Raw genomic sequence first — 54,780 nt, forward strand, 5'->3', positions numbered from 1 at the left:
CCAGAACCTGATCAATCCCTACGTCACCCGCTTCTATCCCCCGCACGCCCGGGCGACGGGCGTGGGCTGGGCACTGGGCATCGGGCGCCTCGGTGCGATCTGCGGGCCCATCCTCGGCGGGCTGCTGCTCGACACCGGACTCGGCCCGCAGTGGAGCTTCTACCTGTTCGCCGTGGCATCCGCGACCGGTTTGCTCGCCACCCTCGCCCTGTACGCGACCCGCCCGCGCCGCGCCGCGCCGACCCCGACCGACGACACCCCACTCGCGACCACGGAAGGACCCCGCCCATGATCAACAAAATCGCCCTCGAGGAGCACTTCGGCGCCACCGAGCCGAACATCGTCGCCCAGTCCGAGGAGCACTTCACCCCGCAGGCCTGGCCCCGGCACCGAGACATGCTGCTGGACACCACGGACCGGCGGCTCGCGCTGATGGACGAGGCCGGGATCGAGATCGCCGTGCTGTCGCTGCTCTCACCCGGAATCCAGTCGCTGCATGATCCGGCACAGGCCACCGACTGGGCGTACCGGCTGAACGACCACGCCGCCGAGCAGGTCGCCCAGCGCCCGGACCGGTTCGCCTCCTTCGCCGCCCTTGCCCTGCAGGACCCGGACGCGGCCACCACCGAGCTGCGGCGCGCCGTCACCGAGCTCGGCATGGTCGGCGCGCTGGTCAACGGCTTCTCCCAGGTCGGCGATGCCGACACCATCGTCTATCTCGACGATCCGCGCTATGCCGACTTCTGGGCCACCGTCGCCGAGCTCGACGTCCCCGTCTACCTGCACCCGCGCGACCCGCTGCCGAGCACCAGTCCGCAGTACGGCGGACACCCCTGGCTGTACGGCTCGGCCTGGGCGTTCTCGGTGGAGACCGCGACCCACATGCTCCGGCTGATGGGCAGCGGGCTGTTCGACCGGCATCCCGGCCTGCAGGTGATCCTCGGGCACCTGGGTGAGTTGTTGCCGTTCAACATCTGGCGTACCGATCATCGGCTGAAGGTCGCGCCGCGCGGGATTGCGGCACAGCGCCCCTTCGGCGACTACCTGCGCAACAACGTGGTGGTGACCACCAGCGGCAACTTCCGCACGCCGGCCCTGCTCAACGTGATCGCGGAGATGGGGGCCGACCGGATCCTGTTCTCGGCCGACTATCCGTTCGAGGACATGCTGGAGGCGGCGGCGTGGTTCGACGCGCTGGAGCTGAACGAACCGGACCTGCGCAAGATCGCCTCGGAGAATGCCCGGCGCGTGCTCCGGCTCGGTGATCGTCAGAGCGCGGCGAGCAGCGCCCGGGCGTAGGCCTCCTCGGCGTCGGCGTGGCGGTAGCGGCCGTGGCTGGTCGCCACCTCCCACTCTCCCGCCACCCGGCGCAGCGAGACCAGCCGCTCACCGAGCAACTCACGCAACTGATCCTCCCGGGGCAGCCACACCGCACGGTCCAGGGGAATCGAGTCGAGCGCCCACTCCGTCGTGCCGTTGAACCCGAGCACCGACTGGTCGTGATAGCTGTGCAGCTCGATGGTCAGCTCGCTGATCCAGAAGACGTCGCCGGTCAGCTCGGCGGAGCGGATCGCGAACCGGTCGCCGGCGGCGGGCTGCCACAGCAGCCCCGCCTCGCTCAGCGCCTTCGCCGTGGCCTCGGTGATCATCGCGCGGTCACCCGTGCAGGCGTTCGGCGAGGCGATCACACTCCGACTCGCTCTGACCGCCGGAGATCTGCAGCTCACCGCCGCCGATCGGTTCTGCGACCCGAACCGCCGTCAGCAGCTCGCCCTCGGCCAGCAGGGCCAGCAGTTGCTCGCCGCCCGCGAGCCGACGGGTCACCTCGCGCAGCGCCTCGGTGCCCGGCCCGTCCAGGTCGACCCGGATGCTGCAGGTCGCACCGGGCGTGGCCTCGGCGCGCTCGGCTCGTCCGGTGCCGGCGATCGCGTCCAGCAGGTACGCCTGCCCGTCGGCACAGACCACGGCACCGGGCTCGGCGGGCACCGGCGACTGCTCGGGGCACGCGGTCCCCGGCGGCGCGGGCCGGGCCGGCCGGAACTCGATGATCGCGGGCTGGCGCCCGGTGACGAAGTTCGTCACCTCGGCACAGCCGGTCAGGGCCAGCAGCGCGATCACGCCGAGCGTCACCATGGGACGAGCCCTCATGGATCCACCGTAGCGGTGCGTCACACTGGTCTCGTGCCCCCCGGTTATGCGCCGCGCTTCCTCGACACACCAATCCCACCTCCGAACCCCGGTCCGCGGATCGCCGGCGACCTGGTCGATCTCGACGGCTCCCCGGTGATCGACTACACCCACTTCTCGCTGGCTCAGAGCCGCTCGCGGCGGCTGGCCCGGTGGGTCGCCTGGAATGTCGACGGCGCGCGGCTGCGCGAGCTGGACCGCTCGGGCCTGCGGTTCCGCTACGACGAGCGGTTGGACCGGTCGGTGCAGACCGGCGACGAGGCCTACCGCGACAATCGGCTGGACCGCGGCCACATCGCCCGGCGGGCCGACCTGTGTTGGGGCGATCCGGAGGAGGCTCGGGCGGCGAATGCGGATTCGTTCTACTTCACCAACATCACCCCGCAGATGGATGACTTCAACCAGGCCAGCCGCGACGGGGTGTGGGGGCGGTTGGAGAATGCGTTGTTGTCCCAGGTCGAGGTCGATCGCCTCGCGATCTCCGTGTTCGGCGGGCCGGTGCTGGCCGACGCCGACCCGATGCACCGCGGGGTGGCCGTGCCGGTCGAGCACTGGAAGATCATCTGCTACGCCGTCGACGGTACGCTGCGGGCGCGCGCCTTCCTGTTCGCCCAGCAGGTCGAACCGGTGCTCAAGCTGGACGAGTTCGCCGCCTGGCAGGTCGAGATCGGGGTGATCGCCGAGCGTACCGAGTTGATCTTCCCCGACGTGCTGGGCGCGGCGCCGACCGCGCGGCCGCAGCCGCCGCGTCCGCTGTCCAGCACGGCAGAGATCGACTGGTGATCAGGAGTTGTAGCGATTCTGCGCCTGCGCCAGACCCTCGTTGATCAGGATCTCGACCGCATCGGCGGCTCGGTCGACCTCGAGCGCGAGGTCGGTGCGATCCCGGGCCGGAAAGTCCGACAGCACCCAGTCGTGCACGCTCATCCGGCCGGGCGGGCGCCCGATCCCGAACCGCACCCGGGCGAAGTCGCCGGTGCCGAGATGGGACCGCAGCGACCGCAGCCCGTTGTGGCCGTTGTCGCCGCCGCCGACCTTGAGCCGTAGCTGCCCCGGTTCCAGGTCCAGCTCGTCGTGGATCGCGATCACGTGATCCGGCGGCACCTTGTGGAAGGCCGCGAGCTTGCGGACCGCCGCCCCCGAGTCGTTCATGAAGGTGCGCGGCTTGACCAAGATCACCTTCGCCGCATCCGCCCCGACGCCGCCGATGCCCGAGGCCGTGAGCCGCGTCTCGGCCACATCCGAACGCATCCCGCGCGGGGCGCCGAAGCGTACCCCCGCGCGGGACGCGAGCTCGTCGGCCACCAGGAAGCCGACATTGTGCCGATGGCCGGCATAGGCCGGGCCCGGATTTCCGAGCCCGACCACCAGCCACGGGGCGGAGTCGCTCACTCCTCCGAGTCGCCCTCGGACTCGCCGTCCTCGGTCTCCTCGCCGCCCTCGGCCTCGTCGCCCTCGGCATCCTCGTCGACGGTCGGCTCGATGCCGGCCTCCGCCTCGGCCTCGGCCAGCTCGGCGTCGAGCTGCTCCTGGGTCGGGGCGTTGGTGATGTTGACGATCAAGGTGTCGGGCTCGCCGCCGACATAGGTCGAGCCCTCCGGCAGCACCAGGTCGGCCGCGGTGACCTGCGTCCCGGCCTCGAGCCCCTCGACGGAGACCTCGACGTGCTCGGGGATGTTGGTGGCCTCGGCCTCCAGCGTCAGGGTCTGGTTGTCCAGCACGACCAGCGTGTCCGGGGCGGCCTCGCCGGTCAGGGTGACCGAGACCTCGACAGTGACCTTCTCGCCGCGGCGTACCACGATCAGGTCGACATGCTCGATGGTGCCCTTGATCGGGTCGCGCTGGACCTGCTTCGGCAGCACGAGCTGGGACTTCTCACCGGCCAGGTCGATGCTCATCAGGGCATTGGAATTGCGCAACGCCAGCAGGGTCTCGTGGCCCGGCAGGGTGATGTGCAGCGGGTCCATGCCGTGGCCGTAGACGACGGCGGGCACCAGGTCGGCGCGGCGGATCCGGCGGGCGGCTCCCTTGCCGAACTCCTCGCGGCGGGTGGCCTTCAGGACGATCTCGGACATCTGTACTCCTCGGCTTCGACGTGCGGCGAGGAGCGTCCGGCCGGTCGGCCGGGCCCTGTCGATCACGGAGCGCTGCTCCCTCGCCATGGCAACGGCGCGATGATACCCGGCCGGGCGAGCACGGGCGAATCGAGCACGGGCGAATCGAGCGCGGGGCGATCTCCACCCGAACCTCCACCCGCGGGCGGTTCAGCGCGCGGCCCTCCGGCCGCAGGCTGGACGCACACCCCAAGAACCGAGGAGCATCTGATGGAGTACGTCCTCCCGCTGATCAACATCGCGATCCTGGTCCTGGTGATCGGTCGCGTCGTCCTGCGGCAACTGACCTGGCAGTCGACCGGCGGCCGGGCGTTCCGGTTGCCGCTGATCCTGCTGGTGATCGGCGGTGCGCTGTCCAGCCAGGACATCGCGTCGCTGGCGGGCCTGCCGGCGCAGGGCTGGATCGTGGTCTGCCTCGAGTTGCTCACCGGCTTGGGGATCGGTGTGGCGATGGGCTACCTGACCCAACTGCGCCGCGGCCCGGCGGGCATCGAGTACCGCGGCGGTGCGCTCGGCGTAGCGCTGTGGGTGGCGCTGATCGCCGCGCGGATCGGCGAGGCACTGATCGGCCAGCACTTCGGCGGCCCCGCGCTGGGCCAGCTCACCGGCCTGATCCTGCTGATGGTCGGCCTGAATCGGCTCACCGCCGCCGCGGTGGTCAGCCGGCGCGCAAGTGCGATGTCGCTCACGCCCCAGTACGCCTGAGGAGTGTCCACGCCCGAGGAATGTCCGGCGACCCGCTCACCGCCGGTCGGCGCGATGATGGCTCCGTGACCACTCCGCACCCGCCCGCGCCCGGCGACGCCGCGCCGGGCCTGCGGCCCGGTCTCGCGCGGGTGGGCATCGCGCTCGTGGCCGGCGCCGCGATCGCGCTGACCGGGCTCGCCGTCGTCGACGTCTCGTCGGTCGGGCTGTGGCTGCTCTGGGCCGGCGTGGCCTGCCTGATCGGCGAGTCGCTGCTCGCGCTGGCGCCCGACACACCCGGGACCCGCCGCGCCGGCACCGCCGCGCTGGTGGCCGGAGCCGCGTTGGCGGGCCTGTCCACGATGTCCACCCAGGGGCTCGGCTGGGCCCCGATCATCGCGGCGATCGTGCGCGGCGTCCGCTCCGACCGCGGCTGGCCCGAGGTGGCGTTTGTGGCGGTGGCGGGAACGGGCGGCCTGAGTGCGGGCGCGCTGCTCGGCGGCCAGCCGGGGCTGGTGCCGGTCGGCATCCTCGCCTGCACCGTGACGCTGTCGCTCGCGTTGCTGCGTCGCAACGCCCGGCACAGCGCCGAGCGCGAGCGGGTGCTCCTGGTGCAGCAGCTCGAGACCGAGCGGGAACGCGCCGAGAACGCCGCGCTCGCCGAGCGCGCCCGGCTGGCCGGCGACCTGCACGACGTGCTCGCCCACACCCTGGGCGCGCTGACGGCCCAGTTGAACGGCGCGGAGGCGCTGCTCGGCGCCGGCCACCCGCACCGGGCCAAGGAGGCGGTCGCGAGCGCGCGGCAGCTCGCCGCCGAGGGGCTGGCCGAGTCCCGGCGCGCGGTCGCCGCCCTGCGCGAGCCGGCGGGCTTCGACGCCTCGCTGACCGAGCTGGTCCGGGTGCACCGGGAATCGGGCGCGGCGGTCGAGCTGGAACGGACCGGTACGCCGCACCGGCTCGACCCGGCGCGCGAACTCGCCGCTCGCCGCATCGTCCAGGAGCTGTTGACCAACGCCCGCAAGCACGCGCCCGGCCGGCCGGTCGACCTCGAGGTCTCGTGGACCGAGGCCGGGCTGACCGTCTCGGCGACCAACCCGCTCGCGACCGGCTCGGCCTATGCCGGCGGGCTCGGGCACGGCCTGGCGGCGATGCGCGAGCGCTGCCGCGGGCTCGGCGGCGAGGTGCGCGCCGGGCGTACCCCCGACGACGAGTTCAGCGTGACGTGTTTCCTACCGGCGGAGGCGTGATGCGCGTCGTGGTGGCAGACGATCAGGCGCTGGTCCGCGAGGGCATCGTCACGGTGCTGTCGCTGGCCGAGGGCATCGAGGTGGTCGGGCAGGCCGCCGACGGCGCCGAGGCGGTACTCGTGGCGCACGAGACCGAGCCCGACCTGATCCTGATGGACCTGCGGATGCCGGTCTGCGACGGCGTCGCGGCGACCCGGCAGGTGGTGGCGGAACTGCCCGGGACCCGGGTGCTCGTGCTCACCACCTTCGGCGACGACGCGTCGATCGAGCACGCGCTCGAGGCCGGCGCGAGCGGCTACCTGACCAAGGACGCCTCGGGCGCGGAGGTGGTGGCCTCGGCACGAGCGGCCGTCGCCGGAGAGACGCCGCTGGACGCCCGGATCGCCGGACGGGTGGTGGCCGGGCTGCCCGATGCGCAGCCGCGGTCGGTCCGGGACCGCTTCCCCGCCCTGACCGCACGGGAGGCCGAGGTGGCCGAGCTGATGGGTCGCGGCCGGACCAATCCCGAGATCGCCGCCGAGCTCGTGCTGGGCGTCTCCACGGTGAAGTCCCACGTCAACGCGATCTTCGCCAAGCTCGGCGTGGCCGATCGCCGACAGGCGATCGCCCGGCTCACCGCGGCGGGCTGAGCCGGGCGCCCGGATGGGTTAGCGTGCAGCAGGCTCGCGCGCGGCTCGCGCGAGGCGCCGGGAACGCGGGGCAGGAGGACGGCGATGGCAGGCGAGACGACCGAGCGGCCGCGAGAGGGGTCGGGCGAGCCCGGTGCCGTGCGGCGCGCGACCGTCTACGACGTGGCGCGCGCGGCCGAGGTCTCGATCGCGACCGTGTCGTTCGCCTTCCGTCGGCCCGACTCGGTCAAGCCGAGCACCCGCGAGCGCGTGCTCGCGGCGGCCCGCGCCCTGGGGTACGCCCCGAGCGGCGCAGCCCGCGGGCTGGCCGCCGGGCGGACCGGGGTGTTCGGGTTGCACTCCTTCGACCTGATCCTCGATCACGCCCAGGCGCTCGCCGGCGAGTTCGACGATCCGGTACCCGAGCTCGACCTCGACGCGCTCGCCGCCGACGGGCCCATCTCCTTCGATGCCCTGGGCGAGGCCGCGTGGCCGGACCCGCGGGCGTACCCGCTCTACGTCGACGAAGTGCAGCGCGGGTTCGAGCTGGAGAGTCGCCGGCTCGGCCGCGAGGTGTTGTTGTCGCGCGGGTCGAGCTCGGCGACCGCCGTCGCCGACACCGCCGGCCGCGTCGACGGGCTCGCGGTCTTCCCGACCCGGGACGCGCCGGAGACGCTGCGAACGATCTCGCGCACCATGCCGGTGGTGCTGCTCAGCGCCGCACCATCCGAAGATGATCATCACCGGGTGCTGGTCGACAACATGGGCGGGATGCAGACGTTGATCGCCCACCTGATCGATGATCATGGCATTCGTGATCTTGGTTTCGTCGGCTCGATCGAGCCGAGCGATGCCGCCGAACGGTTCCGCGGGATGGGGCTGGCTATGGCCGAGCGGGGGCTCACCCCGCCGGAGGCGCCAATCGATTCCTCCACCCTCGCCGAGCGCGATTCGCTCGCCCGGGTGGCCGAGCTGGCGGCACAACGCCGGCTGCCGCGCGCCCTGGTCTGCACCAATGATCAGCTCGCCCTGGTGACCATGGAGGTGTTGCGCGGTGCCGGCCTGGATGTCCCCACCGACGTCGCGGTGACCGGCTTCGACGGCGTGCTGGCCGGGCGGCTGAGCACGCCGACGCTGACCACCGTGCGTCAGCCGATGGAGTCGATGGGCCGGATCGCGGCGCGGATCCTGGCTGATGAGTACGCGGCGCCCTCGAAGGGGCCGCGCCGCTATCGGCTCGGCACCCGGCTGGAGATCCGGGCCAGTTGCGGCTGCGCCTGACCACCTGCCGACGACCTTGCACGAAGCGGGCGTGAGCCCTATTGTGGCGAAATCTAAGCGCTTTGATTTCTGTCGTTCGAGGAGGAACAGATGCAGAACGCGCGTGCCATCGCGGTGGTACTTGCCACCGTGGCTCTCGTCGCCGCCGGATGTGGCAGGGCCGACACCACCAACCAGCCCGAGTCGGAGACGACCGTCGGCAGCGGCCCCGTCCAGGGCACCGTGACCATGTGGGCCATGGGCGCCGAGGGCGAGGCCCTCCCCGAGCTCGTCAAGGATTTCGAGGCGCAGAACCCCGGGGTCAAGGTCGAGATCACCGCCGTCCCGTGGGACGCCGCCCACAACAAGTTCCAGACCGCGATCGCGGCCGGGACGACGCCCGACATGGCCATGATCGGCACCACCTGGATGCCGGACTTCGCCGACGCGCTGGCCACCGTGCCGGCCGATATCGACAGCAGCGGCTTCTTCCCAAGCTCGGTCGCCAGCAACAAGATCGGCGACCGCGTCGTGGGCGTGCCGTGGTACGCCGACACCCGGGTGCTCTACTACCGCACCGACCTGGCCGAGAAGGCAGGCTGGACCAGCCCGCCCAAGAACTGGGCGGAACTGAAGACGATGGCCAAGGATCTGCAGACCAAGGCAGGCGCCGACTGGGGCTTCGCGATGCCGGCGGGCAGCTTCGACTCCTACCAGGCCTCGCTCTGGATCCCGTGGTCCAACGGTGCCGAGCTGACCGCGGGCGACAAGTGGACCCTGGACACTCCCGAGATGGTGGAGGCCTTCGGCTACCAGCAGGAGTTCTTCACCGAGAAGATCTCCGACCCCAACGTCGATCCGGCCACCGGCGCCCGCGAGGCCGCCTTCGTGGACGGTCGCACCCCGATGCTGGTCGAGGGACCGGCGCTGGCCGGCCAGCTCGCGGAGATCGGCGGCGCCGACTTCACGTCGAAGTACGCCACCGCGGTGGTGCCGACCGGGAAGTCGTCGACCTCGTTCGCGGGCGGGTCCAACCTGTCGGTGTTCGCCGATGCCGAGAACCCCGATGCCTCGTGGCGGTTGATCTCCTACCTCAGCCAGCCCGAGGTCCAGGCGAAGTGGTACCAACTGACCGGCGACCTGCCCGCGGCGCAGGCCGCCTGGGAGCTGCCGGAGCTCAGCGGCAACGACAAGTTGACGGCCTTCGGTGACCAGTTGCAGAGCGCCAAGGTGCCGCCGGCAACGGCGACCTGGGTACAGGTGGCTGCCGCCGGCGATGCCGCGCTGGAGAAGATGGCCCGCGGCGAGCAGGATGCCGCCACGGCGCTGAAGGAGCTCCAGGCGCAGGCCGACTCGATCGGCATGGGCTGACCCTGATGGGAATCCAGGCCACCGGGGCGCTCACCGCCCCGGACACCGGACGGGCCCAGCCGCGGCCGGGCCCGTCCGGCCGGGGCCGGCCCCCGGCCCGGATCGGGGGGCGCCGTCGGCGCACGCTCGTCGCCTGGGCATTCTGTCTTCCGTTCGCGGTGATCTTCGCCTTCTTCATGCTGGTGCCGATCATCGGCTCGTTCGCGATGTCGTTCACCGACTTCACCGCCCGCGACGCCCGCTCCCCGTTCGCGGTGAACTTCGTCGGGATCGAGCAGTACGCGATCTTGTTCACGGACGAGCGGTTCCTACGCTCGATGTTCGTCACCGGCACCTTCGTGCTGGTCGGCATCCCGGTGACCATGGCGATCGCGCTGACCCTGGCGCTGGCCCTGAACAGCGGCGGCGGCAGGGTGGTGGCGTTCTTCCGGGTCGGCTTCTACGCCCCCGTCGTGACCAGCATCGTCGCGGTCGCCGTCGCCTGGCGCTACATCCTGCAGCCCGACGGTCTGCTGAACAGCGCACTGGCTCTCGTCGGCATCCAGGGCCCGAACTGGCTCAACGACACCACCTGGGCGCTCCCGTCGCTGATCGCGTTGGCGGTCTGGCGCAATGTCGGCACCCTGATGGTGATCTTCCTCGCCGGCCTGCAGTCCATCCCCGAGGAGGTCACCGAGGCCGCGCTCGTCGACGGCGCCGGACCGTGGGCGCGGCTGTCCATGATCACCATGCCGCTGCTACGACCGGCGATGCTGCTGGGCGCGGTGATGATCTCCGTCGGTTTCCTGCAGTTCTTCGAGGAGGCCTACGTGATGACCCAAGGCGGCCCGCTGGGCGCGACCTTCTCGGTGGCGTACTACAGCTTCGAGCAGTTCGGATTCGGCAAGTACGCCCAGGCATCGGCGGCGAGCTACGTGCTGTTCCTCGCCATCGCCTTGTTGAGCCTGCTGCAGTTCAAGCTGCTCGGCACGAGGGAGGACTGATGGCCCAGCAATCCGGCGTACCCGGCACGGAAGACCTGCCCGGCACGAACTCCGATTCCCGCCGCCGGCTCGGGATCGGGATGATCATCGTGTTGTCCGTCGGGCTCGTGGTGTGGGTCCTGCCCTTCGTCTGGACGGCGCTCGGCAGCCTCAAGGGCCAGGGCGAGATCCTGCGTCGGCCGCCGACGCTGTTCCCGCGCGAACCCACCTTGGCCAACTTCGCCACCTGGCTGACCGAGCTGAACTTCGGCGGCTTCTTCGCCAACAGCGTCATCGTCGCGGCGCTCACGGTCGTCGGCAACCTGATCTTCTGCTCGATGGTGGGGTACGCCCTGGCCAAGCTCGACTTCGCCGGCAAGCGGGCGCTGTTCACGATCGTGATGATCACCATGATGGTGCCCGCCGTCGTCACCTTCGTTCCGCTGTTCGTGGTCGTGGCCCGCCTCGGTCTGCTGAACAGCTATCTCGGGCTGGTGCTGCCCTTCGTCACCGCACCGCTCGGCGTCTTCCTGATGCGCCAGTTCATGCAGGCCATCCCGGACACGCTGATCGAGGCGGCCCGGATCGACGGCGCCGGTGAGTTGCGGATCTTCGCCCGGATCGTGCTGCCCCTGTGTGGCCCCGCCCTGGCGACGCTGGCGATCATCACCTTCCTGTTCTCGTGGAACAACTTCCTGTGGCCGCTGGTCGCGGCACAGTCGGAGTCCTACTACACCCTGCCGGTCGCCCTGTCGCTGTACTCGACCGGGCAGAACGCGACGAACTACGGGCTGCTGCTCGCCGGCTCGGTGCTGGTGATCGCGCCCGTGCTGATCCTCTTCCTGCTGCTGCAGCGCTACTTCATCCGCGGCGTCGCGACGACCGGCCTGAAGTGACCGAACCCCCGAACCGAACGGAGCAACCGCCAGTGATCACGTTCCCCGAGAGCTTCCTGTGGGGCGCGGCGACCGCCGCGCACCAGATCGAGGGAAACAACACCAATGCCGACTGGTGGGCCCGCGAGCACGCGGCCGGCACCGAGCTCGCCGAGCCGAGCGGGGACGCCGCGGACAGCCTGCACCGCTGGCCCGAGGACGTCGCGCTGCTGGCCGACCGCGGCTTCGGGGCGTACCGGTTCAGCCTGGAGTGGGCGCGGATCGAGCCCGAGGAGGGGCGGTTCTCCCGCGCGATGCTGCAGCACTACCGGCGGATCGTCGACGCCTGCCTCGACTCCGGCCTGGCCCCGATGGTCACGCTGCACCACTTCACCAACCCGCGCTGGTTCGCCCGGCGCGGCGGCTGGAGCTCGCCGCGGGCCGCGGAGCGGTTCGCCCGCTACGTGGAGGCCGTGACGCCGATCCTGGACGGCGTGTCGTGGATCTGCGACATCAACGAGGTCAACATGTTGTCGATGACCCGCGGCGAGGAGGGCAACGAGATGACGGCCGCCAGCCTGCCGGCGCCGTCGCCGCTGGTCACCGAGCACCTGATCGACGCCCATCACCGGGCCAAGGACGCGCTGTCGACGCTGCCGGCGGCGGTCGGCTGGTCGGTCGCCGGCCAGGCGTTCCACGCGGCCGACGGCTGTGCGGAGGAGATGGCGGCCTACCGCTACCCCCGCGAGGATCTGTTCCTCGAGGCCTCCCGGGGCGACGACTTCCTCGGCGTCCAGGCGTACCTGCGCACCTTCATCGGCGCCGACGGACCATTGCCGGTACCCGCGGGCGCGGAGACCACGCTGATGGGTTGGGAGTACTTCCCGCGGGCCCTGGAGATCTGCATCCGGCACGCCTGGGAGCTGAGCGGGCACACCCCGCTGTTCGTCACCGAGAACGGGATCGCCACCGCCGACGACGAGCGCCGCAAGGACTACACCTTCGACGCGCTGGCGGGTCTCGCGAACGCGATGGCCGACGGCATCGACGTCCGCGGTTACCTGCACTGGTCGCTGCTGGACAACTACGAGTGGGGCACCTACCGGCCGACCTTCGGGCTGGTCGGCATCGACCCGAAGACCTTCGACCGCCTGCCCAAACCGAGCCTGGACTGGCTGGCCCGGATCGCCCGTAGCGGCGAGCTGGTGCGCTGACCGCCCGCCCCCGCGGGCGGCGACGTTGGCTACGCTGCCCCGCAGGTCCTGCGCCAGGATGGGGAGGGCGAGGATGGGGAGGGCGAGGCCATGGAGAACGAAGCTGCCGGTGAGCTGGCCGGCAAGCGGGCGCTGATCACCGGCGGCGCGGGCGGGATCGGCGCGGCCTGCGCCCGACGGTTGAGCAGGCTCGGCGCCGTGGTCACGGTCGCCGATCGGGACGCCGACGGGGCCCAACGGGTCGCGACGGAGATCGGCGGCGAGGCCTGGCAGGTCGACCTGTCCGACACCGCGGCCCTGGAGGGCCTGGCCCTGTCCACCGACATCTTGATCAACAACGCCGGCATCCAGCACATCGACCCGGTCGAGGAGTTCGATCCCGCCACCTGGCGGCGCATGCTGGACATCATGTTGACCGCGCCGTTCCTGCTCACCCGGGCCGCACTGCCCGGTATGTATGCGGCCGGCTGGGGCCGGGTGATCAACGTGTCGTCCATCCACGGCCTGGTCGCCTCCCCCTACAAGTCCGCCTATGTCGCGGCCAAGCACGGGCTGCAGGGGCTGACCAAGACGCTCGCTCTGGAGGCCGGCGAGCGCGGGGTCACCTGCAACTGCGTGAATCCCGGCTATGTGCGTACCCCGCTGGTCGAGTCCCAGATCGCCGACCAGGCGCGTACCAACAAGATCAGCGAGTCCGAGGTGTTGGAGACGATCATGCTTGCCAGTTCCGCCGTGAAACGCCTCGTCGAGCCCGACGAGGTCGCCGACCTGATCTGCTGGCTCGCCGGCCCGATGTCGGGCATGGCGACCGGAGCGAGCTGGGTGCTCGACGGCGGATGGACGGCCCGATGACCGCGCCCGAGCCCCGCGAGCTCGAGATCGCGGTGGACGGCGGCACGCTGCACGCCTTCTCCTACGACGGCGCCGAGCCCGACGCGCCGCTGGTGCTGGCCTTGCACGGCATCACGGGCAATCACCTCGCCTGGGCGCCGCTGCACCGGCGGGTGCCCGGGCACACCATCCTCGCGCCGGACCTGCGCGGGCGCGGGCTGAGCAGCGAGCTCCCCGGCCCGTTCGGCATCGCGCGGCACGCCGACGACGCGGCCGCCGTGCTGGCCGAGGCCGGCGCGCACCGGCCGGTCGTCGTGGTCGGGCATTCGATGGGCGCGTTCGTCGCGGCCGCGCTCGCGGTACGCCATCCGCAGCTCGTCGAACGGCTGGTGCTCGTCGACGGCGGCGCTCCCCTGCCGAAGCCGCCGGGCATGGAGCGCGCCGAGCTGTCGGAGGCCGCCCGGGCCGCGCTCGGCCCGGCCGCCGAGCGGCTGTCGGCGACCTTCCCCACCCGGGACGCCTACCTGGCGATGTTTCGCGAGCACCCGGCACTGCGCGACGCCTGGGATGCCGACATCGAGGCCTATGCCGGCTACGACCTGGCGGGCACCGAGCCGGAACTCGCCTCGCGTACCTCCGCCGAGGCGATGCTCGCCGACTTCGCCGAGCTCTTCGTCGGTGGCGCGGCCGAAACGATCATCGACCGGCTCGACCGGCCGGCGGTGGCGCTGCGGGCGCCACGCGGCCTGTTGGACGCCGCGCCGCTGTATCCGCAGGGCTATCTGGACACCTGGGCGAGCACGCTGCCGCACGTCACGGTCGCCGAGGTGCCCGACGTGAACCACTACACGATCGCGCTGGGCACCGGCGCGGACCGGATCGCCGCCGAGCTGCGCGGCTGACCCGGTCGCCGGCGCGGCCGCTCAGGCCTGGCCGTCGAACAGCTTGGTCACCGAGCCGTCCTCGAACACCTCGTGGATCGCCTTGGCGATCAGCGGTGCGATGGACAGCACGGTCAGCTTGTCGATCGGCTCGTCGGTGGTGATCGGCAGCGTGTTGGTGACGATCACCTCCTCGAAGTTCGACTCGTTCAGCCGCTGCGCCGCCGGCCCGGAGAGCACCGGATGGGTCGCGGCGGCGATCACCTTCTTGGCGCCGCGGGCGAGCAGCGCGTCGGCGGCCTGGGTGATCGTGCCGGCGGTGTCGATCATGTCGTCGACCAGCAGGCAGACCTTGCCCTCGACATCGCCGACCACCTCGTGCACGGCGACCTGGTTGGCCACATTCGGGTCGCGACGCTTGTGGATGATCGCCAGCGGGCAGCCCAGCCGGTCGGTCCACAGGTCGGCCAGCCGGACGCGACCGGCATCGGGCGAGACCACGACCAACTCGTCGGTGTCGTAGGACTCCGCCACATAGTCGGCCAGCACCGGCAGCGCCCACAGGTGGTCGACCGGGCCGTCGAAGAAGCCCTGGATCTGCGCGGCGTGCAGGTCGACCGACATGATCCGGTCCGCACCGGCGGCCTTGAACAGGTCGGCGATCAGCCGCGCCGAGATCGGCTCGCGGCCGGCATGCTTCTTGTCCTGGCGGGCATAGGGATAGAACGGGGCGACCACGGTGATCCGATCGGCCGACGCCCGCTTCAGCGCGTCGATCATGATCAACTGCTCCATGATCCATTCGTTCACCGGGGCCGGGTGGCTCTGGATCACGAAGGCGTCGGAGCCGCGTACCGACTCCTCGAAGCGGACGTAGATCTCGGAGTTGGCGTAGGCCAGAGCGCGCGTCGGGGTGAGCTCGCAGCCGACCAGTTCGGCGACCTCGTCGGCGAGCTCGGGATAGGCCCGGCCGGAGAACAGCATCAGGTGCTTCTCGCTGGTCTTCTTGAGCCCGCTCACGTGTCCTCCGGGTTCGTCGTCGGTATCCCCGCCTGCGAGCCGGGACGTTAGTCGATCACGACTCATCGCGTCCATCCGTGTCATGGCGTCCATCCGTGTCATGGCGTCCATCCGTGTCACGCTCGGCGCCGGGGTGCGGCGTACCGGCCGCCCGGGCACGGTCGGCGGCGGCCTCGGTACGCGTGCCCGCGCGGCGCCTGGCGACCCAGCCGTCGACATTGCGCTGGCGGCCGCGGGCGACGGCGAGCTGACCCGGCTCGACGCCGTCGGTGACGGTCGAGCCAGCGGCGATGTAGCTGCCGTCGGCGATGTCGACCGGCGCCACCAGCACCGAGCCGCTGCCGACGAAGCTCGCGTCGCCGACCACGGTCGGGTACTTCGCGACGCCGTCGTAGTTGGCCACGATGGTGCCGGCACCGATGTTGGCGCCGGCGCCGATCGTGGCGTCGCCGAGATAGGACAGGTGCGGGGCCTTCGCGCCGGGGCCGAGGGTGGACGCCTTCACCTCGACGAACGCGCCGACCTTGGCGCCCTCGCCCAGCTCGGCGCCGGGGCGCAGGTAGGAGAACGGGCCGACCACCGCGCGCGGGCCGATGGTCGCCAGGTTGGCCTCGGTGCGCAGCACGGTCGCGCCCGCCCCGACCGCGGTGTCGCGCAGCCGGGTGTCGGGTCCGATCTCCGCGCCGTCGCCGACGGTGGTGGCGCCGGCCAGCGTGGTGCCCGGATGCAGGGTGACATCGGTGCCCAGCGAGACGTCGTCGCTGACCCAGGTGGTGGCCGGGTCGAGCACGGTGACGCCGGCCCGCATGTGCCCTTCGAGGATGCGACGGTTCAGCTCGGCATTCATCCGGGCGAGCTGGACCCGGTCGTTGACGCCCTCGGTCTGCCACAGGTCGTCGGTGCGGTACGCCCCGACCCGGTCCCCGTCGCCGCGGGCGATGCCGAGCACATCGGTCAGATAGAGCTCGCCCTGGGCATTGTCGCCCTCCAGCCTGGCCAGACCGGCGCGCAGCACCGCCGCATCGAAGACATAGATGCCGGAGTTGATCTCGTCGATGCCGCGCTGGGTCTCGTCGGCGTCCTTGTGCTCGACGATGCCCGCGACCGTGTCGTCGGCATCGCGCAGGATCCGACCGTAGCCCGTCGGGTCGGGCACGCGGGCGGTGAGCACGGTGATCGCGTTGCCGGCGGCGCGATGCTCGCCCACCATCGCGAGCAGTGTGTCGGCGGCCAGCAGCGGCACGTCGCCGTAGGTGACGACCACCTCGCCGGTGATCTCGCCGAGAGCCGCCAGCCCGCACTCGACTGCGTGACCGGTGCCGCGCTGTTCTGCCTGGGTCGCGGTGGCGGCCTCCGGCGCTATCTCCTGCAGGTGGGGCGTCACCTGGTCGGCGAGGTGGCCGACGACGACCATCAGCCGCTCCGGGCGTACCCCCTCCGCGGCGCGGACCGCCCAGTCGAGCATCGATCGGCCGCCGACCTCGTGCAGCAGCTTCGAGCGGTTGGACTTCATCCGGGTCCCGCCTCCGGCGGCCAGGATGATCACCGCCGCGACGGACTGGGTCTGGACCGAATCGCTCACACACGCTCCTTGCCGAGGATGCAATCCGGGCGATCGTAACGTGTCCGACCGTGCCCGCGGGGCGGCGGCCGCCGGGCCACGGCAGGCCGGGTGGAATTGCTCCCCGGGTAGGAGTCGAACCTACGTCGCTTGTCCTGATTCAAAGTCAGGCGGGCCCTGCCGGCAGACCAACCGGGGAACGACCCGCGCGGCGCGGGTCTGCGGGACAGACTACGGGATCCGGCAGACTTGCCGCGTGCCAGCCAGCGACCATCGGACCCGTCCCGCGCGCCGGGTGCGGATGACCGGGGCCCAGCGGCGGGCGCAACTGATCGAGGTCGCGCGGCCGGTGTTCGCCGAGCACGGCCGCGACGCCGCCTCGGTCGAGGAGATCGCCGCCCGCGCCGATGTCTCCAAACCCGTGGTCTATGAGCACTTCGGCGGCAAGGACGGCCTCTACGGCGCGGTGGTGGATGGCGAGGTGCAGGTCCTGCTGGACGGGATCCGGGCCGCGCTGGACGATCCGGGCGCCCGCTCGCGCGAACTGCTGGAGCGGGCGACCCTGGCCCTGCTGGACTACATCGAGCAGCGCCCGGACGGCTTCCGGATCCTGTCCCGCGGGTCGGGTGTCGGGCAGGACGCGTCGGGCTCGTTCGCGACCATCCTGTCCGATGTCGCGAACCAGGTGACCGGCCTGCTCGCCGCCGAGTTCACCCGGCGCGGACTCGATGCCCGGACCGCGCCGCTGTATGCGCAGATGCTGGTCGGGATGGTGGCGATGACCGGCCAGTGGTGGCTGGACGAGCGACGCCCCCGCAAGCAGGAGGTCGCCGCGCACCTGGTGAACCTCGCCTGGCACGGGCTGAGCGGCATGGAGGCGCGACCCAGGCTGGGTCGCTGACCCGGGACACCTCGGCGTCGCCCGATGATCACGCAGGCTTCACCCGGCCGGCTCTGGCGGCCGGGCCCGCCACGCGGGACAGTGACGCCATGCGTCCCAGACTCTGGTTCTCCCTGTTTGCCGCCGTCGTGATGGTGGCCGCCGGACTCGCGTCGCCGGCCTCGGCCGCGCCGCGCGGCAGCCTCGACCTGCAGGCCCACCGCGGCGGGCTCGGGCTGACCACCGAGAGCACGCTGGCGGGCTTTGCCAAGGCGCTGCGCCTGGGCGTGACGACCCTGGAGCTGGACACCCAGATCACCGCCGATGACAAGGTGGTGGTCACCCATGATCGCCAGGTGAGCGCGCAGAAATGCCAGGACACCGGGCCGGTGCGGCCGGGCGATCCGGCGTACCCCTATGTCGGGAAGTTCATCAAGGACCTGACGCTGGCGCAGATCCGGACGATGAACTGCGGCTACCAGCAGCTGCCGGGCCGCCCGGAGCAGGAGCAGATCGACGGCGCGAAGATCATCGAGCTGCGGGAGCTGTTCGATCTGGTGAAGCAGGCTCGGGCGCGCCGGGTGATGATGAACATCGAGACCAAGGTCGAGGCCGGGGCGCCGCACGAGACGGCGCCGCGGGAACAGTTCGTCCGCCGGGTGTACGAGGAGATCGAGAAGTCGGGGCTGCGCCGACAGGTGACGATCCAGAGCTTCGACTGGGGTTCGCTGATGGCGATGCACCGGCTGGACGAGCGGCTCCCGCTGGTCGCGCTGACCAACCGCGACTTCCTACAGACCGGGCAGCCCGGGCTCTCGCCCTGGCTCGGCGGCATCGACGTCGACGACTTCGGCGGTGACTGGATCGCCGCCGCGGCCAGCATCGACGGGGTGGTCGCCGTCTCCCCGGTGCAGGGATTCCCCCAGGACGGGGCGATCGGCGATCCGGGATTCGTGCCGTTCCCCGACGCCGCCATGATCGACAACGCCCACGCGCGCGGGCTGAAGGTGATTCCGTGGACGGTGAACGACCCGGCCACCATGCAGTACCTGATCGACATCGGCGCCGACGGCATCATCACCGACCGGCCCGACGTGTTGCGCGAGGTGATGGCGGACAACGGTATGAAGCTGCCGGCGCCCGCGCCGGGGTGCCGCAAGGCCAAGACCTGCCGGATCTGATCAACGACTGCCGGTACGCCCGATCAGGGGCCCGCCTCGAAGCGGCGCAGCAGGGCGCCGAGCAGGCGGGCCACCGTGCGCTGGTCCGCGGCCGACAATCCGTCGAGCAGGCCGCGCTCGCGCTCCAACAGGTCGGTCAGCGCGCCGTCGACGGCCTGGCGGCCACGCGGCGTGAGCGCCACCAGCACGCCGCGGCGATCGTTCGGATCGGGCTCGCGCTCGACCAGGCCGCGGGCGGCGAGGCGGTCGACGCGATTGGTCATCGTGCCGGAGGTGACGTGGGTCTCGGCGAGCAGCCGCCCCGGGGACAGCCGGTAGGGCTCGCCGGAGCGGCGCAGCGCGGCCAGGACATCGAACTCCCAGCCGGCCAGCTCGTGCGCGGCGAAGGCGTCGGACCGCGCGCGGTCGAGCCGCTGTCCCAGGCGGGCGACCCGGCTCATCACCTGCATCGGCGTCAGGTCCAGATCCGACCGTTCGCGGGCCCATGCCGCGACGACGCCGTCGACCTCGTCTGCCTCCATGCGCGACAGCGTAGAGGTTCTTGACATCGAGAGAGTTTTGGGAGAAAGATGTCTTGATGTCAAGATAGTTTGTCGGCCGGGGTCGGCGATGATCCGGAGGTGGCGTGATGGCGGTGTGGAATGCGGAGCAGTACCTGCGCTATGCAGACGAGCGCGGCCGGCCGTTCTTCGACCTGACCGCGCGCATCGGCGCGCGGCAGCCGGGTCTGGTCGTCGATCTCGGGTGCGGTCCCGGCAACCTGACCCGGACCCTCGCCGAGCGCTGGCCCGGCGCGCGGGTGATCGGGGTGGACTCCAGCGCCGAGATGCTGGCGCAGGCGCCGGCAGGCGACGGGCTCGAATGGGAACAGGCCGACCTGCGCGAGTGGACCCCGCCCGGGCCGGTCGACGTCCTGGTCTCCAACGCGACGCTGCAGTGGATTCCGCGCTACGAAGATCAACTTCCCCGGCTGGTCGACCTGCTCGCCGACGACGGTTGGCTCGCGATCCAGGTGCCGGCCAATCACGACGAGCCGCTGCACCGGTTGCTGCGCGAGCTGCTGGCCGACCCGGAGTTCGCCCCGCTGGTGTCGGGCATCGAGCGGACCCGGGTGCTCGACGCCCGCGAGACCGCCGACATCCTGCTGGCCGCCGGCTGCTCGGTCGATGCCTGGCAGACCACCTACCTGCACCTGTTGCCCGGCGAGGACCCGGTCTTCGACTGGATCGCCGGGACCGGCGCCCGTCCGGCGCTGCAGGCGCTCACCGGGCAGCCGCGCGAGCGGTTCGTCGCCCGCTACCGGGCCGCGCTGCGAGAGGCGTACCCTCCGGGCCCGCAGGGCACCTGGCTGCCGTTCCCGCGGACCTTCGTCGTCGCCCGCGCGAGGGCTCGTCGCTGACCCCCCACCCGGATTGTTTCCGCAGTTATGCCCGCTGTCACGCTCCCACAGCGGCATCAGCTACGGGAGGGATCAGGCCGCGCAGGGTCTCGATGACCCTGCGGAAGCCGGTCCGGGCGTCCGCGACGTCACAGCGCAGGTGCCGCCACCTGGCGCGTGTCCAGGTCTCGTCACGCGCGATGTCGCGGCTTTGCTGCTCGCGGCTCAGGTGGTGCGATCCCTCGTAGTCCAGCGCGATGCGGTACGCGCGATAGCCGAGATCGGCCTCGGGAGAGTAGGGGTCGTCCGGATCCAGCCGGAGCTGGAGCTCGGGTTCTGCCAGCCCCGCGCCGATGATCGCCAGCCGGAGCCTGGTCTCCATCGGCGAATCGGATCCGCGGCGGATCAGCCCGAGCGCCTCGCGGCCGAGCACGACCCCGGGACGCCACTCGTTGAGCGCCAGGATCTGCTCAAGATCAGCGGACTCCGCCCACGGGTGCGCCCGGTCCTCGATGCGGGGCCGGGGCATCCGGACGAGCTGGTCACCGATGATCACCGCCTCCTCGCGGCGCAGCATCGGCAGCAGGTCGAACCAGCATCGCGGCCGGGTGACGATCCGGACCCCGTCGAGCTCGCCGATCTCCGCGCCGGTGATCCGTGCGGTGTGACCGCGCACGCCCCGGCGCCGCGGCTCCCAGCGCCGGGTGTCGCGACAGACATCCAGCCGGCCCGGGGTGACCAGCCGGGCGGGCAGCCAGAGCCCGTACAACTGGGCGGCGCTGACATGGGAGATCCAGCCGTCCGGCGTGGTGGCCAGGACGGCCGCCGCGTACTCGGCAAGGTCGATCTCGCGGTTCGCGGGTACGCGCAGGCCCCGGCTCGGCGCGACGAGGTCGGAGGCCTGCAGGCGCTTGCGGCTGATGCCGGCGGCCTCGGCGGCACGAACGGTGAAGGGGTGCCCGGCGAGATCGTCCGGGAGCGGTTGTGGCGGGCGCATGATCGAATCCTCGAACATCGCGCCGCCGCCGAGGGCCCCGGAGACGGGTTGTCCACAGGGGAATCTCCTCGAGGCGAAGGTGTCCCCCCGCGCTCATCCGCCGCTCATCCGCGCTCATCCGAATTGTTTCCGTAGTTATGCCCGCCAACCGTCCCGGTTGGCGGGCATAACTACGGAAACAATTCTGGGCGGGAGGCGGGTCGAAGCGGGTCTGGGCGGGAGGCGGGTCGAGGCGCCGAGACGGGCGGGAGGCGGGTCGAGGCGGAGGCGGCGAGCGCGGGTGAGGAGACGGGCGCGGGTGACGAGACGAGCGCGACCGAGGAGACGGGCGCGACTCAGCCGAGCAGGCGGGCGCCGTGGGCGGGGCCGACGACCCGGCGTACCCGATCACCGGCGCCGTCGCGGGCGAGCCGGCCGGAGACATCGATCGCGGTGGACTCGTCGCGGCACAAGAAGGCGCAGGTCGGCCCGGAGCCGCTGATCATCCCGGCCAGGGCGCCGGCCTCGACGCCGCGGGCGAGGAGGTCTTCGAGATCGGGCCGCAGGTCAATGGCCGCCTCGGCCAGGTCGTTGCGCAGGGCGGGGGCGAGGTCCACGACGGAGCCGGCGGTCAGCGCGTTCATCAACTCGTCGGGCACGGCGAGCTCGGAACCCTTCGGCCGCAGCTCGTCGTAGCGCCGATAGACGTCCACCGTCGACAGGCCGTCGTTGTCGAACACCAGCACCCAGTGCCGACGCCCCCGGCTCAGCACGGGGACGAGTTCGGTGCCCCGGCCGGTGCCGATGGCGGTCCCGCCGAGCAGCGCGAACGGCACATCGCTGCCGAGCTCGGCTGCCAGGTCCCGCATCTCATCGGCGTCGATGTCGATGTCCCACAGCACCGAACAGGCGAGCAGCGTGCCGGCGGCATCGGCCGACCCGCCCGCCATCCCGCCGGCCGTCGGAATGGCCTTGCGCAGCGTCAGCGCCAGCCCGGCCAGCTCGATGTCGTAGCGCTCGGCGAGCAGCCGGGCGGCCCGGACCGCCAGATTGTCCTCGCCGGTCGGCACGGATTCTGCCCCGGCCCCGGCAACCAGCACGTCGATCCCGTCGCCGTCGAACTCCTCGGCGTGCACCTCGTCGAACAGCGACACCGCCTCGAAGACGGTGGCCAGCGGGTGGTAGCCGTCGGCCGCCCGCGCGCCGACCGCGAGCGACAAGTTGATCTTGGCGGGTACGCGCACCACGACCCGGTTCACAACGACCTCGGAGACCACGTGATCAACCTAGCCGCTCGGCGATCCGGGCGTACGCCGCCACGTCCAGCACCTCGCCGCGCGCCTGCGGATCCACGCCGGCCTCGACCAGCGCGGCCGACGCCTGGGCCGAGGATCCGAACAACCCGGCCAGCGCCGAGCGCAGCATCTTGCGCCGCTGGCCGAAGGCCGCGTCGATCACCGCGAAGACCTGCTCGCGGCTCGCGGTGGTGGGCGGCGGCTCGCGGCGGGTGAGGCGGACCAGGCCGGACTCCACATTCGGCACGGGCCAGAAGACATTGGCCGGTACGCTGCCGACGCGCGCGGCATCGGCGTACCAGGCGATCTTGGCCGACGGCACGCCGTAGGTGCGCGACCCGGGTGGCGCGGCGAGCCGATCGGCGACCTCCGCCTGCACCATCACCAGGCCCCGGCGCAGCGAATCGAAGCGCGCCAGCAGGTGCAACAACACGGGCACCGACACGTTGTAGGGCAGATTGGCGACGATCGCGCCGGGGGCCGGCCCGGGGAGCTCGTCGACCCGCAGCGCGTCGCCGGTGATCACCGCGAGCTCGCCCGCGCGATCGGGCAGCCGGTCCGCGACGGTGCCGGGCAGCAGCGCGGCGAGCCGGTCGTCGATCTCGATCGCGGTCACCGGGTGGCCGGCCTCGAGCAGCCCGAGGGTGAGCGAGCCGAGCCCGGGCCCGACCTCGAGCACGGCCTCTCCGGGCGGCAGCTCGGCCTGGGCGACGATGCGCCGGACGGTGTTCGCGTCGTGTACGAAGTTCTGGCCGCGCTGCTTCGTCGGCCGCAGGTCGAGCCGAGCCGCGAGCTCCCGGATCGTCCGGGGATCGAGTAGGGCGGGCCGCATGGTCGGACCCTAGTTCACCAGCGGTCGACGTGAACGGCGTCCGGTCGCCGATCGCGCCGGGTCGCCGAACCGCGAGGGCGCTCGCCGGCCGCGCGGTGACCGATCGCGATCGCGGCGACGGCCTGCTGGTCGGCGGGTACGCCGAACTCGGCGCGCACCGCCTGCTCGGCACCGGCCGGGAGGCCGAACAGGCCCGCGCCGAGACCGAGATCGACGGCGCGCAGCAAGATGTTCTCGATCACCGCGCCAGCGTCGACCCACCACCAGGGAACCGGCCAGTCGGCGCCGGGGTCTCGGCCCTTGTCCGGCTCGGCGTACCGGCGGCGATAGCTGTCCTCGGAGGTCCAGACCATGATCAGCGCCGGCGCGCGGCGCATCCCGGTGAGCCAGGCGGAGGCGTGATCACCCGCGGTGGCGGCCCAGAACCTCGACACGCGGTCGCCGGTCAGGGTGAGCAGGGAGACGCCCTGGGCGTACCCCGCCGAAGGGGCGCGGACACCGGCATCGGCGAGCGCCGCCAGTTGATCATCGCCGAGGGGAAGCTCGGCGAAGTCGCGCACCATCCGGCGGCGGCGCAGGACGTCGATCAGCTCCATCGTGATCACCAGCGGCCGCCGAAGGCGGCGAAGGTGTTGTCCAGCAGCGATGCGCACAGCTCGGCCAGATCCACGCCGCGCAGCTCGGCCAGGTAGCGGACGGTCCACGGCATCAGATAGGACGCATTCGGCCGCCCGCGCAGCGGCACCGGGGTGAGATAGGGCGCGTCGGTCTCGACCAGGAGACGATCGGCCGGCGTGATCGCGGCCGCCTCGCGCAATGCGTCATTGGGCTTGTAGGTGACCGGTCCGGGGAAGGACAGGTACGCGCCGCGGTCGAGACACTGCCGCGCGAAGGCGGCGTCGCCGGAGAAGCAGTGCATGACGACGCGATCGGGTACGCCCTCGGCGTCCAGCAGGTCGAGGATGCCGGCATGCGCATCGCGGTCGTGGATGACCAGGGTGAGGTCGTGTTCGCGGGCGAGGGCGATGTGGCGGGCGAAGCTGTGCCGCTGCAGCCGCTGACCCTCGGGCTCGCGGGTGCGGTAGTGGTCGAGGCCGGTCTCCCCGATCGCGCGGAGCCGGGTGCCGCCGCCGGCGACCAGCGTCGCGAGATCGTCCAGCGCATCGGGCAGCGCGTCGCCGAGCCGGGCGGCATCGTTGGGATGGATCGCCACCGCCGCGACGACCTCCGGGTGGGCCGCGGCGAGTTCCAGCGCCCAGCGCGAGCTGGCCAGGTCGGTGCCCACCTGGACCAGCCGGGTGACCTCCACAGCCGCGGCGCGCGCGATCGCGTCGGCGGGCTCGAGGCCGGTCATCTCGCGGACGGCGTCGAGGTGGGTGTGGGAGTCGGCGACCGGGGCCGGCAGCGGCTCGGGCGCCTCCGCGAGCGTGTACCGGTCGGCTCGGGCGGTGGAACGGGCGGCCATGCCCGCCACCCTATTCAGCCCGCGCCGGCCTCGATCCGCATACGGGGTACGCCGGGTCAGGCGCGGGCCTCGAGCACGGCGGCATAGAGGGCGTTCTTCGCCAGACCGCTCGCGGCCGCCACCTCGGCGACGGCCTGCTTGGTCCGCGCGCCGGCGGCGACCCGGGCCTGGACGGCGGCGACGGCGCCGGGCAGGTCGGCCTCGGCGGGCTCGGCGCCGGCGATCACCACGGTGATCTCGCCGCGTACCCCGTCGGCGGCCCAGTCGGCCAACTCGGCGAGCCCGCCGCGGCGTACCTCCTCATACGTCTTGGTCAGCTCCCGACAGACCGCGGCCGGCCGCTCGGCGCCGAACGCCCGCGCCGCGTCGGCGAGCATCTCCGCGATCCGGTGCGGGGACTCGAAGAAGACCATCGTCCGGGGTTCGTCGGCCAGAGCGGCGAGCCGGCGCCGCCGCTCCCCCGCCCGCCGGGACACGAATCCCTCGAAGCAGAATCGGTCGACCGCAAGGCCCGACACGGCCAGGGCGGTCAGCACCGCCGACGGCCCGGGCACCGCGCTGACCTCGATGCCGGCGTCGATGGCCGCGCGGACCAGCCGATAGCCCGGGTCGGAGACCGTCGGCATCCCGGCATCGCTGACCACGACGACCCGCGCGCCGGCCACCAGCTCGGCCAGCAGCTCCGGCGCGCGGGCGGCCTCGTTGGCGTCGTAGTGCGAGACCACCCGGGCGCTGGTCTCGATGCCGAGCCGCTGCAGGAGGGTACGCAGCCGGCGGGTGTCCTCGGCGGCGATGACATCGGCCTCGGCCAGCTCGCGGCGCAGCCGCGGCGAGGCGTCGTCGGCATCTCCGATCGGGGTGGCGGCGAGGATCAGCACCGCACCAGCATCGCATCGCAACCGGCATTCCATCGCAACCGGAGTTCGGGCGCAACCGGAGTTCGGGCGCAACCGGAGTTCGGGCGCAACCGGAGTTCGGGCGCACACCTAGGATGTGCGCGTGACCGCCACCGCCACCCGCGACGACCGGCCGACGGCCTCGCCCGAGCTGACCGCCGGGCTGCCGCCGTCCACGATCGACCGGTTGCGCGGCTGGCGGCCGACGGATGGCCTGGCGTCCTGGGCGATCACGATCGGGATCACGGCGCTGGCGTTCGTGCTGCGGGTGGTCGGCCTCGGGCATCCGAACAAGTTGATGTTCGACGAGACGTATTACCCCAAGGACGCGTGGTCGCTCCTGCTCTACGGCTACGAGCGGGCCTGGCCGAAGGACGCCAACGACAAGATCACCGCCGGCAATGTGGACCTGATCGCCACCGCCGACCCCTCCTTCGTGGTGCATCCGCCGATGGGCAAGTGGATGATCGCGCTCGGCGAGGCGATCTTCGGGATGAACAGCTTCGGCTGGCGGTTCATGGCCTGCGTCTGTGGGGCGTTGCTGGTCGCGGTGGTGATCCGGATCACCCGCCGGCTGGCGAGCTCGACCATGATCGGCGCGGTCGCCGGCTTGTTGTTGACCTTCGACGGGCTGGCCTTCGTGATGTCGCGGATCGGTCTGTTGGACATCTTCCAGGCGTTCTTCACGATGACCGCGATCGCCTGCGTGGTTGCCGATCGCTTCTGGTTCCGCAGCCGCCTCGCCGACTGGTTGGACGCGCGGGGGTTGGCCGATCTCGGCGGCGCGTTCGGCCCGCGGCTGTGGTGGCGACCGTGGCGACTGGCGGCCGGATTGTTCTGGGGTCTGGCCATCGCGACGAAATGGAACTCGCTGGTCGTGCTGGCGGCCTTCGCGCTGCTCTCGCTGTACTGGGACGTGTCGGCCCGCCGGCTCGCCGGCGCCGGGAATCGGGCCTGGCTCGCGGTGTTGTGGGACGGCATCCCGGCCTTCGTGTACCAGGTCGTGCTGGCGGCCGGGGTCTATCTGTTGAGCTGGTGGGGCTGGCTGACCAATGACGGCGGTTGGGGCCAGGACAAGGATCCGAACCGCCTGCTGGCGCTGTTGGCCTACCACAAGGAGATCTGGGCCTTCCACACCGGCGACTACATCAAGTCGCAGACCCACACCTATGACGCCGATCCGCTGACCTGGCTGGTCGTCGGCCGGCCGATCGGGATCGACGCGGTGAACGACATCGAGCCGGGTACGCAGGGCTGTACCGCCGTCGGCGAGAAGTGCATCGCCGTGGTCTCCGGGATCGGTACGCCGCTGCTGTGGTGGGCGGGCGTGTTCTGTCTCGCAGCGGCGGTGTTGTTGTGGGTGCTGGCGCGGGACTGGCGCTTCGGCGTACCGGTCGTCGGTTTGATCACCACCTGGCTGCCGTGGTTCCCGAACTCGGACCGGCCGGTGTTCTTCTTCTACGCGATCATGATCATTCCGTTCACGGTGATCGCGGTCGCGTTGGTGATGGGGCTGGCGATCGGGCCACCGGCGCCGCCGGGTGATCGGGTGGCCGAGCGGCGCCGGGCGCTCGCCGCGACCGGCTGCACGGTGTTCGTGGCGCTGGTGATCCTGAATTTCGCCTGGTTCTATCCGATCCTCACCGACGAGGTGATACCGCGCTCGGCCTGGCAGGCACGGATGTGGTTCGAGAGCTGGATCTGATCATCGAAGGAATGTCGTGACCCGATCCCTGACCGGCTGCGCGGTGGCCGTGGCGATGGTCGTCCTGCTCGCCTCCTGCGGCAGCCCGCCGGCCCCCGAACCCGAGCCGGCGCCCGCGAGCGACATCAATCCGGTTGCGGCACAGCGGCTGTCCGACGGCGGCGAGCTGCGGATCGCGGTGACCAATCTCGGCGGCACCTGGAATCCGTTGCACGCCGAACGTCCGTCGCGCGAGCGTGATCAACTCCGGCGCGCGTTCTTGCCGACCTTGTTCGATGTGGACACCGCAGGGGTGCTCTCGCCCGACCCCGACTTCCTGGCCTCGGTCGATGTGGCGCCGGGCCCGCCGGGGCAGGTCACCTGGCAGCTCAACGAGGATGCCGTCTGGGCCGACGGGGCGCCGATCGTGGCCGAGGACGCGATCGCGACCTGGCGGGCGTGCAACGGCGAGCGCCCCGAGTTTCGGTGCGCGAGCGATCTTGGTTTCGACCAGATCACCGACGTCTCGCAGGGTTCGTCGCCGAAGCAGGTGAAGGTGACCTACGCCGGGTCGACGGCGGACTGGCAACGGCCCTGGTCGCACGGGCTGCTGCGCGCGGCGAGCGTCAAGGATCCGCAGACGTTCAACGACGGCTGGGCGAGCGTACGGCCGGAGTGGACGGCCGGCCCGTTCACCCCGAGTGGGCAGGAGCCGGCGGCGCTGTTCCTGGACCGCTCGGAGACGTGGTGGGGTACGCCGCCGCGGCTCAGCCGGATCAGCCTGAGCACGGTCGATGCGGCCGGCGGCGCGAAGGGATTCGGTGATCATCTGCTCGACGTGTTGCCGGCCGAGGATCCCGACACCCAGGCCGATGTCCGCGAGCAGCCCGGGGGGACGATCCGGATGGCGCTGTCGGGGGCGTACCGCAGATTGATCTTCAACACCACGGCCGGGCCGCTGTCGGACCCGGCGGTGCGGCGCGCGATCATGCTGAGCATCGACCCGGTGGCCGTCGGCCGCGCGGCGTTCCCGGATACGGGTTATCAGCCGTTGCCGATGGACTCGCAGTTCTACGGGCGACACCAGGGCCAGTGGGTCGACACCGCCGCGCAGGCCGGGGTCCGCCTGGATCGCGAGGAGGCGCAGCGGGTGCTCGATCGCGCGGGCTGGCGTCCGGGGCCCGACGGCGTGCGGGTCAAGGACGGGCAACCGCTGGTGATCCGGGCGACCCGGATCGCGGGGCTGATCACCTCGGAGGTCGAGGCCGTCGAGCTGCAGCGCGAACTGTCGGGCGTAGGCATCTCGGTGCAGATCGAGGAGGCCAGCATCGAGGAGCTCGCCGACGGTTCGCTGCTGTCCGGGGGGAACTTCGGCGTCGTCGGGATCACCGCGGACACCTCGCCGTTCCCGCTGGACGGGCTGGATGCGCGGTTCGGCAGCGGCGGCGAGCAGAACTTCTCCCAGCTCGCGATGCCGGAGGCCGACCGGCTGATCGGCGAGCTGTCGGCGGCGAGCGATCCGGCGCAGCGGGTCGAGCTGTCGCGGCAACTGGAGGCGGTGCTGTGGGAGCAGGCCCCGAGCATGCCGCTCTATCAGTTGCCGCAGCTCGTCGGTGCTCGCGATCTCGTCGCCAATTACGGGGCGCCCGGGCAGGCGAGCGTGGATTGGACCGCGGTGGGCCTGATCGCGGGCTGAGGCGTTCTTTCGGGGCCCCTCCTGCATGCGGGCGACCTTCGCCTCTTCGAGATGAAATTGATCAATATCTTCAAAAGATGATGTTGAAAACGTCGATCAGCGCGGGGCGGTGATCAGCGCCTGCAGCTCTCCGATCGGGATGCGGACGGTCTCGGAATCGCTCGTGGTGATCGTTCCGGACTGGCCACCGGCCGACCAGTCGATGTCCCAGGTGTAGGTCGTGGTGACCTGGTAGCCGTCCTTCGGCGACATTTTCTGGTAGCGGTGCGAGCACGGGCCGTCGCTGCCGGGAATGTCGCGGTAGTTGAACTTGCGGCCCTTCAGCGCGCACCGCAGGGTGGTCCCGTCGCCCATGTCCACCGCGACCCGCGGCTTGTTCGCCCGCAACGAGACCGACAGGCCCTCGACGGTCATCGAGTCGGCCGGCGCGACCAGGGAGTCGTCGTCCACGCTCACCCACACCGGGAAGCCGACGGCAAGCATCTTGAAGCGATTCTTGTTCCAGTCGGGCGTGAGCTCGGCCGACGACGCCTTCAGCGTGATCCGGGCAACCGCCCGGCGCGCGGCGACTCCCGGATCGATCGTCGGAGCCGGCGGCGCCGCGTTTCCGCCACCGCCGCCGCCGCCCGTCGGGATGGAACACAGGCGATCCGACGGATTGCAGCGGCCGCCCGAGTTGATGTGCAGCTCGTCCAACGGGATCGACGGATACGCACGCCCACCCGAACCGGTGTTGCCCGACCCCGAACCTTGTGAGGGTCGGCGCTGGGAGTCTCGTTGAGATGGCGGCTCCCCAGTCGTCGAGTCCTCGAGCCCGTAAGTTGTCCCATTGTTGTCGTCGGAGCGCTCCTCAGGTGCCGGTGGGGGCGGCGGAACGGGCGGGTTTGCGCTGGCGAGCAGCCCCGATGAAACGACCAGCATCGACGCCCCGACCAGCATGCTCACAAGATGCCGGATCAACACGACTTGGCTCCCCGCGATCTCATCGTGAACACCTTCCAACCGGCGGGTTCTTCGCGGTCGAGAGTCAGCGTCGGCCACTTCTCCAAATACGCTTCCGGTGCCGGTCGTTCCCCGTCCTTACCCCGGTAGCGAACGCTGGTTCGATCCACGCAGGTGTAAAGATCAACGCGCTGCGCGCTCGCAGAGGCAACGACGACTCGAACGATCTTGGATCCGCCGACTGCCAGTCGCTCACCCTCGCGATTCAGTTGTTGATTGCTGCCGTTGACGTAATCGCGCTCCTGCCCAGCCGTCGTTGCCACGACAGATTCAGGAATCGGGTCGCCGACGGCGGGGTCGTATCCGCCTGCTCGCGCCGTGTCACCGAGCATCTGCTCGTACGCCCGATAGGCCTCGATGGCCTCCTGGGCCTGCTTGGCGCCGCGGCTGGGGGACGGCGAGGGCGTACCCACCGAAGTGGGGGCACCACTCGGGCCCGGGCCGGGCTCGGCCGGACCGGTACATGCCGCCAGGACGATCACAGCCAACACCCCGACGACCGCAGGCAGACGAGGAAACATCTGGGGGGGCTCCTCCCGGGTCTGCGCCCTGCAGCGCTTTCCCGGGCAGTATTCCGACGAACCCGCACGATGTCGACAGCCCGCCCGGAAGCTGTGGAAAACCGGTCAGCGGCTCCCGGGCTCGTTCAGCCGGGTGATCCACGGGATGGATCCGATCAGGGCCGACCGCCCGCGCTTGGACAGGCCGCGCGCCAGCGGCACCCGCGCCGGTCGCCACGGCAATTCCGCGGCGGCACTGCGCCCGAGCGCGACATCGGCAAGCTGCAACCCGGCGGCGGTGCCGTTGACCAGCTCGAACCCGCCGAGGCCGGCCGCGGTCAGCACGGTGTCGCCGTTCAGGCTCGCCGAACCCACCAGCGGCAACCCGTCGACGCTGCGATGGGTCGTCGTCGACCAGCCGTTGACCACCTGCGCCTCGGGCCAGCTCCGAGAGACCCAGTCGATCAACTCGGCCACCGATCCCCCGTTCTGGCCGATGATCAACAGGTCTCGGTACCGCGAGACCAGCATGCCGGGCCGATCCACCAACTGGACCTCGCGGAGCGGGAACACATCGGTCCGCAGGGCGAGCAGATGCCACGTCTCGGCCCGCACCCGCGCTCGCAGCGCGGCCCGGTCCGCCAGCGGTGCCGAGCTGGCCAGCACCACGCGTCCCGCGCGCAGTTCGGCGCTGCCGGCAATCACCCGCGCGCCGGTCCGATCGACCCGGAGACCGGCCATCGCCGCGCCGCCGAAGATGCGCACCCCGGCATCGACCGCCCGCGCCGCCAGCGCGCCCAGCCACTCGGCGGGGTCCACGACGGCGCCCCCGCCGACCGCCAGCTCGGGTCGTACCTCGAACGGCAGCCCACTGACATCGGCGAACTCGCACCGGTAGCCGCCAACCCGCAGCGCCCGCGCCACGAACCGGAGCTGGAACGCCCAATGTCCCTGCGTTGTCGTTGCGCCGAACGTCCGGTCGGCCACGGGTACGCCGAACTCGGCCCCCCGCCGCCGGACGTATTCGAGCGCCCGATCGGTCTGGGCCGCCCACGCGCGCACCGCGTCGTCACCGTGCAGCAGCCGGATGTCGTGCGGCGTCTCCCCCTGCAGCGGCGTCAACCAACCCGGCAACGCGCCCGAGGCGTCGGCGCCGATCCGGCCCGCTTCGATCACGATCACGTCCGCGCCGCCCTCGGCGGCCGCCAGGGCGGTGGTCAATCCCGCGGCACCGGCGCCGACGACCACCAGATCGGCGGTCGCATCGACAGGTACGCCACCCTCCGCGACGGGCCGACCCCACGGGGGCCGCAACGCGATCCCGGAACTGCGTTTCACCGGGACACCCTAGCGACCACCCGCCAACCGATCCCCGCGCAGACCATCGCCGCGCCGACGATCAGGCTCGCGGGCCCGACCGTCGCCACCAGCAGCACACACAGCGCCGCGCCGGTCACCTGCAGGACCCGTGGATAGCGCCGGTCGTCGCCGGCCTGACGCAGCGCCGCCAGGTTCGCGACCAAGTAGTACAACAGCACGCCGAAGCTGGAGAAGCCGATCACCGCGCCGAGCGGCACGAACCAGACGAGCCCGGCGGCGATCACGGTCGGGACGGCGATCGCCCGGGTCGGTACGCCGCGCGCGCCGATCGCCGCCAACCATCGGGGAAGATCATCATTGCGCGCCATTGCCAGGGCGGTACGCCCGATGCCGGCCTGCAGGGCGAGCAGCGCGCCGAGGCTGGCCAGCGCCGCACCGACCCCGATCGCCGGCACCAACCAGCTCGCCCCCGCCGCGGCCACCAGATCGGCCAGGGGCGCGGTGCTGGCCGCCAGGGCGGGCACGCCGAGGCCGCGCAGCAGTACCAGCAGCACAACCAGATAGAGCGTGAGCACGACGCCCAGGGTGATCACCACGGCGCGGCCGATCACCCGACGGGGGTCGCGTACCTCCTCACCGAGCGTGGCGATCCGGGCGTACCCCGCGAAGGCGAAGAAGAGCAACCCCGCACCCTGCAGGATCCCGAGCGCGCTCGGTTCCGCCGGCGGTACGCCGAACCAGCCACCCGCGGCGACCGGCGCGCGCAGGCCGACGACGATCGCCGTGACCAGCACCACCAGGACCGCGGAGACGATGATCATGGTGGCCCGCAGGGTTCGGGTGATGCCGGCGCAGTTGATGCCGCCGAGCACCAGGATTGCCGCGCAGGCGGCCGGGCGTTGCCAGCCCTGCGGCACGAGGTACGCGGCGAAGATCAGCGCCATCGCAATGGTGCTGCCGGTCTTGCCGATCACGAAGCACCACCCGGCCAGGAACCCGGGCCAGGGCCCCAACAGCTCGCGGCCGTAGAGATAGCTGCCGCCGGAGCGTGGGTACGCCGCCGCCAGTTGCGCCGAGGAGGTCGCATTGCAGCAGGCGACCACCGCCGCCAGCGCCAGGGCCACCAGGACCGCCGACCCGGCGGCTGCGGTCGCCGGGGCGGGCGCGGCGAAGATCCCGGCGCCGATCATCGAGCCGAGGCCGATCCAGACGGCACCGGGCAGGCCGATCCGTCGCGCGAGTTCGTGCACGCGGCGATTCTTCCGCGCGAGCGTCGGCGCCGGACGCCGGCCCGCGGCCGCCGCCCGAGCCGGGCCCCGGCGTACACTCGAAACCACGCCAGAATCTCGACCTTCTGCGCCAACTATGGCGGCGTAACACGGTCGTAACGCGAGATTGTCTCGACAGCTCGCCAGATCACCGCAATATTCGTATGCTGGAGGACATGACTGTGACGACCTCTCAACACCTTGCCCCCGAGGCCGTGCGCGAGGTGCTCGGCCGCAACATGCTGACCGACGGGTTCGACTTCGTCCTGGACCTGGAGAACTCCGCGGGTTCGGAGCTGGTCGACCAGCGCGACGGCACGCGCTACCTGGACATGTTCACCTTCTTCGCCTCCTCCGCGCTCGGGATGAACCACCCGGCGCTCGCGAAGGACGACGCGTTCCGCGCCGAGCTGACCGAGGCCGCGATCAACAAGCCGTCGAACTCCGACATCTACTCGGTGCCGATGGCCGAGTTCGTCGAGACCTTCGCCCGGGTGCTCGGCGATCCGCAGCTACCGCACCTGTTCTTCGTCGAGGGTGGCGGCCTGGCCGTCGAGAACGCGCTCAAGGTCGCCTTCGACTGGAAGAGCCGCCGCAACGAGGCCAAGGGCAAGAGCCCCGAGCTGGGCACCAAGATCATGCACCTGACGGGTGCGTTCCACGGGCGTACCGGCTACACGATGAGCCTGACCAATACCGACCCGAACAAGGTCGCCCGGTTCCCGAAGTTCGACTGGCCGCGGATCGACGCGCCCTATGTCTCCGAGGCCCACGATGTTGCCGAGGCCGAGCGCACGGCACTCGCGCAGGCCCGCGCGGCATTCGAGGCCGACGGCGACGACATCGCCGCGTTCATCTGCGAGCCGATCCAGGGCGAGGGCGGCGATCGCCACCTGCGCCCGGAGTTCCTGGCCGCGATGAAGGAGCTGTGTGTCGAGTTCGACGCGTTGTTGATCTTCGACGAGGTGCAGACCGGATGCGGCCTGACCGGCGCCGCCTGGGCGTACCAGAAGCTCGGCGTGCAGCCCGACGTGGTCTCCTTCGGCAAGAAGCTGCAGGTCTGCGGGATCATGGCCGGCGGCCGCGTGGACGAGGTCGAGGACAACGTCTTCGAGGTGCCGTCGCGGATCAACTCGACCTGGGGCGGCAATCTGACCGACATGGTCCGCTCGCGCCGGATCCTCGAGGTGATCGAGGCCGACAAGTTGATCAACAACGCCGAGGAGCGCGGGGAGGAGCTGCTGGCGCAGTTGCGCGAGCTGGCGGCCAAGCACGAGGGTGTCGTCAGCGATCCGCGCGGCGCGGGCCTGATGTGCGCGATCACGCTGCCCGATGGCGAGCTGCGCGACCGCGTGATCGACAAGCTGCGGACCGACGAGAAGATCTTCATGCTCGGCTGCGGCGCGTCGTCGATCCGGTTCCGTCCCGCGCTGACCGTCAGCGCCGAGGACATCACCCGCGCTGTCCAGGCGCTGGACCGCGTGCTGACCGCGCTGTCCTGAGCCCGACGCCAGAAGCGGCGCCCGCCCCGCGTACCTCGGTCGAGGTGCGCGGGGCGGCCCGTCTCAGCCGCCGAAGTTCTGCGTCCAGTAGATCCCGTAGCTCCCGCCGCGGGCGACGCCGACCCCCAGATCGCGGTAACGGCAGTTCAGGATGTTGGCCCGGTGGCCGGAACTGTTCATCCACGACTTCATCACCGCGGCCGGGGTCTGCTGACCGGCCGCGATGTTCTCGGCCATCACGCTGCCGGTGTAGCCCGCAGCGCGCATCCGGTCGAACGGGCTGCGCCCGTCCCGGCCGGTGTGGCTGAAGTAGTCATAGCGCGCCATGTCGACGCTGTGGGCGCGGGCCACGGTGGCCAGCGTCGTGTGCTCGCGGACGGCCGGGCAGCCGACCTTGGCCCGTTCGACGTTGACGAGGCGGAGCACCTCGCGTTCCTCGGTGTTCATGGCCGTCGCGCCCGCATGGGCGCTCGGCGCGGTCGAGACGGATGCGATCAGCGCTGTAGCCCCCAGCACCGCTGACACGATCGCTGTGGACAACCCTGTCTTTCGTGATCTTGTCATGCCCGGAACGCTATAGCGTCGTGCCATGACTGTCACCAGTGACGACGGGCTGCAGCGTCCGGTGTGGGCGGATGCGGATCCGCTGCTGCGCACCTATTACGACACCGAGTGGGGCATGCCGGTACGCGATGAGCGCGGGCTGTTCGAGCGGCTCAGCCTCGAGGCGTTCCAGTCGGGCCTGTCCTGGGCGACGATCCTGCGCAAGCGCGACAACTTCCGCGCGGCATTCGATCACTTCGACCCGGAGCTGGTGGCTCGCTACGGCGACGCCGATCGCGAGCGGTTGCTCGCCGACGCCGGGATCATCCGCAACCGCGCCAAGATCGCCGCGACGATCGGCAACGCCCGGGCGACGCTGGAGCTGCGCGCCGAGGGCGGGCTCGCCGACTTCGTCTGGGGATTCCGGCCGGAGCGTACGCCGGAGCCGCGGACCGCAGACGAGGTGCCGAGCAGTTCCCCGGAGTCGGTGGCCCTGGCGAAGGCTCTGCGCAAGAAGGGGTTCCGGTTCGTCGGCCCGACGACGATGTTCGCCCTGATGGAGGCCGTGGGGATCGTCGACACCCACCTGGTGACCAGTCACCGCCGCGGCAGCTCCGGGGTGTGGTCCTGACCTGGCCCACCGCTTTCCACAGGCGCGTGTGTTCGGCATCGCTTGTGGAAAAGGCAGTCCCGACGAGCTCGGGGCGCCGTCTGTGTCAGTGGGCGACCCTACGCTTTTCGGGTATGGAGGAGTTCGGGGGGACTGCCGGCCAGGCGCAGCGGCTGATCGACGCCGCGCTGCGCGGCGTGCGCGAGGGCACCCTGACCGCTGCGCCCGATCCGCGTGGGCGGTTGGCCGAGTTGGCGAGCTGGCTCCGATTGCGTGATCGGATGGATGCGATCATCGCGGCCGGCATCCGCGCGGTCGACGATGCCGACGATGCGATGACCGCGCAGGGGTCCTCGACCCGGACCTGGCTGGCGCAGACCGGGCGGGTCACCCCGGGCCGCGCCGCGGCGTTGATCAAGGACGCGCACCGGCTCGGCCGATTCGGCGCCGTCGCCGACGCGCACGCGCGCGCCGGGATCAGCACCGACCAGGCCGGCGCGATCGTCGATGCGCTCGATCGCCTGCCGGGCGACCAGTCCGCCGATGAGCTCGCCGCCGGCGAGGCGACCATGCTCGACCACGCGACGGCGCAGCATTTCGATCCCGCCATGTTGCGCCGCCTCGGCAACCATCTCGTCGAGATCATCGCTCCCGAGATCGCCGATGAGCACGATCGCGTGGCGCTGGAGCGCGCCGAGCGGCGCGCCCATCAGGCTCGGTCGCTCACCTTCACGGCCGACGGGCACGGCACCATCAGCTTCCGCGGTCGACTGCCCCAGCTCGACGGTGAGGCATTCGTCGCCGTCATCGACGCCCACGCCACCCGCGACCGCTCCGTTGCCGGCCGCGATCCGAGCGAGGCCGAGCTCAGCTCGCCCGAGCAACGCCGCGCGGACGGCCTGGTCGAGCTGATCAGCCACGCCCAGGCGTGCCGGACCGCGCCGACGCACGGCGGCGAGCGCCCGCGCATCGTGGTCACCATCGGGCACGAACAGCTTCGCGCCCTCGCCGGTTCGGCGCTCGCCGCGGCGCACGGGCCGGTCCCTTCGACCGCGCCCGGCTGCCCGGCCGAGCACCCTGCGTCCGCGGCAGCGGGACGCGCGAGCGGGGAGTCGCTGCGCACGGGGGCCCGCGTCTCGCTCGCGTCGATGCGCCGGCTGGCCTGCGATGCCGGGCTGCTGCCGGTGGTGCTCGGCGGGGACGGCCAGCCCCTCGACGTCGGTCGCGAACACCGCCTCGTCACCGCGCCCATCCGCGCCGCCCTCACCGTCCGCGACCGCGGCTGCGTGCTGCCCGGCTGCGACCGCCCGCCGGAGCGCTGCGAGGCCCACCACATCGTTCCCTGGCAGGCCGGCGGGCCCACCAGCCTGACCAACCTGGTGCTCCTGTGCCGACACCACCACGGCCTGATCGAGCCCCGGCCCGGCGCCGCAGCCGCCAGCCAGTGGGAGGTACGCATCGCCGCCGACGGCCTGCCCGAGGTGCTGCCGCCCAGCCGGGTCGACGCCAACCGCCGACCCCTGCGACACCCGAGGCTCCTCCACCGCCGCGCCGGCCGCGGAAGGCGACCGGAGGGCCCGGCCCCGCCCGACGACGATCCCTGATCTCCCGGTGAGGGTCCGTGGGCCACCGGTGAGGGTCCGTGAGCCCGGCGAGGATCCGACCCTCGGCACCGGGCGGAGGCAGGGGCACTGACGCGTGCCGGCGGGCGCTCACCGGCGGCGGCCGGGGCCGGGGCGCAGGGTGCGACGTTGGCCGGCGCGGAGCGCTTCACTACGTTGACCGCGTGAGCGACGAGTTGATCAGCACGCAGCAGGCGGCCGATCTGCTCGGCGTGCAGGTGTCGACGGTCTATGCCTACGTCAGCCGGGGCCTGCTGCATCGGGTCGAGGACGGACGCTCGCGTCACGACGGATCGCGGTTTCGCCGAGACGAGGTGAGCCGGCTGGCAGCGCGCCGTCATCGGCCACGGCGCGGGGTCTTCGAGGTGACCGTCGATACCGCCGTCACCAGCCTCGATCCCGGTGGCCGCTTGTTGTTCCGCGGCCGCGACGCCGGCGAGCTCGCCGAACGCGGGACGTTCGAGCGCGTCGCCGAACTGATCTGGGACGAGCCTGCGCCGATGGTGCCCTGGCCGGCCTGCCCCGGCGCCCCCGTCGCCGTGGCCGGCTACTCGCGCTGCGATCGCATCCGTCTCGGCATCCTGTACGCCGCGGCCACCGATCCCGAGCGCGACGAACTGAGCGCCGAGCACTTCCGGCAGGCCGGGCGCCGGGCGATCTCCACCGCGATCGCGACCCTGCGCGGCACCACCGGGCGCGCGGTCGGCGAGGGGCAAGGCGACCCGATGCTCGTCGAACCGACCTTGGCCGACCCGATCCCCACCGATCCGACCTTGGTCGAACCGACCCTGGCCGAACCGACCCTGGCCGACCCGACCTTGGCCGAACCCATCCCGCCCGGCGCGGTGGCGGCGGGCACGTGGGCCGGTCTCGCCGCTCGCCCGCCGACCCCGGCGCAGTTGCGGGCGGTCGACATCGCGCTCGGCGTACTCGCCGATCATGAGCTAGCGACCTCGACGCTCGCCGCCCGCGCGGCGGCGAGCACCGGCGGGGACCCCTATCTGATAATGCTCACCGGCGCCTCGGCGATGGCCGGGCAGCGGCACGGCGCCGCGTCCGCGCCGGCGTACGACCTGCTGAGCCGCGAGCTGCTCGACCCGGTCGACGTCGACACCGCCCCGGCGGGCTTCGGACACACCGTCTACACCGGGCCCGACCCGCGTCTCGAGGTCCTTCTCGCCGCGGTCGACCGGTTCGCCCCAGACGTCGTCGCCGCGGTGGACCAGCTCGCCGCGCGCGTCGCCCGCCGGCACCGGATCGCGCCGAACGTCGACCTCGGGCTCGCCGCGCTCAGCATCGGCGCCGGCCTGCCCCGCGACGCCGGCTCGGTGATCTTCACCCTCGCCCGCCTGGCCGGCTTCGTCGCACACGGCATCGAGGAGCAGGGCAAGCCGTTGCGCTTCCGCCCGCGCGCCACCTACACCGGTCAGCCGGAGACCGCGGCCGGCGGCCCGACATAGCGCGAACTCGGCCGGATGATCTTGCGGTCGCGGCTCTGCTCCAGCACGTGCGCGGTCCAGCCGACAACCCGGCTGCAGGCGAAGGTCGGCGTGAACATCTCGCGCGGCACCCCGCACGCCTCCATGACGACGCCGGCGTAGTACTCGACGTTGGCGCGCAGCGGGCGGCCGGGCTTGGCCTCGTCCAGCACCTTGATCACCTCGGCCTCCGCCGCGACGGCGAGCTCCGCCGTCGGTCCGCCGAGCCCGATCGCGGTCTCCTTCAGCAGCTCCGAGCGCGGATCCAACGTCCGATAGACGGCGTGCCCGAATCCCATCACCCGGTGCCCCTCGGCGAGCTGAGCGCGCGCCCAGGCCTCGGCGCGGTCGGCCGAGGCGATCTCGTCGAGCGCGTCCAGCGCCCGGCTCGGCGCGCCGCCGTGCAGCGGCCCGGCCAGCGCGCCGACACCGGCGACCAGGCACGAGGTCAGGTCGGTCCCGGTGGAGGCGACCGTGCGGGCGGTGAAGGTCGAGTTGTTGAAGCCATGGTCGATGGTCAGCACCAGATAGCGGCTCAGTGCCTCGACCTCACGCGCGCTCGGTTCACGACCGGTGAGCATCGCCAGATAGCTGCCGACGTAGCCGAGCTCCGGCCGCGGAGCGCGCGGTTCGCGCCCGCCCGCCAGGCTGTGGGCGGCGGTCACCAACCACGGCACGACCGCGGCGGACCGCACCGCGCGTACCTGCTTGGTCTGCTCCTCGCTGTCCCACAGCGGTCGATCCGCGGTCAACGCCCCGTACGCCGACAGCGCAGTACGCAGGCTGAGCAGCGGATCGTCGCTCGCGCTCGCGCCCATCACCGTGACCAGTCGTTCGGCGAGCTCGGCCGGGACCTGCAGCGATTCCGCGACCTCGCGCCGCCAGCTCTCCCGCTGCTCGGCCGCGGGCAGCGCACCGCGCAGGACGAGATGCCAGACGTCTTCGAAGGTGTGCTCGCGGGCGAGCTCGGTCGCGTCGTACTGCCGGTAGTGGAAGAACCCCTCCTCACCGCGGACGTCGCCGATCGCGGTGTCCGCGACGACCACGCCGGCGAGGCCGGGCGGGGTCACGATGGGCTCGGGTGCTGTTGAGCTGATCATGATCGCAGCGTGCGACTGTTCGCCCGGCCCGTCAATCTTGATCACGTCAACATGGACCGCCGATCGCCGCGAGCACCCGCCGCCCGTCAGCCGGTGGCGGTCAGCTCGTCCAGCGACACGATCCGCGCGAACCGGCCCGCGAGGGCGTACTCGGTCCGCTCGATCACGGCATCGGTGCCGAGCGTGCGCGGATCGGCAAGGATCGCGTCCCAGTCGGCGTCGGTCGCGGCCGGCCCACGATCGCGGTGCGGGATCGGGAAGGTGGCGGTGGCCTCGGTGACGAACTCGACGTCATAGCCGAGGTCGGCCGCCAGCCGCGCGGTCGTCTCGCAGCACTGCTCGGTCTGGATGCCGCTGATCATCAGCGTACCCACGCCGTGCTGGGTCAGGATCTGCTGCAGATTGGTCGTGGTGAAGGCATTCCGCGAGGTCTTGGTGATCACCGGCTCGCCGGGCAGCGGCGTCAGCGGCTCGATCAGCCGGACATGGCCCGACGGCGGATCGAACGGCGTGTTGCTGCCAGGCTCGGCGTGCAGCACCCAGACGACCAGATCGCCCTGCGCCCGGCGCGCCTCCACCAGCCGAACCGTCCGCTCGACGATGTCCGCGGTGGACACCGCGCGCCACCGCGGCAACTGACGGAAGGACTCCTGGACATCGATCACGACAACTGCCCGCTTCATGATCAACATCGAAGCGGTACCCCTGGTGAGTGCGCCACCACCGTTCGGGACAGGATGCGCAGGATTCCCGCCACCGATGACGCGATCAGCGCGCGCCACCGATCAGCCCGGCGAGCCGGGCCAGTCGTAGACCCGCCTGCAGCTCGCCGCGTACGCCACCGTCGGACAGCTCCACTCCCGCGACGGTGCGGATCCGGCCCAACCGGTAGTACAGCGTCGACCGATGGATGCACAGCACTCGCGCGGTCGCGCGCGCATCCCCGCCCGCGGCGAGATAGGCCTCCAGCGTCTCGATCATGGCGGCCGACCGCGGCTCGGCCAGCAGCCGTCGGATCGGCGGTCCAAGATCATCGGCGCCGATGTCCTCGAGCGGCAGCATCGCCAGCACGCCGTCCAGCCCGGCGTCGACCCAGTTCAGCACCACCGGATGCCGGTCGGCAGCGAGGTACGCCGCACGCCAGGCGGCCCGGGCCCGGGCGAACGATCGCGGCACCTCCCCCAACGTGCCGACCACCGGGCCGATCCCGGCGCGGACGCCGGCAAGCTCGGGCCTGCCGAGGATCCGGCCCAGGCGCTCGGCGACGACCGGCCGAGGAAAGACCAGCACCCCGACACCGTCCCCGAGCACGCCACCGGCCACCGACGCGGTCGAGGTGCGCGCGACGAAGTCCACGGTCAGCCGCACCGCCAGGGCCGTCCGCGTCCCGGTCCCCTCACCTCCGGGCGGCGCACCGAGCGCGACCGCGCAATAGTGCCCGGATCCACCGAGCAGCCCCTGGTCGATCAGCGCGGCGGCCGCCCCGGACCGCCGCCCCTCATCCGCCGCGAACAGCTCATCGAGCAACCGCGCTGCCGCCCCGCGCCGCTCGTCGCCACGCAATGCCCGCAGACCGAGCGGCGGGCCCAGCCGCGCCGCCCCCACGAGCAGCGGCGCCAGGTCGGCGCCCTCCGGGGACTCGGCCGGCCGAAGGACGGTGATCAGATGGCCGACCCGTCGTTGTTGATCATCGACCGGCGCGAACAGCACCCGGCCGAGCTGGGGAATGTTGCGGACGCGCCACCCGCCGGCCGCCACCGACGGCCTGGCCCACGAGTCGCTGTGCGCGAGCACCTGGCCGAGCCGTTCGCGGTCCTCGTCGGACTCGTGGATGGAGTAGCCCACCACGCACAGGTCGTCGTCCAGCAGCACCAGCCGGCGCCCCACCTCCTCGGACAGATCCTGCAGCAGATCGTCCAGGCTCGCGCCCACCTCGGCCACCGTGGCCCCTCCAACCGTCCGCCCGATCACTCCGACACAGTGTCGGAATCGGCGGCCTCAAGGTTCCCACACGAGGCCGAAGCGATGCCCGCCGCGCCGCCCTAGCGTCGACGTACACCCGCAAACCGCGTACACCCGCAAACCAGGACGAAGGAGTCCGCAGCATGACCCGCAGTCCCCAGATCGCGATCATCGGTGCCGGCATCGGCGGCCTGACCCTCGGAATCGACCTGCGGCGGCGCGGGTTCGACGTGACCATCCACGAACAGACGACCCAACTGCGCGAGATCGGGGCGGCGGTGGCGCTGTCGGCGAATGCGACCCGCTTCTACGAGGGCCGTCTCGAGCTGGGTGATCAACTTGCCCGGAGCTGGGCCGAGGTCGAGACGCTGATCTTCCGCGACGGGCTCGACGGCCGGGTGATCGCCCGCCTCGGCGACCGGGCGGACTACCGCCGCCGGTTCGGCGCGCCGTACGTGGGCATTCACCGCGCCGACCTGCAGGCCGCCCTGTCCGGCGCGTTCGGCACCGACGGGCTCCATCTCGGTCGTCGCCTGACCGGAATCCGGGAGACCTCGACGGAGGCGGTGCTCGAGTTCGCCGACGGTTCGACGGCGAACGCCGACCTGGTGATCGGCGCCGACGGCGCGCGGTCGACTGTGCGCCGGCTGCTGCTCGGCTACGACGACGCGCTCTTCTCCGGTTGCACCGGCACCCGCGGGATCGTCGGCCCCGAGCTGTTGTCGCAACTGCCGGACCCGGGCGCGATCCAGTTCTGGATGGGCGCCGGCGGGCACCTGCTGCACTACCCGATCGGCGGCGGAGCGCACAACTTCTTGTTGGTACGCCGCGAAGGCATCCCCTGGCCGCACGAGACGTGGGTCGCCGGGATCGACGACGGGTCACATCTCGCGGACTTCGCCGACTGGCATCCGGCGGTGCGGCAGCTGATCGGCGCGGTCGGCGTCACCGAGCGCTGGGCGCTCTACCACCGGCCGCCGCTGTCGCGCTGGAGCCGGGGCCGGGTCACCCTGCTCGGCGACGCGGCCCACGCGCTCGTGCCGCACCACGGTCAGGGCGCGAACCAGTCCATCGAGGACGCCATCGTGCTGGCCGACCAGCTCGACGCCCATACCGATCTCGATCACGCCCGCGCGGCCTACGAGCGATTGCGGCGCGGGCGTACCCGCAAGGTTCAGTACGCCTCGATCACCGCCGCCGACGTGCTGCACCTGCCGCCCGGCCCGCGCGCCGACCGGCGAAACGGGCGCCTGGCGCAAGCGGGCGCCTTCGATCGCCACCTGGCTTGGATCCACGGCTTCGACGCGAGCGCCGACGAGCCCGACGATGCCGGCGGCGGCACCTGGTGGTGACGCTCAGCCCTTCGCCGCGAAATCCACCTCGGCGGTGCTGACGGTGCCGCCGCGCCGGTCCTTGGCCGCCGACTCGTCCCAGTAGGCGTTGGTGTAGGCGATCGCGTCGGCCGGGCCGATCGGTACGCCGTAGGGGCGGAGGTCCTCGGTGGTGTGCGCGTCGCCCACGAGCAGCGCGTCGTAGCCGCGGACCAGCGCGCCGTGCAGCGTCGACCGGATGCACATGTCGGTCTGCGCGCCGGTCACCACGACCCGCCCGACACCTCGCTCGGCCAGCACGTCCTCCAGGTCGGTCTGTTCGAACGAGTCGCCGTAGGTCTTGCCGACCAGCGGCTCGCCATCGGCCGGCATCAGCTCGTCGACGATCTGCCACTCCGGGCTGCCCTGCCTCATCTCCTCGTCGCTGTGGCGTACCCACACCACCGGCACCTCGGCCGCGCGGGCCCGATCAACGAGCGCGGCGATGTTGTCGATCACCCCGGCACGCTGATGGGCGCCGTCAACCACGCCGTTCTGCATGTCGATCACCAGCAGGGCCGTGTTGGGGCGGCCGGTCAGACTGGTCATGATCATCTCCTGGTCGGTGGTTCAACTGCGGTCGGTCTCCAGAATGCGGCGCTGCGCGGCGGGTGGGACGCCGGTGATCTTGGTGTAGTCGCGGGTGAGGTGCGCCTGGTCGTACCAGCCCAACCGGTGGGCGATCTCGGCGATCTCCAGCTCGGTCGTGGACAGCAGCTCGTGCGCATCGAGCACCCGGGCGCGGCGCAGCAGCCAACGCGGCGTGACGCCGAGATGATCACGACACAGGCGTTGCAGCGCCCGTACCGACAGGGCAACCCGGGCGGCCAGCTCCTCGACGGTGCGGATGCCGCGGTCATCGCGGGCGAGCCGTTCGACCGTGCGGGCCCGGCGCCCATCGGGGCTGGGCACCCGGTCCCCGATCATGGTCTCCGCCACCGCGCGCAGGGCCTGCGCCCGCGCCGCTGGACCATCCGCGTCCCAGACCGGCGTCAGATCCCAATCCGGCCACGCCGCGGCCCAGGGGACGACGCGGCCGGTCCAGCGGTACGCCGGGACGCCGGTCAGGTCCATGATCGCGCCGGGCACCAGGTGCAGCCCGACCACCCAGCCGAAGGCCGGCAGGTCCAGGCCGAACCGCTCCAGCACCACCCCGTGCAGCAGTTCCGCGGGCAGCGCATGGCCGTGCCGACGCTCGCCGGGCGGCCCGGCCTCGACGGTCAGGTGGATCGTCGGATGCGAGATCAGCGCCGACAGCGAGGCGGGCACCGGCCGGGCCCAGGCGAGCGACCAGACCTGCTCGACCCAACCGGCGAGCGGTCCGGCGCCCGGCAACACCTCGCGCACGATCGTCCGGTCCAGCCGCTCGGGCCGGATCACGGCCCGCCACAGCGGCCGGGCACCCGCGGGAAGTTCGGGGCGTGTCGTGTCCGTCCAAGACCCCATGGGTGAACTCTAGGCAGCCTGTCGGACATGAACACCGAATCCGGCGCATCCGCCGACCTGATCGCCTTCACCATCGACTGCTCCGACTCCTCCCGGCTCGCCCGCTTCTATGCCGACCTGGCCGGCGGCGAGGTGACCGGGGAATACCCCGAATACGGGTACGCCCAGGCGAGCGTCGGCCCCTACACGCTGAACTTCCAGGGCGTCGAGTCGTACGCGGCTCCGGCCTGGCCGGGCCAGGAGCACCCGCAGCAGTTCCACCTGGACTTCCGGGTCGACGATGTCGCGGCCGCGACCGAGCGGGCCACCGGGCTCGGCGCGAGCGTCGCGGCGGAGCAGCCCGGCGGTGAGGCGTACCGGGTGATGCTCGACCCCGACGGGCACCCGTTCTGCCTGTGCCCGCCCGCGCAGGAGTCCTGACCAGCCCGGTCGAGAGATCGCCGATCGAGCCTGCCGAGACAGGCGCCGGTCGAGCCCGTCGAGACGTCGCCGCTCGCCAAAACCGACCACTCGCCCGAGTTCTGGCAGCTATTTCACCCCCGAATCCGCCCAAACCCCGACCAGTGGTCACTTTCGGCACGAGAATGCGCGTACGCCGGGCGAGCTTGACGGCGCGAGGTCTCGACGGCGCTCGTTCCTCGCTTGCTCGACCAGCACCGCTCGAGCTTGGCGCCACACCGCTCGCCCAAACCGACCACTCGCCCGAGTTCTGGCCGCTACTTCACCCCCGAGCCCGCCCAAACCCCGACCAGTGGTCACTTTCGGCACGAGGATGCGCATACGCCGGTCGAGCCCGCCGAGACATAGGCGGGTCGAGCCCGCCGAGACCCCGGCTGCGCACCGCCCGGGGCTAGCATGTCGGCGTGCGCCCAGTTCCCAAGGCAGCGCTGGCCGCCTGTCTCGCGGTCGCGATGATCATGATCGGCGGGGCCGGCGTGGTCACCGCGGCGAGCCTGCCGCTGGCGCTGCGTGGCGCGTTCGCACCGCCCGCCGTGCCGCAGCAGCCGGACGCCGATCCGGGCGTACCGGCACCGCCCGCGCCGGGCCCGACCGCGCTGGAGCGTTCCCCCGATCGCGGGCACGATCCGCTGCCTGATGTTCGTCCGCCCGGATTCCGCAAGCCGCTGGCCGACTTCGCGGCGTACCGGTCGCAACGGATCGACTGGCGCGCCTGCGGGCAGTTCCGGTGCGCCGAGGTGACCGCGCCCCTGGACTGGGACGTGCCGGATGCCGAGGCGATCACGCTGGCGCTGCGGCAGCGGCCCGCGACCCGGACACCGAAGCTGGGCACGCTGTTCATCAACCCCGGCGGGCCGGGCGAGTCCGGGACGCGACTGGTCGAGTGGTTCCGCGCGACGGGGCTCGAACGCTACGACATCGTCGGCTGGGATCCGCGCGGGACGGGAGGCTCGACGCCCGTGCGTTGTGCGAGCGCGGCCGAGCTCGACGAGCTGCACGAGGTGGACTCCTCCCCCGACAGTCCCGCGGAGTTCGATGAGCTGGTGCAGGCCTGGCGCGGCTTCGGCAAGGCGTGCGCACGCAACAGCGGCCCGCTGCTGGAGGCCGTCACCACCGCCGACACCGCCAAGGACCTCGACCTGCTGCGCGAGTTGGCCGGCGACGAGAAGCTGAACTACCTCGGCTACTCCTACGGCACGATCATCGGGCAGGCCTATGTCGAGCTGTTCGCCGACAAGGTCGGCCGGCTGGTGCTCGACTCGGTCGCGCCGCTCCAGGCCGACGACACCGGCCAGCGCGGCATCGGCGGCGGGGCCACCCAGGTGCAGGGATTCGACGCCTCGATCGGCGCGTTCGCCGACTGGTGCGCAGGCCGGGGCGACTGCCGGCTCGGGGAGAGCCGCGAGGAGGTGCTCGGTGCCGTCACCGACCTGCTGGACCGGCTCGACGCCCGCCCGATCGCGGTCGGCGACCGCCGACTGACCCAGTCGCTCGCCACCACCGGCATCCTCGCCTCGCTCTACCAGGACGCCCGCGGCTGGCCGCAGCTCGCCCTGGCGATCGCCGGCGCGCGCGGCGGCGACGGCCGAGCGCTGCTCGCCGCGGCGGATTCCTACAACGGCCGCGGGCCCAACGGCGCCTACGCGCCCTCCCAGAACGCCTTCTACGCGATCAACTGCGTCGACGCCTCCGATGCCGGCGTGGATCAGGCCCGCGCGGACTATGAGGAGGCGGCGAAGCAGGCGCCGACCTTCGGCAAGTACTTCGGGCCCAGCGTGACCTGTCCGACCTGGCCCGTGCAGGCCGGGATCCCGGTCAGCCAGTTCCATCCGGAGGTGCCGGATTTCCTGGTGGTCGGCGTGACCGGCGATCCCGCGACGCCGTACGCCTGGTCGGAGGGGTACGCCGGTGCACAGCCCGGCGCCACCTTGATCACCCTGGACGGCACCGGCCACACCGCCTACGGGCGCAACGAGTGCGTGAACGCCGCCGTCGTCGACTACCTGGTCCGCGATCGCGTCCCCGGCGGCGGCCTGACCTGCCGCTGACCGCGTGGTTGAATCGCCGGGTGCAGATCCTCACCGTCAACATCGGCCGGCCCGAGCCGAATCCGTACCAGCGGTCGGACACGACGGGCATCGGCAAGCGGCCGGCCGCGGACCGGGTCGAGGTGCGGGCGCCCGGACCGAGGCGCGGGGGGCTCGGCTCGGGCCTGGTCGGTGATCACATCGGGGACCGCACCCATCACGGCGGCGATGATCAGGCGGTGTATGCCTACGCGCGGGAGGACCTCGACAACTGGGCCGACCGGCTCGGCCGCGACCTGCCCAACGGCTCGTTCGGGGAGAATCTGACCACGCGCGGGATCGACGTGAACGCCGCGGTGCTCGGTGAGATCTGGCGGGTCGGAGGGGAGCTGGAGCTGAGGGTCACCGTGCCGCGCATCCCCTGCGCGACCTTCCGGGGCTTCATGGGCGAGCCGGGCTGGCTGAAGACCTTCACCGCCGACGCCCGTCCGGGCAGCTATTTCGCGGTCGTCACGCCCGGCAGCGTCGGCGCCGGCGACCCGATCACGGTGTGCCACCGGCCCGCCCACGGCGTCACCATCGCCACGGCCTTCCGGGCGATGACCACCGACCGGCCACTGCTGCGCGAGGTCGCGGCGGCCGGCGACGATCTTTCCGACGAGCTGCGGGCACGCGTCGCGGCGTACCGGCCCTGATCATGATCGACTCCTGACATGATCGATGCGGTGATCGTCGGCGGCGGTCCGGGCGGCATGTTGGCGGCGTACCTGCTCGCGCGGGCGGGTCTGCGGGTCACCCTGCTGGAGGGTCACGGCGATTTCGATCGCGACTTCCGGGGCGATTCCCTGCACCCGTGGACGCTGGAGCTGATGGACCGGCTCGGGCTCGCGGACCGGCTGCTCGCGCTGCCGCACTTCCGGGCCGAACGGTTCCGGATGCACACCCCGGCCGGCACGGTGATCACCACCGACTACGGGTCCCTGGACTCCCCCTTTCCCTACGTCGCGTTGATGCCGCAGGTGCGGTTCCTCGACTTCCTGGCGGGCGAGGCCGAGAGCCTGCCCGGCTTCGAGTTGATCACCGGCGCCCGGGTGCGGGAGTTGATCATCGACGAGGACGAGACGGTACGCGGGGTGCGCTGGCGGGAGAAGGGGCAGACCCGGGAGTTGCGCGCCCGGCTGGTGATCGGCGCCGATGGCCGGTTCTCGAAACTGCGAACGCTGTCCGGGCTGCCGGTGACCGAGCTCGGCGCGAGCACGGACCTGTTGTGGTTCCGGCTGCCGCGGCGTCCCGACGACCCGCCGGAGGCCGATGTCGATCTGTACTTCGGCAAGCGTGCCTATGTGGGCCTGCTCGGCGGGGTCGAGGACTGGCAGCTCGGCATCACCGTGCCGAAGGGCGGGTACGCCGCGGTACGAGCGGCCGGGGTCGCGCCGATCCGCGGCTTCCTCGGCGAGCACCTGCCGTGGTTGGGCGACCGGATCGGCCTGCTCACCGGATTCGACCAGGTCACGCTGCTGTCGGTCGAGCTGAAGCGGCTCGACCGCTGGCACCGACCGGGGTTGCTGCTGATCGGCGATGCCGCGCACGTGATCTCGCCGGTCGGCGGCAACGGCATCCTGATGGCGCTGCAGGACGCGGTCGCCGCCGCGAACCGGCTGGTGCCGCCGCTGCGTGCGACGGGCCCTGTGGACGAGGGTCCGCTGGCCGCGGTGCAGGCCGATCGCGAGGCGGCGATCGAGCGGGTGCAGGCGGCCCAGGCGACGATCGAGCGACGCGCAGCGGCCGCCCGCGAGCGCGGGCGGCCGCTGGTGCCGGGTCGGCTGTTGCGGATGATCACCGCGCTGCCCGGGGTACGCCGTCGCTCGGCGGTCTCCAACGGCTACGGGCCGTTCCCGCCGAGTCTCGGCGACTGGTTCGACTGAGCCTGCCGCGGGAGGGTCAGGCCCGCCGCAGCAGCTCCTCGAACGGCGTCACGTCGGCGAACTCGTCGCGACGCTCCCGGATCGGCTCGTGATCGACGAGCTGGGCCAGCTCGCCGGCCGCGCGCCGGATCCGGCCCGGCAGCTCGGAGCTCGCATCGCCCCAGTCGGCCGAGGCGGCGAATACCGCCGTCGGCGTGACCCGGGCGCCGAGGTAGTAGAACAGCGGCAGCATCGAGTTCTGGATGGCCAACGAGTGCCGCGCCGATCCGCCCGTGGCAGCCAACAGCGTCGGGGTGTCCTTCAGCGTGCCGAGCTCCAGCGCGTCGAAGAACATCTTGAACAGACCGTGATACGAACCGTTGAAGATCGGGCTGACCGCGATCACCGCGTCGGCCCCGGCCACGTCGGCCATCGCCTGGTCGAGTTCCGGTGTCGGCACGTGGGTGACGAGGTGACCCGCGAGATCGCGGGCGTACTCGCGCAGGTCGATCTTGATCAACTCCGCATCGGTCTGCTCCAGCAGCGCCTCGCCGAGACGATCGCCGAGCAGCTTGGTCGACGACGGCGAACCGGTGCCGGCGGTGATCACCGCAACCTTCATGATCAGCCCTCCTGGACCGCCACGCGGTCCGACTCGTCGTTGTCCTGGCCGGCCTGCTCTTCGGTGATCAGCTCGGCGGCCTTGCGTACCTGTTCGTCGCGGGCGGCGACCAGCGAGGCGTGCGTCGGCGCCTCCGGCACATCGGCCGGGCGGCCTTCGGCGTACCCCTTGCGCAGCTCGGGCAGGATCTCGCCGAGCAGGTCGAGCTGGCGCAGCGCGGTGTCGACCGGCAGGCCCGCGTGATCGACCAGGAACAACTGGCGCTGGTAGTCGCCGACGATGTCACGCATGCCCAGGTAGCGCTCCAGCACCTGCTGCGGGCTGCCCACGGTGAGCGGGGTCATCTTGCTGAAGTCCTCCAGCGACGGCCCGTGTCCGTAGACCGGTGCGACGTCGAAGTAGGGACGGAACTCCTTCACGGCGTCCTGGGAGTTGCGGGCCATGTAGAACTGCCCGCCCAGGCCGACGATCGCCGTGCGCGCCGGCCCGTGGCCATAGTGCTCCCAGCGCCGGCGGTAGAGGTCCACCATCTGCTTGGTGTGGCTCGAGGGCCAGAAGATGTTGTTGTGGAAGAACCCGTCGCCGTAGTAGGCGGCCTGTTCCGCGATCTCCGGGCTGCGGATCGAGCCGTGCCAGACGAAGGGCGGTACGCCGTCCAGCGGGCGCGGCGTCGCGGTGAAGCTCTGCAGCGCCGTGCGGTGCTTGCCGCTCCAGTCCACGACCTCCTCGCGCCACAACTGGTGCAGCAGCGCGTAGTTCTCGATCGCCAGGTCGATGCCGTCGCGGATGTCCTTGCCGAACCACGGATAGACCGGCGCGGTGTTGCCGCGGCCCATCATCAGGTCCACCCGGCCGTCGGTCAGGTGCTGCAGGGTCGCATAGTCCTCGGCGATCTTCACCGGGTCGTTGGTGGTGATCAGCGTGGTCGAGGTGGACAACAAGATCTTGTCGGTCTGTGCACCGATGTAGGCCAGCGTCGTGGTCGGCGAGCTCGGCACGAACGGCGGGTTGTGGTGCTCGCCGGTGGCGAACACGTCGAGTCCGATCTCCTCGGCCTTCTTCGCGATCTGCACGGTGGCCTTGATCCGCTCGTGCTCGCTCGGCGTCGTGCCGGTGGTCGGGTCGCGCGTGACGTCCCCGACGGTGAAGATCCCGATCTGCATGCCAGCTCCCTAGGTAGTTGCGGATTCAACTATACGCCCCAACGCGGCCGTCCCCGTAATCATTCCCGGGCGGGCCCCGGACGGGCCAGCCCCTCTGGCGCATCGGAACAACCGGGGGCAGGATCGGGACATGAGCATCACCCTCAATCCCTACATCGTCTTCGACGGCAATGCCGAGGAGGCGATGAACTTCTACCGAGACGTCTTCGGCGGCGAGCTGACGCTGTCGCGCTACGGCGACCTGCCGGAGGCGGGCTTCGGCGAGGACGAGGCGAGCAAGGTCATGCACGCGATGCTGGTCACCCCCGACGGGCTGACGCTGATGGGCGCCGACCAGCCGGCGGGCATGGAGTTCCGCCCGGGCAACACGTCCTCGATCTCGCTGAGCGGCGACGACGAGGCGAAGCTGCGGGCATTCTGGGAGGGGCTGTCCGACGGCGGCCAGGTCCAGGAGCCCCTGACGAAGGCGCCGTGGGGCGACACCTTCGGGATGTGTTTGGACCGGTTCTCGATCGGCTGGATGGTGAACATCGCCGGCTGAGGCGTACCCCTCGTCATCCCGCGTTCATCCCGCGGCGAGCAGCGCCGCGGCGGCGACCGCCGGCACGGTCAGGTTGTCCCAGCCCCGCGGGGTGAACAGCTCCACCAGGGCCAGCACCGCCGCCAGGCCGACCGCCAGCAGCGGCCGGCCGGGCAGGGCGATCAGCAGCACCACCGCGGCCACGACCGCGAAGCCGATTGCCCCACCGAGCGATTTGCCGCCGGGCAGCCTGCGGATTCCGACGGTACGCCCGACCGCGACCGCCGCGGTGTCGGCCAGCCCCATGATCAGCACGGCGGCGACGAAGGCGGGTCGGTCGGGGGCCAGGGCCGCTGCGGCCGCACCCCCGAGGCCGAATGCGACCGGGCCCCAGGAGCGTTGCGCATCGGCCAGCGCCGCCAGCGGGACGAACCGGATCGTCAGCAGCATCAGCGCCGCGAAGGCGAGCCCGAGCCAGCCGAAGGCCCGGTGGTCGAACCAGCAGACCCCGAGCGCCGCGGCGAGCGCGGCCCCGGCGTGCGCGAGCTTGCGGGCGACCTCGCCGGGCAGCCGCGGTTGACCGGTCGCGCCGCGCGGCCGCCCGCGTGGGCGGGCAAGCAGCTCGCAGACCACGAACCAGGCGCCGATCCCCGCCGCCCAGGCGATCGGCACCAGCCAGGCTGCCGGATCAGGAGGCGTCGGACACCTCCGGCTCGCGGACCAGCTTGAGCCCGATCACGCAGCCGATGATGCCGGCGAGGAAGATCACCTTCCACACCGACACCGGCTCCTCGCCGGTGAGCATGGCGAAGCCGACCGTCAGCGCGGCCCCGAACCCCGTCCAGACCGCGTAGGCGGTACCGATCGGGATGCTGCGCATGGCGTACCCCAGCCCGAGCATGCTCAGGGTCAGCGCAACCAGGAAGATCACACTCGGCACCAAGCGGCTGAAGCCGTCGGAATGCCCGAGCGCGGTCGCCCAAACGGCCTCCAGAACGGCGCTGATGATCAGGACGAGCCACGCCATTCAGCTCACCGCCTTGAGCCCGACCACACAGCCGACCAGGCCGATCAGCAGCAGGATGCGCGCCAGGGTGGCCCGCTCTGTCCCGCGAACGATCGCGATCACGACGGTCAGCACGGCGCCGATGCCGACCCAGACGGCATAGGCCGTCCCGGTCGGGATGTGCAGCATGGCGTACATCAGGCCGGCCATGCTGGCGGTCACGGCCACCACGAAGATGATCAAGGGGGCGGGGCGGCGGATGCCGCGTACCTCGCCGAGCGCGGTCGCCCAGACCGCCTCCAACATGCCGGAGACGACCAGAACCGCCCAAGCCAGGTTTGTCGAATCACCAAGGATTGTCGGATCCATGGGGGACCTCCACGCGGCAGTCTTGTCGCTGTGCGGGTACTGCTCCCTCGTCCGCGGGCCGATCGGGCCCTGCGGCCGACCTTAGCAAGGTTGCCGCACGCGCGGCCGACAGGCGTCGCGCCCGAGCCCCGGCCGAACCCGCCAGGGTGATGACGCACGAAATCCTACTCACCCGTAACATCGGCCAGATTCACCCGCCGCCAAGTTGGTTCGCGGGCCCGGCGCGCTCATACTGGCCACACCGCCGCTTTGCCGCCGGGTTCACCCATGCCGCTTTTCCGTTCTGCTGGGTGCGCCTGGACGCTTTGCTGCGCGCACTTTCCAGCGATCATGAGGGACAAGAATGAAGAAGTCGATCAAGGGCGCCGTCGCGGCGACCGCTGCCGCCGCCTTGCTGATCAGCGCGGGTGGCACCCTGGCCTATTGGAATGCCACGGCCGATCTCGGCGGCGGGTCGATCACCTCCGGGCAGCTCGCCCTGGAGCCCGGCACCGCGCAGTGGACGCTGAACGGCGCACCCGTTGCCGACGTCAGCACCGTCCGGGTCGTCCCGGGCGATGAGCTGCGATTCGCCGGGACCTACACGATCGTCGCCGAGGGCGACAATCTGAAGGCCGCGGTCGAGGTCGTCGATGCCACCCCGAGCGGCGACCTGCTCGACGCCGTGGACATCGTCCCCAACTACCGCCTGGGCGGTAGCCCGATCGCGGCGGACTCCACGATCACCGAGGCCGACAACGGCGCCCAGTTGCAGGCCGACCTCGCAGTGGACTTCCCGTTCGGCGAATCGGCCGACAACAGTTCCCAGCTCAAGGAACTGAACCTCAGCGACATCTCCGTGACGCTGACCCAGGTGGACGCCACCCCGTGAACGTCACGGCGATCGCGCGTCTCGTCGCGCGCCTCGCCACGTGGACGGTGATCGGCCTCGCCGCGTTCGCGCTGGCTGTCGGGGTGTTCATCCCGCGGCTGGCCGGGGCCACCCCCTATGCGGTGCTCACCGCATCGATGCGCCCCGCACTCCCGCCCGGGACCCTGGCGATCGTGCGCCCCGTGCCCACCGAACAGATCCGGACCGGCTCGGTGCTGACCTACCAGCTCGAATCCGGCCGGCCCGCCGTGGTCACCCACCGGGTGATCGCGCAGGGCGTGTCGACCACCACGGGCGAGCCGGTCTTTCGTACCCGCGGCGATGCCAACCCCGGGCCGGACCCGGGGTGGGTGCGCGCCGTCCAGGTACGCGGCACGGTCTGGTACGCCGTCCCGCTGCTCGGCTATCCGGCCAGCGTGTTGACCGGTGATCAGCGCGAGTTGATCATCGCCGGCGCGGCGGGTGCGCTCCTGCTCTACGCGGCGGTGATGTTCACCGGTGCGGTACGCGATCGGCGCGCCGCCTCCGTGGCGACGACGCCTCGCCGAGCCGCGGGAGCCGAGCGATGAAAGGACTCGCCGCACTGCTCGCTGCGTGCGCGCTGTGCCTGGTCGCCGCGCCGTCGGCCGGCGCCCACGAGCGCACCGTGGTGATCACCGACGAAGGAATCCGCGGGAGCGGCGCCGCCGAGCCGCTCGGCCCGCGGGCCTGGACGCCGGGCGATGCCGCAACGTCCGTGATCACCGTCCGCAACGACCGCCCAGCGACGGTGCAGGTCAGCCTGCAGGTGAGCCGCGGCGGCGACCCTGAGCTCGCCGACGCCCTCCGGGTTGCCACCGAGCTTCCCGGCGGGGGCGTCGCCGAGGTGGGCGAGGCGGGCCGGGTCGAGGTGGGTGAACTCGCGCCGGGTCGGACGGCGACCGTGCGCGTCGTCGTGGAGCTGCCGGCCGAGGCCGACAACCTGACCGAGCGGCGGCGGGCCGGCGTCGAGTTTGCGATCTTCGCCGCCGACCCGGAG

The 54,780-nt window shown here is 71.6% G+C and carries 59 protein-coding genes, 1 tRNA gene and 1 riboswitch (2 of these 61 running past the window's edge); of the genes, 31 read left to right on the forward strand and 29 right to left on the reverse strand.

Annotated features, from left to right (window positions below; all coding sequences use genetic code 11):
- Together ACXDC7_RS15655 and ACXDC7_RS15660 are read left to right on the forward strand one after the other, a co-directional pair.
- Positions 1–292: the final stretch of an MFS transporter gene (locus ACXDC7_RS15655; RefSeq protein WP_179445565.1), read on the forward strand. Its footprint begins 1,049 nt before the window's first position; only the last 292 of its 1,341 coding nucleotides appear in the window; its start codon lies beyond the left edge, outside the window; it ends in the stop codon at positions 290–292.
- Positions 289–1,299, forward strand: coding sequence for an amidohydrolase family protein (locus tag ACXDC7_RS15660; RefSeq protein WP_459222682.1), 1,011 nt, complete (start codon positions 289–291; stop codon positions 1,297–1,299). Before ACXDC7_RS15655 ends, ACXDC7_RS15660 begins: the two co-directional genes overlap by 4 nt.
- Here ACXDC7_RS15660 and ACXDC7_RS15665 read toward each other — a convergent pair.
- Positions 1,269–1,688 carry a pilus assembly protein CpaE gene (locus ACXDC7_RS15665; RefSeq protein ID WP_343045946.1) on the reverse strand — a complete coding sequence of 140 codons (420 nt, stop codon included), beginning with the start codon at positions 1,686–1,688 and terminating at the stop codon, positions 1,269–1,271. The genes ACXDC7_RS15660 and ACXDC7_RS15665 overlap by 31 nt on opposite strands.
- Positions 1,657–2,148, reverse strand: a complete 492-nt coding sequence (locus ACXDC7_RS15670) for a SecDF P1 head subdomain-containing protein (protein ID WP_459222683.1) — start codon at positions 2,146–2,148, stop codon at positions 1,657–1,659. The genes ACXDC7_RS15665 and ACXDC7_RS15670 overlap by 32 nt, the downstream gene beginning before the upstream one ends.
- Before the next feature lie 33 nt (positions 2,149–2,181).
- On the opposite strand from ACXDC7_RS15670, the gene ACXDC7_RS15675 reads away from it, so the two are divergent.
- Positions 2,182–2,970: a DNA/RNA non-specific endonuclease gene (locus ACXDC7_RS15675; RefSeq protein ID WP_459222684.1), complete on the forward strand. Its 789-nt coding sequence runs from the start codon at positions 2,182–2,184 to the stop codon at positions 2,968–2,970.
- On the opposite strand, the gene pth is transcribed toward ACXDC7_RS15675, so the two are convergent.
- On the reverse strand, positions 2,971–3,579 hold the full coding sequence (pth, locus tag ACXDC7_RS15680; protein ID WP_459222685.1) for an aminoacyl-tRNA hydrolase: 609 nt from the start codon (positions 3,577–3,579) through the stop codon (positions 2,971–2,973).
- Positions 3,576–4,262, reverse strand: a complete 687-nt coding sequence (locus ACXDC7_RS15685) for a 50S ribosomal protein L25/general stress protein Ctc (protein WP_179445560.1) — start codon at positions 4,260–4,262, stop codon at positions 3,576–3,578. The genes pth and ACXDC7_RS15685 overlap by 4 nt, the downstream gene beginning before the upstream one ends.
- 249 nt (positions 4,263–4,511) lie before the next feature.
- Here ACXDC7_RS15685 and ACXDC7_RS15690 point away from each other — a divergent pair, with 249 nt between their 5' ends.
- The 10 genes from ACXDC7_RS15690 to ACXDC7_RS15735 all read left to right on the forward strand — a co-directional run bounded on the left by ACXDC7_RS15690 (position 4,512) and on the right by ACXDC7_RS15735 (position 14,255).
- A complete protein-coding gene (locus tag ACXDC7_RS15690) occupies positions 4,512–5,006 on the forward strand; it encodes a hypothetical protein (protein WP_459222686.1) in 495 nt (164 codons plus the stop codon).
- 65 nt (positions 5,007–5,071) lie between these two features.
- Positions 5,072–6,232: a sensor histidine kinase gene (locus ACXDC7_RS15695; protein WP_459222687.1), complete on the forward strand. Its 1,161-nt coding sequence runs from the start codon at positions 5,072–5,074 to the stop codon at positions 6,230–6,232.
- 11 nt (positions 6,233–6,243) lie between these two features.
- A complete protein-coding gene (locus ACXDC7_RS15700; RefSeq protein WP_459222688.1) occupies positions 6,244–6,861 on the forward strand; it encodes a response regulator in 618 nt (205 codons plus the stop codon).
- A gap of 84 nt (positions 6,862–6,945) precedes the next feature.
- A complete protein-coding gene (locus ACXDC7_RS15705; protein ID WP_179445556.1) occupies positions 6,946–8,121 on the forward strand; it encodes a LacI family DNA-binding transcriptional regulator in 1,176 nt (391 codons plus the stop codon).
- Between the two features lie 90 nt (positions 8,122–8,211).
- Positions 8,212–9,471, forward strand: coding sequence for an extracellular solute-binding protein (locus ACXDC7_RS15710; RefSeq protein ID WP_179445555.1), 1,260 nt, complete (start codon positions 8,212–8,214; stop codon positions 9,469–9,471).
- 5 nt (positions 9,472–9,476) lie between these two features.
- The gene (locus ACXDC7_RS15715) at positions 9,477–10,454 is read left to right on the forward strand and encodes a carbohydrate ABC transporter permease (protein WP_179445554.1); all 978 of its coding nucleotides are present in this window, start codon (positions 9,477–9,479) and stop codon (positions 10,452–10,454) included.
- Positions 10,454–11,329 (forward strand): carbohydrate ABC transporter permease, encoded by an 876-nt coding sequence (locus ACXDC7_RS15720; protein ID WP_179445553.1) that lies wholly within the window; start codon positions 10,454–10,456, stop codon positions 11,327–11,329. The genes ACXDC7_RS15715 and ACXDC7_RS15720 overlap by 1 nt, the downstream gene beginning before the upstream one ends.
- Positions 11,330–11,361: 32 nt before the next feature.
- A complete protein-coding gene (locus ACXDC7_RS15725) occupies positions 11,362–12,522 on the forward strand; it encodes a glycoside hydrolase family 1 protein (protein ID WP_459222689.1) in 1,161 nt (386 codons plus the stop codon).
- A gap of 90 nt (positions 12,523–12,612) precedes the next feature.
- A complete protein-coding gene (locus ACXDC7_RS15730) occupies positions 12,613–13,374 on the forward strand; it encodes a 3-hydroxybutyrate dehydrogenase (protein ID WP_179445551.1) in 762 nt (253 codons plus the stop codon).
- Positions 13,371–14,255, forward strand: a complete 885-nt coding sequence (locus tag ACXDC7_RS15735; protein WP_459222690.1) for an alpha/beta fold hydrolase — start codon at positions 13,371–13,373, stop codon at positions 14,253–14,255. Before ACXDC7_RS15730 ends, ACXDC7_RS15735 begins: the two co-directional genes overlap by 4 nt.
- Positions 14,256–14,276: 21 nt before the next feature.
- Here the strand turns inward: ACXDC7_RS15735 and ACXDC7_RS15740 are convergent, their stop codons facing one another.
- The 3 genes from ACXDC7_RS15740 to ACXDC7_RS15750 all read right to left on the reverse strand — a co-directional run bounded on the left by ACXDC7_RS15740 (position 14,277) and on the right by ACXDC7_RS15750 (position 17,014).
- Positions 14,277–15,254 (reverse strand): ribose-phosphate diphosphokinase, encoded by a 978-nt coding sequence (locus ACXDC7_RS15740; RefSeq protein WP_179445549.1) that lies wholly within the window; start codon positions 15,252–15,254, stop codon positions 14,277–14,279.
- A gap of 55 nt (positions 15,255–15,309) precedes the next feature.
- Positions 15,310–16,836 (reverse strand): bifunctional UDP-N-acetylglucosamine diphosphorylase/glucosamine-1-phosphate N-acetyltransferase GlmU, encoded by a 1,527-nt coding sequence (gene glmU, locus ACXDC7_RS15745; protein WP_459222691.1) that lies wholly within the window; start codon positions 16,834–16,836, stop codon positions 15,310–15,312.
- A 99-nt stretch (positions 16,837–16,935) separates the two neighbouring features.
- A tRNA-Gln gene (locus tag ACXDC7_RS15750) sits at positions 16,936–17,014 on the reverse strand.
- Positions 17,015–17,116: 102 nt separating this feature from the next.
- Here ACXDC7_RS15750 and ACXDC7_RS15755 point away from each other — a divergent pair.
- Positions 17,117–17,716 carry a TetR/AcrR family transcriptional regulator gene (locus ACXDC7_RS15755; RefSeq protein ID WP_179446578.1) on the forward strand — a complete coding sequence of 200 codons (600 nt, stop codon included), beginning with the start codon at positions 17,117–17,119 and terminating at the stop codon, positions 17,714–17,716.
- A gap of 89 nt (positions 17,717–17,805) precedes the next feature.
- Entirely contained in the window at positions 17,806–18,876 is a 1,071-nt protein-coding gene (locus tag ACXDC7_RS15760) for a glycerophosphodiester phosphodiesterase family protein (RefSeq protein WP_179445547.1), read from the forward strand.
- A 23-nt stretch (positions 18,877–18,899) separates the two neighbouring features.
- Here the strand turns inward: ACXDC7_RS15760 and ACXDC7_RS15765 are convergent, their stop codons facing one another.
- On the reverse strand, positions 18,900–19,397 hold the full coding sequence (locus tag ACXDC7_RS15765) for a MarR family winged helix-turn-helix transcriptional regulator (RefSeq protein WP_179445546.1): 498 nt from the start codon (positions 19,395–19,397) through the stop codon (positions 18,900–18,902).
- Positions 19,398–19,504: 107 nt separating this feature from the next.
- On the opposite strand from ACXDC7_RS15765, the gene ACXDC7_RS15770 reads away from it, so the two are divergent.
- On the forward strand, positions 19,505–20,275 hold the full coding sequence (locus ACXDC7_RS15770; protein ID WP_459222692.1) for a methyltransferase domain-containing protein: 771 nt from the start codon (positions 19,505–19,507) through the stop codon (positions 20,273–20,275).
- A 37-nt stretch (positions 20,276–20,312) separates the two neighbouring features.
- On the opposite strand, the gene ACXDC7_RS15775 is transcribed toward ACXDC7_RS15770, so the two are convergent.
- From ACXDC7_RS15775 to rsmI, 6 genes are all read right to left on the reverse strand, one after another.
- Entirely contained in the window at positions 20,313–21,251 is a 939-nt protein-coding gene (locus tag ACXDC7_RS15775; RefSeq protein ID WP_179445544.1) for a hypothetical protein, read from the reverse strand.
- Between the two features lie 335 nt (positions 21,252–21,586).
- Positions 21,587–22,507, reverse strand: coding sequence for a 4-(cytidine 5'-diphospho)-2-C-methyl-D-erythritol kinase (locus ACXDC7_RS15780; RefSeq protein ID WP_459222693.1), 921 nt, complete (start codon positions 22,505–22,507; stop codon positions 21,587–21,589).
- A 4-nt stretch (positions 22,508–22,511) separates the two neighbouring features.
- Positions 22,512–23,357 (reverse strand): 16S rRNA (adenine(1518)-N(6)/adenine(1519)-N(6))-dimethyltransferase RsmA, encoded by an 846-nt coding sequence (rsmA, locus tag ACXDC7_RS15785; protein ID WP_459222694.1) that lies wholly within the window; start codon positions 23,355–23,357, stop codon positions 22,512–22,514.
- 14 nt (positions 23,358–23,371) lie between these two features.
- Positions 23,372–23,953: a nitroreductase family protein gene (locus ACXDC7_RS15790; protein ID WP_459222856.1), complete on the reverse strand. Its 582-nt coding sequence runs from the start codon at positions 23,951–23,953 to the stop codon at positions 23,372–23,374.
- Between the two features lie 5 nt (positions 23,954–23,958).
- The gene (locus tag ACXDC7_RS15795) at positions 23,959–24,822 is read right to left on the reverse strand and encodes a TatD family hydrolase (protein ID WP_459222695.1); all 864 of its coding nucleotides are present in this window, start codon (positions 24,820–24,822) and stop codon (positions 23,959–23,961) included.
- A 56-nt stretch (positions 24,823–24,878) separates the two neighbouring features.
- The gene (rsmI, locus tag ACXDC7_RS15800) at positions 24,879–25,733 is read right to left on the reverse strand and encodes a 16S rRNA (cytidine(1402)-2'-O)-methyltransferase (protein WP_459222696.1); all 855 of its coding nucleotides are present in this window, start codon (positions 25,731–25,733) and stop codon (positions 24,879–24,881) included.
- A gap of 148 nt (positions 25,734–25,881) precedes the next feature.
- On the opposite strand from rsmI, the gene ACXDC7_RS15805 reads away from it, so the two are divergent.
- Together ACXDC7_RS15805 and ACXDC7_RS15810 are read left to right on the forward strand one after the other, a co-directional pair.
- Positions 25,882–27,423 (forward strand): dolichyl-phosphate-mannose--protein mannosyltransferase, encoded by a 1,542-nt coding sequence (locus ACXDC7_RS15805; RefSeq protein ID WP_179446575.1) that lies wholly within the window; start codon positions 25,882–25,884, stop codon positions 27,421–27,423.
- 16 nt (positions 27,424–27,439) lie between these two features.
- Positions 27,440–29,098, forward strand: coding sequence for an ABC transporter family substrate-binding protein (locus tag ACXDC7_RS15810; protein ID WP_459222697.1), 1,659 nt, complete (start codon positions 27,440–27,442; stop codon positions 29,096–29,098).
- A gap of 96 nt (positions 29,099–29,194) precedes the next feature.
- Here ACXDC7_RS15810 and ACXDC7_RS15815 read toward each other — a convergent pair whose 3' ends face one another.
- The 4 genes from ACXDC7_RS15815 to ACXDC7_RS15830 all read right to left on the reverse strand — a co-directional run bounded on the left by ACXDC7_RS15815 (position 29,195) and on the right by ACXDC7_RS15830 (position 33,170).
- Positions 29,195–29,794 carry a hypothetical protein gene (locus ACXDC7_RS15815; RefSeq protein ID WP_179445539.1) on the reverse strand — a complete coding sequence of 200 codons (600 nt, stop codon included), beginning with the start codon at positions 29,792–29,794 and terminating at the stop codon, positions 29,195–29,197.
- A 260-nt stretch (positions 29,795–30,054) separates the two neighbouring features.
- Complete coding sequence (locus ACXDC7_RS15820) at positions 30,055–30,621, reverse strand: hypothetical protein (RefSeq protein WP_459222698.1); 567 nt, start codon at positions 30,619–30,621, stop codon at positions 30,055–30,057.
- A 105-nt stretch (positions 30,622–30,726) separates the two neighbouring features.
- Positions 30,727–31,938: an NAD(P)/FAD-dependent oxidoreductase gene (locus ACXDC7_RS15825; protein WP_459222699.1), complete on the reverse strand. Its 1,212-nt coding sequence runs from the start codon at positions 31,936–31,938 to the stop codon at positions 30,727–30,729.
- Positions 31,935–33,170, reverse strand: coding sequence for an APC family permease (locus tag ACXDC7_RS15830; protein ID WP_459222700.1), 1,236 nt, complete (start codon positions 33,168–33,170; stop codon positions 31,935–31,937). The genes ACXDC7_RS15825 and ACXDC7_RS15830 overlap by 4 nt, the downstream gene beginning before the upstream one ends.
- 194 nt (positions 33,171–33,364) lie before the next feature.
- On the opposite strand from ACXDC7_RS15830, the gene lat reads away from it, so the two are divergent.
- Positions 33,365–34,690 (forward strand): L-lysine 6-transaminase, encoded by a 1,326-nt coding sequence (gene lat, locus ACXDC7_RS15835; protein WP_179445536.1) that lies wholly within the window; start codon positions 33,365–33,367, stop codon positions 34,688–34,690.
- Between the two features lie 63 nt (positions 34,691–34,753).
- On the opposite strand, the gene ACXDC7_RS15840 is transcribed toward lat, so the two are convergent.
- The gene (locus ACXDC7_RS15840; protein WP_459222701.1) at positions 34,754–35,206 is read right to left on the reverse strand and encodes a CAP domain-containing protein; all 453 of its coding nucleotides are present in this window, start codon (positions 35,204–35,206) and stop codon (positions 34,754–34,756) included.
- A 73-nt stretch (positions 35,207–35,279) separates the two neighbouring features.
- On the opposite strand from ACXDC7_RS15840, the gene ACXDC7_RS15845 reads away from it, so the two are divergent.
- From ACXDC7_RS15845 to ACXDC7_RS15855, 3 genes are all read left to right on the forward strand, one after another.
- Positions 35,280–35,864 carry a DNA-3-methyladenine glycosylase I gene (locus ACXDC7_RS15845; RefSeq protein WP_459222702.1) on the forward strand — a complete coding sequence of 195 codons (585 nt, stop codon included), beginning with the start codon at positions 35,280–35,282 and terminating at the stop codon, positions 35,862–35,864.
- Positions 35,865–35,977: 113 nt separating this feature from the next.
- A complete protein-coding gene (locus ACXDC7_RS15850; protein ID WP_459222703.1) occupies positions 35,978–37,447 on the forward strand; it encodes a DUF222 domain-containing protein in 1,470 nt (489 codons plus the stop codon).
- A gap of 182 nt (positions 37,448–37,629) precedes the next feature.
- Positions 37,630–38,925, forward strand: coding sequence for a citrate synthase (locus ACXDC7_RS15855; RefSeq protein WP_459222704.1), 1,296 nt, complete (start codon positions 37,630–37,632; stop codon positions 38,923–38,925).
- Here the strand turns inward: ACXDC7_RS15855 and ACXDC7_RS15860 are convergent.
- The 3 genes from ACXDC7_RS15860 to ACXDC7_RS15870 form a co-directional block, all read right to left on the reverse strand.
- On the reverse strand, positions 38,892–40,043 hold the full coding sequence (locus ACXDC7_RS15860) for a citrate/2-methylcitrate synthase (RefSeq protein WP_459222705.1): 1,152 nt from the start codon (positions 40,041–40,043) through the stop codon (positions 38,892–38,894). The genes ACXDC7_RS15855 and ACXDC7_RS15860 overlap by 34 nt on opposite strands.
- An 86-nt stretch (positions 40,044–40,129) precedes the next feature.
- Entirely contained in the window at positions 40,130–40,726 is a 597-nt protein-coding gene (locus tag ACXDC7_RS15865; RefSeq protein WP_459222706.1) for a cysteine hydrolase family protein, read from the reverse strand.
- Between the two features lie 85 nt (positions 40,727–40,811).
- Complete coding sequence (locus ACXDC7_RS15870; protein ID WP_459222707.1) at positions 40,812–41,984, reverse strand: PucR family transcriptional regulator; 1,173 nt, start codon at positions 41,982–41,984, stop codon at positions 40,812–40,814.
- Positions 41,985–42,148: 164 nt separating this feature from the next.
- On the opposite strand from ACXDC7_RS15870, the gene ACXDC7_RS15875 reads away from it, so the two are divergent.
- The gene (locus ACXDC7_RS15875) at positions 42,149–43,357 is read left to right on the forward strand and encodes an FAD-dependent monooxygenase (RefSeq protein ID WP_459222708.1); all 1,209 of its coding nucleotides are present in this window, start codon (positions 42,149–42,151) and stop codon (positions 43,355–43,357) included.
- 3 nt (positions 43,358–43,360) lie between these two features.
- Here the strand turns inward: ACXDC7_RS15875 and ACXDC7_RS15880 are convergent, their stop codons facing one another.
- Together ACXDC7_RS15880 and ACXDC7_RS15885 are read right to left on the reverse strand one after the other, a co-directional pair.
- Entirely contained in the window at positions 43,361–43,924 is a 564-nt protein-coding gene (locus ACXDC7_RS15880; protein ID WP_459222709.1) for a cysteine hydrolase family protein, read from the reverse strand.
- A gap of 21 nt (positions 43,925–43,945) precedes the next feature.
- Positions 43,946–44,821 (reverse strand): helix-turn-helix domain-containing protein, encoded by an 876-nt coding sequence (locus ACXDC7_RS15885; RefSeq protein WP_459222710.1) that lies wholly within the window; start codon positions 44,819–44,821, stop codon positions 43,946–43,948.
- 27 nt (positions 44,822–44,848) lie between these two features.
- Here ACXDC7_RS15885 and ACXDC7_RS15890 point away from each other — a divergent pair, with 27 nt between their 5' ends.
- The 4 genes from ACXDC7_RS15890 to ACXDC7_RS15905 all read left to right on the forward strand — a co-directional run bounded on the left by ACXDC7_RS15890 (position 44,849) and on the right by ACXDC7_RS15905 (position 49,232).
- Positions 44,849–45,241: a VOC family protein gene (locus tag ACXDC7_RS15890; protein WP_459222711.1), complete on the forward strand. Its 393-nt coding sequence runs from the start codon at positions 44,849–44,851 to the stop codon at positions 45,239–45,241.
- A gap of 443 nt (positions 45,242–45,684) precedes the next feature.
- Positions 45,685–47,328 (forward strand): alpha/beta hydrolase, encoded by a 1,644-nt coding sequence (locus ACXDC7_RS15895; RefSeq protein WP_459222712.1) that lies wholly within the window; start codon positions 45,685–45,687, stop codon positions 47,326–47,328.
- A 20-nt stretch (positions 47,329–47,348) separates the two neighbouring features.
- Positions 47,349–48,002 (forward strand): MOSC domain-containing protein, encoded by a 654-nt coding sequence (locus tag ACXDC7_RS15900; RefSeq protein WP_459222713.1) that lies wholly within the window; start codon positions 47,349–47,351, stop codon positions 48,000–48,002.
- Positions 48,003–48,020: 18 nt separating this feature from the next.
- Entirely contained in the window at positions 48,021–49,232 is a 1,212-nt protein-coding gene (locus ACXDC7_RS15905) for an FAD-dependent oxidoreductase (RefSeq protein WP_459222714.1), read from the forward strand.
- 16 nt (positions 49,233–49,248) lie between these two features.
- Here ACXDC7_RS15905 and ACXDC7_RS15910 read toward each other — a convergent pair whose 3' ends face one another.
- Positions 49,249–49,833 carry a CE1759 family FMN reductase gene (locus ACXDC7_RS15910; RefSeq protein ID WP_179445523.1) on the reverse strand — a complete coding sequence of 195 codons (585 nt, stop codon included), beginning with the start codon at positions 49,831–49,833 and terminating at the stop codon, positions 49,249–49,251.
- Positions 49,834–49,835: 2 nt separating this feature from the next.
- The gene (locus tag ACXDC7_RS15915; protein ID WP_179445522.1) at positions 49,836–50,996 is read right to left on the reverse strand and encodes an LLM class flavin-dependent oxidoreductase; all 1,161 of its coding nucleotides are present in this window, start codon (positions 50,994–50,996) and stop codon (positions 49,836–49,838) included.
- A gap of 130 nt (positions 50,997–51,126) precedes the next feature.
- Between ACXDC7_RS15915 and ACXDC7_RS15920 the strand changes: the two genes are divergently transcribed.
- Positions 51,127–51,537, forward strand: coding sequence for a VOC family protein (locus tag ACXDC7_RS15920; protein ID WP_179445521.1), 411 nt, complete (start codon positions 51,127–51,129; stop codon positions 51,535–51,537).
- 24 nt (positions 51,538–51,561) lie between these two features.
- Here the strand turns inward: ACXDC7_RS15920 and ACXDC7_RS15925 are convergent, their stop codons facing one another.
- The 3 genes from ACXDC7_RS15925 to ACXDC7_RS15935 are packed head-to-tail and all read right to left on the reverse strand — an operon-like array spanning position 51,562 to position 52,891.
- Entirely contained in the window at positions 51,562–52,188 is a 627-nt protein-coding gene (locus ACXDC7_RS15925; RefSeq protein WP_459222715.1) for a hypothetical protein, read from the reverse strand.
- Positions 52,189–52,204: 16 nt separating this feature from the next.
- The gene (locus tag ACXDC7_RS15930) at positions 52,205–52,543 is read right to left on the reverse strand and encodes a DMT family transporter (RefSeq protein WP_459222716.1); all 339 of its coding nucleotides are present in this window, start codon (positions 52,541–52,543) and stop codon (positions 52,205–52,207) included.
- Positions 52,544–52,891 carry a DMT family transporter gene (locus ACXDC7_RS15935; protein WP_459222717.1) on the reverse strand — a complete coding sequence of 116 codons (348 nt, stop codon included), beginning with the start codon at positions 52,889–52,891 and terminating at the stop codon, positions 52,544–52,546.
- Between the two features lie 11 nt (positions 52,892–52,902).
- Positions 52,903–52,964, reverse strand: a riboswitch (guanidine-III (ykkC-III) riboswitch).
- Positions 52,965–53,234: 270 nt separating this feature from the next.
- On the opposite strand from ACXDC7_RS15935, the gene ACXDC7_RS15940 reads away from it, so the two are divergent.
- The 3 genes in view from ACXDC7_RS15940 to ACXDC7_RS15950 are tightly spaced (each overlapping or abutting the next) and all read left to right on the forward strand, a layout consistent with a single transcriptional unit that may run on beyond the window.
- Positions 53,235–53,762, forward strand: coding sequence for an alternate-type signal peptide domain-containing protein (locus ACXDC7_RS15940; RefSeq protein ID WP_179445518.1), 528 nt, complete (start codon positions 53,235–53,237; stop codon positions 53,760–53,762).
- Entirely contained in the window at positions 53,759–54,331 is a 573-nt protein-coding gene (locus ACXDC7_RS15945; RefSeq protein WP_459222718.1) for a signal peptidase I, read from the forward strand. Before ACXDC7_RS15940 ends, ACXDC7_RS15945 begins: the two co-directional genes overlap by 4 nt.
- Positions 54,328–54,780 carry the 5' portion of a hypothetical protein gene (locus ACXDC7_RS15950; RefSeq protein WP_459222719.1) on the forward strand. It continues 183 nt past the right edge of the window, so 453 of the gene's 636 nt are visible here — the first part of the coding sequence; its start codon is at positions 54,328–54,330; its stop codon lies off the right edge, out of view. Before ACXDC7_RS15945 ends, ACXDC7_RS15950 begins: the two co-directional genes overlap by 4 nt.

Source organism: Naumannella huperziae (genome assembly GCF_054073625.1).

Bases quoted from the DNA above. Each gene is read 5' to 3' on its own strand.
- ACXDC7_RS15660 (WP_459222682.1), top strand. From the start codon at position 289: ATGATCAACAAAATCGCCCTCGAGGAGCACTTCGGCGCCACCGAGCCG.
- ACXDC7_RS15670 (WP_459222683.1), bottom strand. From the start codon at position 2,148: ATGAGGGCTCGTCCCATGGTGACGCTCGGCGTGATCGCGCTGCTGGCC.
- ACXDC7_RS15685 (WP_179445560.1), bottom strand. From the start codon at position 4,262: ATGTCCGAGATCGTCCTGAAGGCCACCCGCCGCGAGGAGTTCGGCAAG.
- ACXDC7_RS15690 (WP_459222686.1), top strand. From the start codon at position 4,512: ATGGAGTACGTCCTCCCGCTGATCAACATCGCGATCCTGGTCCTGGTG.
- ACXDC7_RS15705 (WP_179445556.1), top strand. From the start codon at position 6,946: ATGGCAGGCGAGACGACCGAGCGGCCGCGAGAGGGGTCGGGCGAGCCC.
- ACXDC7_RS15710 (WP_179445555.1), top strand. From the start codon at position 8,212: ATGCAGAACGCGCGTGCCATCGCGGTGGTACTTGCCACCGTGGCTCTC.
- ACXDC7_RS15715 (WP_179445554.1), top strand. From the start codon at position 9,477: ATGGGAATCCAGGCCACCGGGGCGCTCACCGCCCCGGACACCGGACGG.
- ACXDC7_RS15720 (WP_179445553.1), top strand. From the start codon at position 10,454: ATGGCCCAGCAATCCGGCGTACCCGGCACGGAAGACCTGCCCGGCACG.
- ACXDC7_RS15730 (WP_179445551.1), top strand. From the start codon at position 12,613: ATGGAGAACGAAGCTGCCGGTGAGCTGGCCGGCAAGCGGGCGCTGATC.
- ACXDC7_RS15735 (WP_459222690.1), top strand. From the start codon at position 13,371: ATGACCGCGCCCGAGCCCCGCGAGCTCGAGATCGCGGTGGACGGCGGC.
- ACXDC7_RS15755 (WP_179446578.1), top strand. From the start codon at position 17,117: ATGACCGGGGCCCAGCGGCGGGCGCAACTGATCGAGGTCGCGCGGCCG.
- ACXDC7_RS15760 (WP_179445547.1), top strand. From the start codon at position 17,806: ATGCGTCCCAGACTCTGGTTCTCCCTGTTTGCCGCCGTCGTGATGGTG.
- ACXDC7_RS15765 (WP_179445546.1), bottom strand. From the start codon at position 19,397: ATGGAGGCAGACGAGGTCGACGGCGTCGTCGCGGCATGGGCCCGCGAA.
- ACXDC7_RS15770 (WP_459222692.1), top strand. From the start codon at position 19,505: ATGGCGGTGTGGAATGCGGAGCAGTACCTGCGCTATGCAGACGAGCGC.
- ACXDC7_RS15775 (WP_179445544.1), bottom strand. From the start codon at position 21,251: ATGCGCCCGCCACAACCGCTCCCGGACGATCTCGCCGGGCACCCCTTC.
- rsmA (WP_459222694.1), bottom strand. From the start codon at position 23,357: ATGCGGCCCGCCCTACTCGATCCCCGGACGATCCGGGAGCTCGCGGCT.
- ACXDC7_RS15790 (WP_459222856.1), bottom strand. From the start codon at position 23,953: ATGGAGCTGATCGACGTCCTGCGCCGCCGCCGGATGGTGCGCGACTTC.
- ACXDC7_RS15795 (WP_459222695.1), bottom strand. From the start codon at position 24,822: ATGGCCGCCCGTTCCACCGCCCGAGCCGACCGGTACACGCTCGCGGAG.
- rsmI (WP_459222696.1), bottom strand. From the start codon at position 25,733: ATGGAATGCCGGTTGCGATGCGATGCTGGTGCGGTGCTGATCCTCGCC.
- ACXDC7_RS15820 (WP_459222698.1), bottom strand. From the start codon at position 30,621: ATGTTTCCTCGTCTGCCTGCGGTCGTCGGGGTGTTGGCTGTGATCGTC.
- lat (WP_179445536.1), top strand. From the start codon at position 33,365: ATGACTGTGACGACCTCTCAACACCTTGCCCCCGAGGCCGTGCGCGAG.
- ACXDC7_RS15845 (WP_459222702.1), top strand. From the start codon at position 35,280: ATGACTGTCACCAGTGACGACGGGCTGCAGCGTCCGGTGTGGGCGGAT.
- ACXDC7_RS15850 (WP_459222703.1), top strand. From the start codon at position 35,978: ATGGAGGAGTTCGGGGGGACTGCCGGCCAGGCGCAGCGGCTGATCGAC.
- ACXDC7_RS15860 (WP_459222705.1), bottom strand. From the start codon at position 40,043: ATGATCAGCTCAACAGCACCCGAGCCCATCGTGACCCCGCCCGGCCTC.
- ACXDC7_RS15865 (WP_459222706.1), bottom strand. From the start codon at position 40,726: ATGAAGCGGGCAGTTGTCGTGATCGATGTCCAGGAGTCCTTCCGTCAG.
- ACXDC7_RS15875 (WP_459222708.1), top strand. From the start codon at position 42,149: ATGACCCGCAGTCCCCAGATCGCGATCATCGGTGCCGGCATCGGCGGC.
- ACXDC7_RS15880 (WP_459222709.1), bottom strand. From the start codon at position 43,924: ATGACCAGTCTGACCGGCCGCCCCAACACGGCCCTGCTGGTGATCGAC.
- ACXDC7_RS15885 (WP_459222710.1), bottom strand. From the start codon at position 44,821: ATGGGGTCTTGGACGGACACGACACGCCCCGAACTTCCCGCGGGTGCC.
- ACXDC7_RS15890 (WP_459222711.1), top strand. From the start codon at position 44,849: ATGAACACCGAATCCGGCGCATCCGCCGACCTGATCGCCTTCACCATC.
- ACXDC7_RS15905 (WP_459222714.1), top strand. From the start codon at position 48,021: ATGATCGATGCGGTGATCGTCGGCGGCGGTCCGGGCGGCATGTTGGCG.
- ACXDC7_RS15910 (WP_179445523.1), bottom strand. From the start codon at position 49,833: ATGAAGGTTGCGGTGATCACCGCCGGCACCGGTTCGCCGTCGTCGACC.
- ACXDC7_RS15915 (WP_179445522.1), bottom strand. From the start codon at position 50,996: ATGCAGATCGGGATCTTCACCGTCGGGGACGTCACGCGCGACCCGACC.
- ACXDC7_RS15920 (WP_179445521.1), top strand. From the start codon at position 51,127: ATGAGCATCACCCTCAATCCCTACATCGTCTTCGACGGCAATGCCGAG.
- ACXDC7_RS15930 (WP_459222716.1), bottom strand. From the start codon at position 52,543: ATGGCGTGGCTCGTCCTGATCATCAGCGCCGTTCTGGAGGCCGTTTGG.
- ACXDC7_RS15935 (WP_459222717.1), bottom strand. From the start codon at position 52,891: ATGGATCCGACAATCCTTGGTGATTCGACAAACCTGGCTTGGGCGGTT.
- ACXDC7_RS15940 (WP_179445518.1), top strand. From the start codon at position 53,235: ATGAAGAAGTCGATCAAGGGCGCCGTCGCGGCGACCGCTGCCGCCGCC.